Origin of the sequence: Pseudomonas kilonensis (assembly GCF_001269885.1) — a bacterium.
Lineage (GTDB): Bacteria > Pseudomonadota > Gammaproteobacteria > Pseudomonadales > Pseudomonadaceae > Aquipseudomonas > Aquipseudomonas kilonensis.
The window spans coordinates 57672-114558 of sequence record NZ_LHVH01000005.1 but is presented as its reverse complement, the minus strand read 5'-3'; the positions used below and the strand labels follow the sequence as shown (position 1 = coordinate 114558).

Sequence of the window (56887 nt, the reverse complement as noted above, 5' to 3'; positions counted from 1 at the left end):
TTGCTGCCCTGGCATGAGATCGATACGGTTCTGCTGGACATGGACGGCACCCTGCTGGACCTGCATTACGACAACCATTTCTGGCTCGAACACCTGCCCCAGCGCTACGCCGAACTGCATGGCGTGAGCCGGGCGATGGCCGAGATGGAGCTGCAGCCGCTGTTCGAGCGCAACGCCGGCCAGTTGCAATGGTATTGCCTGGATTTCTGGAGCACCGAGCTGAAACTGCCGGTACGCGAACTGAAGTTGGAAACCGCGCACCTGATCGCCTTGCGCCCGGACGCCGATACCTTCCTCGCGGCGATCCAGCGGGCCGGCAAGCGCGTGGTGATGATCACCAACGCCCACCGCGATTCATTGTCCCTGAAGCTGGAACGCATCGAACTGGCCCCTTACTTCGACCGCTTGATCAGTTCCCACGACTACGGCTTCCCCAAGGAAAACCCGCAATTCTGGGACGCGCTGCAAGCCGACTTGAATTTCGACCCGGCCCGCAGCCTGTTCATCGACGACACCCTGCCCGTGCTGCGCAGTGCCCGGGACTTCGGCGTGGCGCACTTGCTGGCCGTGAGCGAGCCGGATAGCCGCAAAGGACCGAAGGACACGGGGGAGTTTGACGCGTTGGGGGATTATCGGGACTTGATTGCCGGGCTTTGAACCGGCGCCGCATTCATCGCGAGCAAGCTCGCTCCCACAGTTGGATCGGGGCACGGTCGGAGAAATAGGCCGGCTGTAAGGCCGCATCGCGAGCAAGCTTTGCTCCCACAGGTCCTGCTCAAACAGAGCTGATGGGTGTACGACCGGGAGAGTCAGGCCAGCCCTAAGGCCGCATCGCGAGGAAGCTTTGCTCCCACAGATCCTGCTCAAACAGAGCTGATGGGTGTACGACCGGGAGAGTCAGGTCGGCCCTAAGGCCGCATCGCGAGCAAGCTTTGCTCCCACAGATCCTGCTCAAACAGAGCTGATGGGTGTACGACCGGGAGAGTCAGGTCGGCCCTAAGGCCGCATCGCGAGCAAGCTTTGCTCCCGCAGGTCCTGCTCAAACAGAGCTGATGGATGTACGACCGGGAGAGCCAGGCCGGCTGTAAGGCCGCATCGCGAGCAAGCTTTGCTCCCACAGGTCCTGCTCAAACAGAGCTGATGGGTGTACGACCGGGAGAGTCAGGTCGGCCCTAAGGCCGCATCGCGAGCAAGCTTTGCTCCCACAGGTCCTGCTCAAACAGAGCTGATGGGTGTACGACCGGGAGAGTCAGGCCGGCCCTAAGGCCGCATCGCGAGCAAGCTTTGCTCCCACAGGTCCTGCTCAAACAGAGCTGATGGGTGTACGACCGGGAGAGCCAGGTCGGCTACTAGGCCGCCTCGCGGTGGACGTTGATTTCGGCGCCCCGTTAACCACGATGGCCGAACGCAGGCATTGTGGAGTGGGCATCCCGGCATGGATGCCGGGATAGCCGCGCTGGGCCATGGATGGCCCTTCGCGGCGGGCCCACGGAGCAATGCCGGAGTGAGGGCACACCGAGCCTAGGCGAGGTGCAGAGTGGTGGGGCAAGAGCGTTTTGGTTACTTTTGCGCTCTTCAAAAGTGACCCGCTGTAAGAGCGGAACCATAAGCCGCCGTTACCGCAGCAATGGATATGCACTCGATCGACAACATCCGGGCTGTCAGGCCTGAAGGTTACTCGGGGATACGCAACACCTGCCCCGGATAGATCTTGTCCGGGTGCGACAGCATCGGTTTATTGGCCTCGAAAATTTTCTGGTACTTATTTGCATCACCATAAACACGCTTGGAAATGGCACTCAAGGTGTCACCTTTTTCGACTGTCACAAACTTGGCCTCTTTAGCCACCGGGCCAGTCACCGTAATCTGGTCCTCGACACTGCCGACACCGGCGATATTGCCCACCGCCAACAGGATCTTTTCCTTTTCTTCCTGGCTCGCTACTTCACCGGTGACAATGACTTTGTCGCCGTCGATGGTCGCCTGGACATTCGGATTACCCAGGCCGACCTTTGCGATGTGCGCTTTCAGTTGTTCGCTGGCATTGGCATTCCCGGGGGTCAGCAGATCGATCAGCTTTTCACCGGCTTCCTTCACAAAGCTAAAAATACTCATGGCACACGCTCCTTGATTTAAGTGTCCAGACGCAAAGACTAGACCAGGCGAAACGAACCCGGTTCCCAACCGACCAATGACCCCGCCACGCGCAAGCGCTAGAATCCGAACCTTCCTGCGCCCTGGAGCGAAGATGGACATCAAGCAGCTGAAATTTCTCATCGCGCTCGACGAAACCCGCCACTTCGGCCAAGCCGCCGCACGCTGCCACATCACCCAGCCGACCCTGTCGATGCGCCTGCGCAGCCTTGAAGAAGAACTCGACCTGCCACTGGTCAATCGCGGCCAGCGCTTTGAAGGTTTTACCGCGCCGGGGGAACGGGTGCTGGCCTGGGCGCGCACGGTGTTGGCGGCCTATGACGGGCTGCAGGCCGAAGCGGCGGCCTGTCGCGGCAACCTGGTGGGTACGCTGCGCCTGGGCGTGGTGCCGTTGTCGGACTTCGACCCGATGGCAATGATGCAGCGCTTGCACGCCGAGCACCCCAGCCTGCGTTTCGAATTGTCGTCCCTGAGCTCCGAACGCATCCTTGAACAGTTGGCGAACAACCGTATCGACCTGGGTATTTCCTATCTGGAACGCCTGGACAACGAACGTTTCGAAGCCCTGCCCTTCAGCCACACCCGCATGGGCTTGCTCTACGACCAGCGCTTTTTCTTTTTCGGCGAACAACCGCTGAGCTGGGAAGCGCTGATCGAACTGCCCCTGGGCATGCTCACCAGTGGCATGCATTTTCGCCAATCCATCGATCACAACTTCCACAGCCGGGGCCTCACGCCTCAACCGCTGTTGCAAACCGACGCGGTGCACCAATTGTTACAAGCTGTGCACGGCGGGCTGTGTTGCGCGGTGATGCCGTTGGACAGCGGCCTGAATGTGCTGACCGAAGACTTGCGCATCCAGCCCATCGAAAGCGCGCAGACGTTAGTCCCCCTGGGCCTGATCATGCGACGCGGCGCCCCACGCTCGGCCTTGGCAGAGGCCTGTTTTGCCCTTTACCAGAAATCATCAACGACTTCTTGATCGACGTCATCTATTGGAAGATCAGTAATAGCGATTAGACGTGGCAGATTGCCGCATTTAGTCTTAACACTATTCCTACTTTCAGTGATGCCTATGAACGACAAGCCTCCGGTCAGTCCAGCGCCAGCGATGGAAACATCCGCGCCGGCCGCCAGCCAGAGCTATCGCTACTGCAACCTGGACCACTCCCAATCGGACAGCACCGCGCTGGCCGAGGAAGTGGCGCTGGCGATTGCCTATAACGGCATCAGCCAGGCGGTCATGCTGGTCACCCCCTCCGACCTTGAAGACTTCATCGTCGGCTTCAGCCTCGGCAGCGGCATCATTGAAGACGCATCGGACATCTATGACCTGCAACTGAGCGGTACGGGTGCTGCGCACCATGCCGAGGTGACCATCGCCAACCGCGCCTTCTGGAACCTCAAGCAGCAACGCCGGCAATTGACGGGCACCAGTGGCTGCGGCTTGTGCGGTGTGGAAGCGGTGGAACAGGCATTGCCAAACCTCAAGGTGCTGCCCGGCGCACCGCTGCCACCGGCCCAGTGGCTTGATGGCCTGCGTGACCGTATCAGCCAGTTCCAGCCCCTGGGCCAGTACTGCGGCGCGGTCCACGCCGCGCTGTTCATGAACGCCCAGGGCGAATTGCTGCTGGGTCGCGAAGACATTGGCCGGCACAACGCCCTCGACAAGCTGATCGGCGCGTTGATCCGGCAGCAGATCCCGGTGGCCGGCGGCGTGGCGATCGTCACCAGCCGTTGCAGCCTCGAACTGATCCAGAAAGTCCTGCGGGCCGGCATCCAGACCCTGGTCAGCCTGTCGTCGCCCACGGGCCTTGCGGTGCAGTGGGCCCGCCAACACAACCTCAACCTCATCCACCTGCCGCAAAAAAGTGCGCCGCGGGTCTACAGCCCTGCGATGGAGAAACAAGCGTGAGCAATCATCAACAAGCCGACCAGAAACCCGTACCGCGCTACAAGCCCTACAAGGGCCCGGCCGGTGGCTGGGGAGCGCTGATCAGCGTCGCTCAGGCCTGGTTGACCAGCGACAACGCGCTGAAGAACATCCGCATGATGCTCAAGACCAACCAGAATGGCGGTTTTGACTGCCCAGGTTGTGCCTGGGGTGACTCGCCGGAAAGCGGCGTGGTCAAGTTCTGCGAGAACGGCGCCAAGGCCGTGAACTGGGAAGCCACCAAGCGCCGCGTCGACGCGGCATTTTTCGCCAAGCACAGCGTGACCTCGCTGCTGGAGCAGAGCGACTACTGGCTCGAGTACCAGGGTCGCCTGACCGAGCCAATGCGCTACGACGCCGAAACCGACCGCTACAAGCCCATCAGTTGGGAAGCGGCGTTCGCCCTGGTCGGCAAGCACCTGCAAGGGTTGTCCAGCCCGAACCAGGCCGAGTTCTACACCTCGGGCCGAGCCAGTAACGAAGCGGCCTACTTGTATCAACTGTTCGTGCGCGCCTATGGCACCAACAACTTCCCCGACTGCTCGAACATGTGTCACGAGGCCAGCGGCGTAGCGCTGTCCCAGAGCGTTGGCGTGGGCAAGGGCACGGTGACCTTCGACGATTTCGAGCACGCCGACGCGATTTTCGTCTGGGGCCAGAACCCCGGTACCAACCATCCGCGGATGCTCGAACCGCTGCGCGAGGCGGTGAAACGCGGCGCCCAAGTGGTCTGCATCAACCCGCTCAAGGAGCGTGGCCTGGAGCGCTTCCAGCATCCGCAGAGCCCGATCGAAATGCTCACCAACGGCAATAAGCCGACCAACACCGCCTATTTCCGCCCGGCCCTGGGTGGCGACATGGCGATCTTGCGCGGCATGGCGAAATTCCTGCTGCAGTGGGAGCGTGACGCGCAGAACACTGGCGCTGCGGCGGTGTTCGACCACGCGTTCCTCAACGAACACAGCACCAACGTGCTGGACTACCTGGCTGCGGTCGACGATACGCCGTGGGAACAGATCGTCGAGCAATCGGGCATGACCCTGGTCGACATCGAGCAAGCGGCGCGCATGTACGCCAAAAGCGAGAACGTGATCATGTGCTGGGCGATGGGTATTACCCAGCACCGTCATTCGGTGGCGACCATCCAGGAAATCGCCAACGTGATGATGCTGCGCGGCAACATCGGCCGGCCAGGCGCAGGCCTGTGCCCGGTACGCGGCCACAGCAACGTCCAGGGCGACCGGACCATGGGCATCAACGAGCGTCCGCCAGTGGCGTTCCTCGACTCGCTGGAGCGGCGCTTCCAATTCAAGGTACCGCGTGAAAACGGCCACAACGTAGTCGAGGCGATCCACGCCATGGCCGACGGCCAGGCGAAGGTGTTCATCGCCCTGGGCGGAAACTTTGCCCAAGCCACACCGGACAGCCATCGCACGTTCCAGGCCTTGGCCAATTGCGACCTGACGGTGCAGATCAGCACCAAGCTCAACCGCAGCCATCTGGCTCACGGCAAGGAGGCACTGATCCTGCCGTGCCTGGGCCGCACCGACATCGACCTGCAAACCGAAGGTGCGCAAGCGGTGACCGTGGAAGACTCCTTCAGCATGGTGCATGCCTCCAGGGGCCAGTTGCAGCCGCTGTCGAACCAGATGCGCTCTGAACCGTGGATCATCGCCGGCATTGCCGCCGCCACGCTGGGTAGCCGCCCGGTGGACTGGAACTGGCTGGTGGCCGACTACAGTCGCATCCGCGATCTGATCGCCGAGACCGTACCCGGCTTCAAGGACTTCAACGAAAAGCTGAAGAACCCCGGCGGATTCTATCTGGGCAACAGCGCCGGCTCGCGGCGCTGGAACACCCCGTCGGGTCGCGCCAACTTCAAGCCCAACCGGTTGCCGACCGACCTTGTGCACGAACGCACTCGGGCCACCGGCCAGTTGCCCGACCTGATCATGCAGTCCATGCGTTCCCACGATCAGTACAACACCACCATTTATGGCCTGGATGACCGCTATCGCGGTGTGAAGGGCCAGCGTGACGTGTTGTTCGTCAACGAAGCGGACATCATTCGCCTGGGCTTCAAGCCGGGACAGAAAGCCGACATCGTCTCGCTCTGGGATGACGGTCGCGAGCGTCGGGTCAAGGGCTTTACCCTGCTGGCGTTCGACATTCCTGCCGGGCAGGCTGCGGCCTACTACCCTGAAGTGAACCCGCTGGTGCCACTGGAAAGCACGGGCGACGGCAGCCATACCCCAACGTCGAAATTCGTCGCGATCCGCCTGGAAGCGGCGAGTGAGAATGGACTGATCCTGGCCAAGTCGGCCTGACACACACGTCTATGGCGAGGATTTAGGTTGTGTGGGAGCAAGGCTTGCCCGCGATGAAAGCGGTGCGGTCTTTCAGAAGTTCAGAGTCGCCTGTGTCGCGAGCAAGCTTTGCTCCCACACAGCTTTGTTCTCACAATCCTATTTTTCGAACGCCCACAAAAAAGGCCGTTTCCCATAGAAAACGGCCTGTCCGAAGTAGCTAAAGACCGGCCGAATTGCCTTAAGTTCCCACCGAAAAACAATAACTTAGAGAATTGTGCACAAGTCGTGTTACTCGTCGGATTTCTATTGTAACCAAGCGAAGCCAGCCTCAGGATCGCGCCGTCATCCCTTTGAGGCTCCTCTATGAAGTTCTCCTCCATTCTCTTGTTGTCCCTTAGCCTGACCAGTGGCATCGCTTCTGCCGGTGGCACTGCCGAAGCAGGTGTGGGCGGCGCATTGGGCGGGGTTTTGGGTTCGGTCGTCGGCCAGTCCCTGGGCGGCAACACCGGTTCCACTATCGGCGCGGCGCTGGGCGGTGCGGGCGGCAGTGCAGTCGGTGCAGACAGACACAGCCGCGGCGAAGCGGCGATCGGCGGTGCGCTGGGCGCGGCCGGTGGTAACGTGGTCGGCCGTAGCGTCGGCGGCAGCACTGGCAGCCTGATCGGTGCGGCGGCGGGCGGCGGCGCGGGTGGCGCGCTGGGTAACTACATGGGCAAGGACGATGACGATGATCGTCGTTATGACGGTCGCCGTGGTGACCGCCGCTACTACCGTGACGGCCACCCAGGTCGCGGCCATGCCTACGGGCATCGCAAAAAACATCATCGCCACTACCGCGACTAACGGCTGACTGATATCCGCCGTTGAAGATCGCAGCCTCCGGCAGCTCCCAGAGCTGACAGGAGGCTGCGATTTTTTGTTTCAGACCACCAACTGTTCCAAAGCCCCACGCAGCCGATCCGGAATCGCCACTGGCCGATTCGACGCCCGGTCCACGAATACGTGAACAAAACGCCCCGCCGCGCAAGCCTCCTCCTCGCCCGCCTTGAACACCGCCAGCTCGTATTGCACCGAACTGCTGCCCAGCTTGCCGACCCGCAGGCCAATTTCAATCCGGTCTGGAAAGGCAATCGAGGCGAAGTAGTCGCAGGCCGAGCTCACCACGAACCCCACCACCTCTCCGTCATGGACATCCAGGCCACCCACTTCGATCAGGTAGGTATTCACGGCGGTGTCGAAAAAACTGTAGTAGGTGACGTTATTGACATGACCGTACACATCGTTGTCGTGCCAGCGTGTGGTGATGGGTTGCAAGTGTGGGTATTCGTTGCGTTGGGGCATCAAGTGCTCTTCATGGTTGTTCAATGGTTCACGGGATGGCGACCTATCGGTTCGCGAACCCCTTGCCCTGTGCTGCCAGCTCGCCGATCAGGCGCGCGGGCTTCCACTGGTCGCCCTGCTTCGTTTCGAGCTCCAACAGGCGTGTGTGGATATTCTCCAGCCCCTGCCCGTCGGCCCAGGCCATCGGCCCGCCCTTGTCCACTGGGAAGCCGTAACCGTTCAGGTAGACCAGGTCGATATCGTGGGCCGACTCGGCAATGCCTTCCTGCAGGATCTTTGCCCCCTCGTTGACCAGCGCCAGCAAGCAGCGCTCGAGGATTTCCTCCGGGCCGATCTCGCGACGCTGGAAACCCAGCGCCTCACTGACCCGCAGCACCAGCGCATCGACCTCGACATCATGCTCGGCCTGTCGACTGCCCGGTTCGTAGTGATAGTACCCATTGCCGCTTTTCTGGCCGAAGCGTCCCAGCTCGCACAAACGGTTGTCCACTTGCACCTCGGGCGCGTCCTGGCCCTTGCCCGCCAGCTCACGGGCGCGCCATTCCAGGTCGATGCCGACGACGTCGTACATGCGAAACGGCCCCATGGCGAAGCCGAAGCCTTGCAACGCCGCATCCACCTGATGGGGGAATGCCCCCTCCAGCAGCATCTTGCGCGCTTCCAGCACATAAGGATGAAGCATTCGGTTGCCAATGAATCCATGGCAATTGCCCGATACAACGCTGACCTTGCCCATGCGCTTGCCCAGCACCAACGCCGCGTCCAGCACCGTTTTGGAGGTTTGTGCTCCGCGAACGATTTCCAGCAGCTTCATGATGTGCGCCGGGCTGAAGAAATGCAGGCCCAGGACCTGGGTTGGCCGGCGGGTGACAGCGGCGATGGCATCGATGTCCAGCGCCGAGGTGTTGCTCGCCAGGATGGCTTCGGGCTTGAGCAGGCCGTCCAGCTCACGAAAGATTTTCTGTTTGAGCTCAAGGTTTTCGTAAACCGCTTCGATCACCAGGTCCACATTGCGGATTGCCGCGTAATCCTCCGCCCGTGTCACCCGGGCGATCCGCGCATCGGCCTCACCCTGGTCGATACGGCCCTGGCGCACGCCATGGGCATAGGTCTCGGCCACGGCGACCAGGGCCTGCTCGAGCATCTGCGGATTGTTGTCGACCCACTGCACCGCTACGCCCGCGTTGGCCAGGCACATCACGATGCCCCTGCCCATGGTGCCTGCTCCGACCACCGCGGCACGCTGAATATCGAAAGGTGTCTGGTTCATGTTGGCTCTCTTGTTGGCGATCCGAAGACAGCCTTCACCTTAGTCAGCCGCCGAATATTTTTGAAATTTATTCGTGTGATGAAGGGCATTCAGCGAATGGATGCAGCTCACAGGTGCGCTTGAGCCCACTGACGAACTTCAGCGTATGGGTATGCCTCCAGTGCGGCATATCCGTGGATCTTCCGCGCCTTCAATCGGGTGAACAGCGGCACGCTGATTGCGCACAGGAAGCGGGTGAGGCGCTCGGCAGAGGGCACGCGGCCGCTATGCTGCTCGTGCTTGTGGATAAAGTCGCCGCACAGCGCCTCGAAGTTTTTATCCACAAGCGCCGGCAACGCAGGCGGCTCCGGCAGGCGAGCGACATGCCCATGGCACACCGAACAATGGCCACACTGGATTGGCGCATGGTCATCGCCGAAATATTGCGCCAGGCGGTAACCCAGGCAACGGTCGGTGGCGAACAACTCGAGCATGGCGTGGATTCGCGCGATTTCACCTTGTTCGTGTCGGGTGAAATAGGCGTGTAGCTCGGCACTCAAGACCTGCGTATCCAGGTCCGCTTGCAGCACGCTGTACACCTCGGTCATCTGTTTGCTTTCCAGCTCGATCCAGCCCTTTTCCTGGAAATAATCCAGCGCCTTGACCACACGATTACGCTCAGCGTGATATTGCTGGTACATCCCATCGAAATTTACCGTGGCCCAGGCCCGGGCGCGACTGGAGGTCTGGATGATGGCCGAGACGAAGTCCCTTCGCTCACCTTCGAAGTGCGCCAGCAGCTCGTGCGGCTCGCTCAGGTACTTGAAGCGATACTCCGCGAAATAGGCATAGCGTGGCGCGATCAGCCGGCGCAGCTCCAACTGGACCAGCAGCGTCTTGAGCGGCAGTTGCCGGATGTTGCTCTGGTCCGCCAAGGGGCCCAGCAAGAACTCCCATTGCCCATCGGGGCCGGCGGCCTTCAGGTCATCGAGCACACAACGAATGCCTGCAAGTTCCGGCGTATCGCCATACACAAAGTTTTCCAGCACGTTGAGACTGTCGCGGTTGGCCAGCACCAGGCAATCGGACGGCTGCCCATCCCGCCCGGCCCGGCCGATTTCCTGGCTGTAGTTCTCGATGGACTTGGGCAGATCGAAATGCACGACATTGCGGATATCGCTCTTGTCGATGCCCATGCCGAAAGCGATGGTCGCGACGATGCAATTGGATTGCCCGCCCATGAACCTCCGCTGGATATCTTCGCGTTGTTCATGGGGCAAACCGGCGTGATAGGCCTCGGCCACGATACCGTGCTGGCCCAGGTGTTCGGCGATCTGCTCGGCGGTTCGCTGCAAGGTGACGTAGACAATGCTCGGTTGCCCGGCCCGCTCGCCCAGCCATTGCACCAGCCGTGCGCGCTTGTCGGCACCCAGTACGGGCTCGACCAGCAGATTGAGGTTCGACCGGTAGAAACCGGTCGTCACCACATCGGCGGCGGCGATGGCGAATTTCGCCTGCATGTCCGCGATGACCTTGGGTGTGGCGGTGGCCGTCAGCAGCAACACCTGGGGAATATTGAACTCACGCTGGTAATCGGGAAGCTTGAGGTAGTCAGGTCGGAAGTTATGCCCCCATTCGGAAATACAGTGGGCCTCGTCCACCACCAGCAACGAGATCGGCACCTGCTGCAGGAAATTGCGAAAGCGCTCGTTCTTCAGGCGCTCCACGGAGATCATCAGGATCTTCAACTCGCCCGACCGGGCCCGCGCCATGGCGTCGTTGGCTTCGTCACGGCCCTGGGCCGAATCGATACTCGCCGCCGCGATGCCGTGGCGCTTGAGGAACGCCAACTGGTCCTGCATCAGCGCCAGCAACGGTGAGACCACCAGGGTCAGGTGCGGCAAGAGCAATGCCGACAATTGATAACACAGGGACTTGCCCGAGCCGGTGGGGAAAATGGCCGCCGCCGACCGACCGGCCAGCACGGCGCCGATGGCCGCCTCCTGCCCGGGACGAAACTGTGGATAACCGAAAACCTGTTCCAGGGTGCTGTGCATGCGCGGTCGCTCCTTTGACTGCTGCGATGCCCAAAGCCTAGCGCGGCAACGCGGCGAGTCGAGAAAAGGTCGGGGTCAAAAACGATACGGGATGATACAGCCTGGTGCCTAAGACTTGGACCGGGAAATAAACCACGGGAAATGCGAAGGAACCTACCGCCTCGCGGCGTTGGCGGTTGGACTCAAGCATGATGATTACCAAACATCCCGATAATCAAAAGACACCTGATAGTCGTATATCGATAAATCCAAGGCATGCTCGAAATGTGGCTGTAGGACTTCAGCCCATTCGGTACTCACGTCGAAGTTCCCATTATTAATATTGTTTTCCAAAGAAAGATCCAGATCGTCGAGAACAATAAAATCGTCATCAAAATCCTTCGAATACTCTTTTCCGACCAGAACCTCCGTTTCTTTATCGAACCATCTCAACCTGACTTTTAATCCCATATCACACCGATCCAATTATTTTCAGGCGAGAAAGCAGGTCAAATAACCGAACCATCAAAATAATGGTAAGACGTCAAGTAAAGATCCAAGTCTTGCGGAAATACCGACGATGTCAACCGCTCAATTTCGAGCATCTGCCCCACGGAAAGCCTGAATTCCAAACCGATATGATCATCATTGTGCATCCATCGCATTACAGGCTTCAAATCCTCCACCGACAAGCTAATGCGCTCCTCAAATATCATTACGTTCTTATTGGCATGGAAGCCTATTATCCAAAACTCGCTATACGCCATCTAAAACTCTACGAACCATTAATGCGATGATCACCCCAGACCTGCGGAACACTGGTCTTTCCTTTCGTCATGCTTCATCCCTGCTCGGTCGCCGTTACCCCCATTGAAAGGGCGTGGCGAACCTTACCGAGCGGCCAGGGAAATACTCAGCAGACGGTTCCGAGACTACTGTGAGACCTTTCTTCTTTTTCCAATGGCCTGCGATTCCCCCTAAACTTTCCCTCCAGACGGACGCACGCCAACATCCCGGAACCCCCGCCATGCACCTCGCCCCAGACTTCCCCGACGATCACACCATGCGCCAGCTCATGGAGCTGCTCCACGAAGAAATCGGCCTGCCTGAACGCAAGACGATTCGCCTGGACACCGCGATCAATCTCGACCTGGGTTGCGATGGCGCGGACGCCCGGCATCTGATGGAGGCACTGGAGGAGCGCTTCGCCATCGAGCTCATCGATTACGACGCCTACCGCTATTTTCAGCCTGAAGGATTTGATGTGTTTCAAAAGCGCAGAGCCAAGGGCCGTGGGAACAAGACGCCACTGACCATCGGCATGCTCTACAAGGCAATCAAGGCGCAACGATGGGATACGCGGGAAGTGGAAGAGGCCTAGCTGATCGGGGCGCCTCAAATAGTCGCCCATAAAAAAACCGCCCATAAAGGGCGGTTTTTTATTCACCAACCAAGCCTTACAGCTGTGGACCGGCAGCCTTGATCGCGTCGCTCACGTCGAACTTCTTGAAGTTCTCGGTGAACAGACCGGCCAATGCCTTGGCCGCTTCGTCGTAGGCAGCTTTGTCGGCCCAGGTGTTGCGTGGGTTCAACAGGACAGTCTCGACGCCTGGGACAGCCAGCGGCACGTCCAGGTTGATGATGTCCAGGTGTTCGGTTTCAGCACCGATCAGCGCGCCGCTCTGGATCGCCGCGATCACCGCACGGGTGGTCGGGATGTTGAAGCGCTTGCCAACGCCGTAGCCGCCGCCGGTCCAGCCGGTGTTGACCAGGTAGACCTTGGAGCCGAAACCACGGATGCGCTTGATCAGCAGCTCAGCGTACTCACCGGCTGGACGCGGGAAGAACGGGGCGCCGAAGCAGGTGGAGAAGGTCGACTTGATGCCGCTGCCCGAACCCATTTCGGTCGAACCCACCAGCGCGGTGTAGCCGGACAGGAAGTGGTAGGCGGCTTGTTCTTCGCTGAGGATCGACACTGGCGGCAGTACACCGGTCAGGTCGCAGGTCAGGAAGATCACGGCGTTTGGCTCGCCACCGAGGTTTTTCGGTGCGCGTTTTTCGATCAGCTCACGCGGGTAGGCGGCGCGGCTGTTCTGGGTCAGGCTGTCGTCGGCGTAGTCGGCTTTCTTGGTGACCGGGTCCAGGACGACGTTTTCCAGTACGGCGCCGTGCTGGATGGCTTTCCAGATAACTGGCTCGTTCTTCTCGGACAGGTCGATGCACTTGGCATAGCAGCCGCCTTCGATGTTGAAGACCACGCCCACGCCCCAGCCGTGCTCGTCGTCACCGATCAGGTAACGACTTTCATCGGCGGACAGGGTGGTCTTGCCAGTGCCCGACAGGCCGAAGAACAGGGTCACATCGCCCTCTTCGCCCATGTTCGCGGCGCAGTGCATCGGCAGCACGTCAACGGCCGGCAGCAGGAAGTTCTGCACGGAGAACAGGGCTTTCTTCATTTCACCGGCGTAACGCATGCCGGCGATCAGCACTTTCTTGGCCGCGAAGTTGATGATCACGGTGCCGTCGGAGTTGGTGCCGTCACGCTCAGGCTCGCAAACGAAGTTCGGCGCGTTGAGGATCTGCCACTCGTCCTTGCCACCGGCGTTGTACTGCTCGGGGTTGATGAACAGGCAACGGCCAAACAGGTTGTGCCACGCGGTCTCGGTGGTCATCTTGACTGGCAGGTAGTGCGCAGGGTCGGAGCCTACATGCACGTGGGATACGAAACGCTCGCGCTCGCCCAGATAGGCTTCGACGCGGCTCCACAGGGCATCGAACTTGTCGGCCGGGAACTTGCGGTTGATCGGGCCCCAGGCGATGGCGTCCTGGGTGGTTGGCTCTTCCACGATGAAACGGTCGACTGGCGAGCGACCGGTACGATGACCGGTACGAACAACCAGCGCGCCAGTATCGGCAAGCTCGCCTTCACCGCGATTCAGGGCTTCTTTGACCAGATCATCGACACTCAGATCGGTGTACACGGCGTTATTGGCTTGCGTCATGAGATTCCCCGTCGGCCCGTGGCCGAGTGCTCCAAACGTTTTGTAGTAGGAAGTCGCGCACTACTACCCGAAAAAAGTGGGCCGGATTATGCCAGAAAACCCCAAAAAGAGTAGGGCCCTCCCGTCAGTACGGCGTAAATCCGGCACTTGCCAGGAGATTTACCTGCGCTGAAACGTTTTAGTGACGAGTATCTGACGGCGTGTCGACACCCGCACCCGCGAACAATTGAGCGATGTCCGCCGCGTCGAACAGGTAGCGCTCGTTGCAAAACTGGCAATCGACCTCGATGGCACCGCCATGCTCGATCACCAGTTGCTGCGCATCTTCCAGACCCAGACTGACCAGCGCATTGGCGGAACGTTCACGAGAGCAACTGCATTGGAAGCGCAACGGCTGTCCGTCGAACAAGCGTACCTGCTCCTCGTGATAGAGGCGATGCAACACGGTTTCGTTGTCCAGGCTCAACAGCTCATCGGCGCTCAGGGTGCCGGCCAGAGCGGTGACGTGCTGCCAACTGGCATCACGTTCTTCCGGGTCGCGCAGGCGATCGGCAGGCAGTTGCTGCAGCAGTAAACCGCGAGCACGCCGCCCGTCGGCGTAGAGCCAGAAGCGGGTATTGGTCTGCTGGGACATGACGAAGTAGTTGGTGAAGCAATCGGCCAGGGTTGCCCCGTCCAGATCGACAATTCCCTGGTAACGCTGGCCTTGGGTCGGATCGACCGTGAGGGCCAGCACGCCATTGGGCATCATATCGGCCAGCGTTGCGTCAGGCCCGATCTGCTCGGCGTCATAACGGGCCAGGCCACGGATTTCGCGCTCACTGGAGCACTCGATCATCAGCAACGGCACCGGACCATCGGAACGCGCCTGGAGAATCAGCAAGCCATCGAACTTCAAGGTGCCCACCAACAACGCCGCAGCCGCCATCAGCTCGCCGAGCATTTGTGCGACCGGCTCCGGGTAGGGGTGCTTGGCGAGGACTTCGGCGTAGCTACGCTCCAACGCCACCAGCTCGCCACGGGCGTCGCTGTCATCGAAGATGAAACGTTGGGTGTAGTCGGTATCCGGTAAATCAGTCATAGGGTCTGGTATCTGAGGTGATGACAAATGATGGCAGGCATTTTATGGGCATTCAGGGTGGGTTCCAAGCAAGGCTTGGGTTTGCCTGACGGGAAGGTACTGACACCTCACCTGAATATGCAGGACTGAGGCATTGTGGCGAGGGAGCTTGCTCCCGCTGGGCTGCGCAGCGGCCCCAAAATCTTACGGTCGCTGCGCAACCGAGCGGGAGCAAGCTCCCTCGCCACGGGTGAAATGACCGGCGCTTTATTCGCTGTTGCTGCCACGAAACTTGAACAGGTCCCGGCGCTGCTTCTTGCTCGGCTTGCCGTCGGTGCTGACCCCCAGGGCGCCGGCCTTGCGTTGCGCGGCGGCGGTTTCACGTTTGGCGATACTGGCTTCGGTTTCGCGATACAGCGCCTGCGCTTCAGGCGCGCCGCGACGCACGATCGACAGGGCCTCGACCACCACGGTCTTTTCATCGAAGCCGGTGCGGATGACAAATTCATCGCCAACGCGTGGCTCTTTGCCCGGCTTGCAACGCTCTCCCCGGTGATGGACCTTGCCGCTTTCGATGGCGGTCTTCGCCAGGGCCCGCGTCTTGTAGAATCGCGCCGCCCACAACCATTTATCGAGACGGACCTTGTCGTCCTCTTCCTTTTTTTGTGCCACTGCGTTTCCTCTTTTCTGCCAATAGCCAGAACTGTACTACCGTTTTTGTCGAGCGCACGAATCCGGCTCGACGGATAGAATGCCCGCCGAACCACCGTCACACACATGGCTTGGGTCGCAATCGGTTACAAGCACAAACAAGTGCGTAGATAACTGTCGCCATTTTGTGATTATTCTGCGTGAATACCGCGATTCGCGGAGTCCACGATCCGATGTACTGATCGCAGGTTTTTTTATTGAAGACTTTTGACCATTTGACCGTTGTCGGTCTGCGCGAGTGGGTGGCGCTCCCGGATCTGGGAGTCGTGGGCCTGCGGGCAAAAATCGACACCGGCGCCAGCACCTCCAGCCTGCATGCCACCGACATCGAGCCATTCGAGCGCGATGGCGAAAAGTGGGTGCGCTTCACGGCGCACCTCGGCACGGTGGTGCAGTTGCGCCATCGCCGTTGCGAAGCGCCACTGGTGGCCCGCAAGACCATAAAGAGTTCCAACGGCCACGCTCAGGTCCGCTACGTGATCAGCACCACGCTGGCGCTGGGTGACCGGGTCTGGCGGGTCGAGTTCACCCTTGCCTGCCGCAAATCCATGCGATATCGCCTGTTACTGGGTTCCAAAGCCTTGATCGACGGCCAACTGGTGGTCAATCCGGGTACCAAATACGTTCAAGACAAGCCGGCATTCCCGGTGTCCACTACCTCTGCCACAGGTGTTGCATGAAGATCGCTGTGCTGTCGCGTAATCCGCGTCTGTATTCCACTCGTCGCCTGGTTGAAGCCGGGACCGAACGAGGCCATGAAATGGTGGTGATCGATACCCTGCGCGCCTACATGAACATCGCCAGCCACAAGCCGCAGATCCATTACCGTGGCAAGCCGCTGGAAGGGTTCGATGCGGTGATCCCGCGCATCGGCGCATCGGTGACGTTCTATGGCTGCGCCGTGTTGCGTCAGTTCGAAATGATGGGGGTGTTTCCCCTCAACGAGTCGGTGGCCATCGCCCGCTCCCGGGATAAGCTGCGCTCGCTGCAGTTGCTGTCACGGCGCGGGATCGGCCTGCCCGTCACCGGTTTTGCCCATTCCCCCGATGACATTCCCGACCTGATTGCGATGGTCAACGGCGCACCGCTGGTGATCAAGGTGCTGGAAGGTACCCAGGGCATCGGCGTGGTCTTGTGTGAAACCGCAACGGCGGCGGAATCGGTGATCGAGGCGTTCATGGGCCTGAAGCAGAACATCATGGTCCAGGAGTACATCAAGGAAGCCGGTGGCGCGGACATTCGCTGCTTCGTCGTGGGCGACAAGGTGATTGCCTCGATGAAACGCCAGGCCAAGCCCGGAGAGTTCCGCTCCAACCTGCATCGCGGCGGCAGTGCCAGCCTGATCAAGATCACACCGGAAGAACGCATGACCGCCCTGCGGGCCGCGAAAGTCATGGGCCTGGCCGTGGCGGGCGTGGACATCCTGCGTTCCAACCACGGACCGCTGGTGATGGAGGTCAACTCCTCGCCAGGCCTGGAAGGGATCGAGACCACCACGAGCAAGAACGTGGCCGGGATCATCATCGAGCATTTGGAAAAGAATGGCGGGCCGAACATGACCCGGACCAAGGGCAAGGGTTAACGCACCAGTACAAAACCTGTGGGAGCGGGCCTTTGTGGGAGCCGAGCTTGCTCGCGATGAAGGCGCCTCGGTCTACTGGAAGACCCTGTTATCGTTCATCGCGAGCAAGCTCGGCTCCCACAGGGCTCGCTCCCACAAGGTTCTCTGTCTTACTTGAGAAAAGCCGCTACACCGCATCCCGAGGCAGCATCAAGCCCAACGGCAAGCGCACTCGAGCTTCCAGCCCACCACCGACGCGGTTACGCAGCTCGACATTGCCGCCGTGCATCGAGGCGATGCGCTTGACGATGGCCAGGCCCAGCCCCGTGCCCTTCCCACCCCGGGCGCGATCACCGCGAGTGAAGGGGTTGAAAATGGCTTCCAGCTCAGAGGGATCGATGCCGGCGCCACGGTCCATGACGCTCAGCACCACATAAGGCGCGCTGGTGTCACCGGAGACATAGGCCGCGACTTCGACACCGGTGCCTGCGTGGTTCAGCGCATTGCCGATCAGGTTGTTCAGCAAGCGCTTCATCGACACGCGGCGCAACGGGAACGGCTGGATCGGCTCCAGGCGCAGGTGCAATTTCTCATCGTTCTGGTTATAGGGCGCGGCCACCTCCCGCACCAATTCACTGAGGTCCACCTCTTCCACCGACTCGTCACGACCGTCGCGAATGAACGCCAGGAACTGGTCGAGAATCGCGTCCATGTCCTCGATGTCGCGGACCATCTCGTCGGTCAGGTCGGTGTGCTCGCCCATCAACTCCAGCGACAACCGTAGCCGGGTCAGCGGCGTGCGCAGGTCATGGGAGACGCCAGCGAGCATCAACTCACGCTCGCGCCCGGCCTGTTCGACATCCTCGGCCATCTGGTTGAAGGCACGGTAGACCTCGGTCATTTCGCTGGGCGTATCGCTGATGGGCAGCCGCACGCTGCGCCCCTGGCCCAGTTGGCGGGCGGCGTAGACCAGGCGTTTCAATGGTTGGTTGAGCTGGCTGACGAAGATCCACGCCGACGCCGTCGACAGCAGGCCGATGGCCAGGAACCAGCCGAGCACGTTCCAGATTTTCTGGCCGCGCAGCGGATGCGGGTACAACGGTACTTTCAGCCAGCCATCCCCCAGGCTCGGGGCCCGCACCCACAGCGCCGGCGGCGAGTGCATGCGCAATCGCACCTCGGTATCGGCGCCCAGTTCGGCCTGCATCTGGCGTTGATAGATCTCGCTGTAGGGCCAGTGTTGCTCGCCCTCCGGCACGCCGGCACCGACAACGCGGATCAGCGTCGCCGCCTCGGCAATTTTCGCTCGGTTGGTTTCGTCCGCCGCCCAATAGGCCCGCAGGGTCAAGGCAACACCGTGGCTGTACTGCCGGTCCACGAGAACGTCTTCGTTCATCAGCAGGTACACCAGCGTCAGCGCCTTGGAGAAGAGCACGACGATCAGCACCAGCCAGAGGGTGCGGGAGAAGAAACTCTGGGGGAACCAAACGGGGGTTTTCATGAATAACCGCTACACACTTGCAGGAGCGAGCGATGCTCGCACAATGACAGACCGCGAGTCGCCTGGAAGAAGACATTTCAACCGGCCAGGCCACCCGCTCCTACAAATCGCCGATCACTTGCTGGCGGCGCCATCCGGTACGAACACATAACCCACGCCCCAGACGGTCTGGATGTACCGCGGCTTGGAAGGATCGGGTTCGATCATCCGGCGCAGACGGGAAATCTGCACGTCGATGGAGCGCTCCAGCGCATCCCATTCACGACCACGGGCCAGGTTCATCAACTTGTCGCGGGTCAGCGGCTGGCGGGCGTTCATCACCAGGGCCTTGAGCACCGCGAACTCGCCGGTGGTGAGCATATGGACCTCATCACCGCGCTTGAGCTCGCGAGTGGCCAGGGACAGCTCATAGTCACCGAAGGTCACGCTCTCATCTTCGCTGCCTGGCGCGCCAGGTACCGGCGCCGACTGGCGACGCAGCACCGCCTTGACGCGGGCCATCAGCTCGTCGGGGTTGAACGGCTTGGCCAGGTAATCGTCGGCGCCCAGTTCCAGGCCCTTGATACGGCTCAGCTCGTCGCCCTTGGCGGTGAGCATGATGATCGGGATCTGGTTGTTGGCACCGCGCAGGCGGCGGCAGGCTGTCAGGCCGTCTTCACCGGGCAGCATCAGGTCGAGCACCACCAGGTTGAAAACTTCACGGGCCAGCAGTCGGTCCATTTGCTCGGTGTTCGGTACGGTGCGGGCGCGGTAGCCCTTGCTGACGAAAAAGCGTTCCAGCAAGCTGCTCAGCCCCGGATCGTCGTCAACAATAAGAATTTTTTCGCCTTCAGCAGTTTGTGCAGTGCTGCTCATAGGAAGCTCCTTTGATCTCGGCGCGCATTATGGCCTAGCTGCCGTTATACGCACGGTGTGCATTGTTAGCAGATTTTTCCTCTATCTCCACAAATCCGGGCATCAAGCCTACAGACCATGTCCCCCCCTCAGGACGGAACGCTGGTTATAATGCGCGGCCTTTTGTGCCAGGGAATGCCGGATCGTGACCCGGCGTGCCATTTTTTCCCCTTGGCCAGGCAGCACTTTTTGAATTTCGCGGGTCAACAGGCAGCCTTTTGACCCAGGCAGCGGCGCATGCCAGGCCGCTCAACCAGTCTCGCCGAGCCCGGCTTCTGCGGTGGCGAGCCTGATTTCACAATTTGTCAGGTGGTTTTATGGACAGCATCAACAGCCGCATCGCCGAGGAACTCGGCGTACGCCCACAACAGGTCGAAGCGGCCGTCGCGCTACTCGATGAAGGTTCCACGGTGCCTTTCATCGCCCGTTACCGGAAAGAAGTGACCGGCAGCCTCGATGACATCCAATTGCGGCACCTGGAAGAGCGCCTGCGCTACCTGCGAGAACTCGACGAACGGCGCATCAGCATCCTGGCCAGCATCCAGGAGCAGGGCAAGCTGACCCCGCAACTTGAGCGCGACATCAAGCTGGCCGACACCAAGACCCGCCTCGAAGACTTGTACCTGCCCTACAAGCAAAAGCGCCGCACCAAGGGCCAGATCGCCCTGGAAGCCGGCCTCGGCGAGCTGGCCGACGGCCTGTTCAACGACCCGACCCTGGCCCCGGAAGCCGAAGCCGCGCGCTTCGTCGATGCCGAAAAAGGCGTGGCGGACGTGAAAGCGGCGCTGGAAGGCGCCAAGTACATCCTCATGGAGCGCTTCGCCGAAGACGCCAACCTGCTGGAAAAACTGCGCAGCTACCTCAAGCAGGAAGCCACCCTCAGCGCCCGGGTGATCGCCGGCAAGGAAGAGGAAGGCGCGAAGTTTCGCGACTACTTCGAACACGACGAACCGCTCAAGAGCATGCCGTCCCACCGCGCCCTGGCGATTTTCCGTGGTCGCAACGAAGGCATTCTCAGCTCCGCACTGAAAGTCGGTGAAGAATTGCCCGGCACCATGCACCCGTGCGAAGGCATGATCGGCCAGCAGTTCGGCATCCAGAACCAGAATCGCGCCGCCGACAAATGGCTGGCCGAGGTGGTGCGCTGGACCTGGAAGGTCAAGCTCTACACCCACCTGGAAACCGACCTGCTGGGCGAGTTGCGCGATAACGCCGAGACCGAGGCGATCAACGTGTTCGCCCACAACCTGCACGACCTGCTGCTGGCCGCACCGGCCGGCCCGCGCGCCACCCTGGGCCTGGACCCGGGCCTGCGCACCGGTTGCAAGGTGGCCGTGGTGGATTCCACCGGCAAACTGCTGGACCACGCCACGGTGTACCCGCACGTGCCGCACAACAAGTGGGACCAGACCCTCGCCGTGCTCGCCGCCCTGTGCGCCAAGCATTCGGTGGACCTGATCGCCATCGGCAACGGCACCGCCAGCCGCGAGACCGACAAGCTGGCCGCCGAGCTGATCAAGAAATACCCAGCCATGAAGATGACCAAGGTCATGGTCTCCGAGGCCGGCGCTTCGGTTTACTCGGCGTCGGAACTGGCCTCCAAGGAATTCCCGGACCTGGACGTGTCGATCCGTGGCGCGGTGTCCATCGCCCGTCGCCTGCAGGATCCACTGGCGGAACTGGTCAAGATCGACCCGAAATCCATCGGTGTCGGCCAGTACCAGCACGACGTTTCCCAACTGAAACTGGCCCGCGGCCTGGACGCGGTGGTGGAGGATTGCGTGAACGCCGTGGGCGTGGACGTGAACACCGCTTCGGTGGCGCTGTTGGCGCGTATCTCCGGCCTGAACGCCACCCTGGCGCAGAACATCGTCACCCACCGTGACGAACACGGCGCGTTCAAGACCCGCGCCGCGTTGAAGAAAGTCCCGCGCCTGGGTGAAAAGACCTTCGAACAGGCCGCCGGCTTCCTGCGGGTGATGAACGGCGATAACCCGCTGGACTCCTCCGCTGTCCACCCTGAAGCCTACCCGCTGGTGCAACGCATCGCCGCCCAGACCGACCGCGACATCCGTTCGCTGATCGGTGACGCCGGGTTCCTCAAGCGCCTGGACCCGAAGAAGTTCACCGACGAAACCTTCGGCCTGCCCACCGTCACCGACATCCTCCAGGAACTGGAGAAACCGGGCCGCGACCCGCGCCCCGAGTTCAAGACCGCCGAGTTCCAGGACGGCGTCGAAGACCTCAAGGACCTGCAACCGGGCATGATCCTCGAAGGCGTGGTGACCAACGTCACCAACTTCGGTGCCTTCGTCGACATCGGCGTGCACCAGGACGGTCTGGTGCACATCTCGGCCTTGTCCGAGAAGTTCATCAAGGACCCGCGCGAAGCGGTGAAGGCCGGTGATGTGGTGAAAGTGAAGGTCATGGAAGTCGACATCCCGCGCAAACGCGTCGGCCTGTCGATGCGCATGAGCGACACGCCGGGCGAGAAAGTCGACGGTGCCCGTGGTGCACGTCCTGGCTCGACGCCTCGTCAGTCGCAGAACACCGCGCCGCGCAAGGAGACCACCACTGCGGCTCCGTCCAACAACGCCATGGCCTCGTTGTTCGCCAATGCCAAGCAGTTGAAGAAACGCTGATGGAGGTGCCAGCCGGGTTGGTGGAGAGCGCGTTCTTCAAGCTGCTCGGCTGCCGTCTGCACAGCCTTGGGGATGGGGTGGCGCAAGTCGCCCTGAGCCTTGAGCCGGCGCTGCGCAATCGCGGCGGCAAGCTGCACGGCGGCGCGCTGTTCAGCCTGGTGGACATCGCCATGGGACTGGCCTGCTCCAGTGTCCATGGCTTTGACCAGCAGAGCGCGACCATCGAATGCAAGATCAACTACATTCGCGCCGTGTCCGACGGCGACGTGTTGTGCACCGCCCGGGTCATCCACCCGGGCCGGCGCACGCTGGTGGTCGAGGCCGAGGTGATGCAAGGCGACAAACTGGTCGCAAAAGCGCAAGGCACGTTCGCTGTCCTATAGCTCCCTGTCATCGATTTGCGGTAATTTCGATGCCATGAATGCCGCGCCGAACCCCCTTGTGGGAGCGAGCCTGCTCGCGATAGCGGTGGACCAGTCAACATAAAAGTTGACTGACAGACCGCTATCGCGAGCAGGCTCGCTCCCACAGGGGGTGTGATGATTGTCTTTGGCAGCATGAAAACCAGGCGAAAACGCCAGTTTTAACTTCACCCTTGTAGACCGTCTTGCCCACCCCCATATTGGGGCGACTGACGCGTGAAGGAATTCAACTTGAGCGACCTTTTAAACCGCCGCCTGGCCCTGCTCGGCGAGCGCGCCAACCTCTCCCTGCTCGAACGGTGCCTGCACGGCATCGAGCGTGAATGCCTGCGCGTCACCGGCGATGGGCACCTGGCGCAGACCCCGCATCCCAAAGCCCTGGGTTCGGCGCTGACCAACGAACAGATCACTACCGACTATTCCGAGTCGCTGTTGGAGTTCATCACGCCAGCCCTGGCCAACCCGGCCGATACCCTGCGCAGCCTCGACAAGATCCACCGGTTTGCCTACAGCAAACTCGGCGACGAGTACCTGTGGAGCCCTTCGATGCCGTGCCCACTGCCGGCGGAAGAGGACATCCCGATCGCGTATTACGGCACCTCGAACATCGGTCGTCTCAAGTACGTCTATCGCAAGGGCCTGGCCCTGCGCTACGGCAAGACCATGCAATGCATTGCCGGGATCCACTACAACTTTTCCCTGCCGGAAAAGCTCTGGCCCCTGCTTCGGCAGTCCGAAGGCGTCGAGACCAGCGACCGTGATTTCCAGTCGTCGGCCTACATCGCGCTGATCCGCAATTTCCGCCGCTACAGCTGGTTGCTGATGTACCTGTTCGGTGCCTCGCCGGCCCTGGACGCCGGTTTCCTGCGCGGTCGCCCGCACCAGTTGGAGCAACTGGACCCGGACACCCTGTATCTGCCCTACGCCACCAGCCTGCGCATGAGCGACCTGGGTTACCAGAGCAACGCCCAGGCCGGCCTCACGCCTTGCTACAACGACCTGGCCAGTTACACCGACAGCCTGCGCAAAGCGGTGGCGACGCCTTATGCGCCGTACGTCGAAGTCGGCACTCACCAGAACGGCGAGTGGGTGCAGCTCAACACCAACATCCTGCAGATCGAAAACGAGTACTACTCCAACATCCGCCCCAAACGCGTGACCTACACCGGCGAGCGGCCGATCCAGGCCTTGATGGCCCGGGGTATCCAGTACGTCGAAGTGCGTTGCCTGGACATCAACCCGTTCCTGCCGATGGGCATCGACCTCACCGAGTCGCGATTCCTCGATGCGTTCCTGCTGTATTGCGGCCTCAATGACAGCCCGCAGCTGGAAAACAACGAATGCGGCAACGCCACGAGCAACTTCCTGACCGTGGTCAAGGAAGGCCGCAAGCCTGGCCTGCAATTGCAGCGCCAGGGTCAATCGGTGGACATGCAGGCCTGGGCCGTCGAATTGCTGGAAAAAATCGCCCCGCTGGCCTCGCTGCTCGACCAGAGCCAAGGTGGCGATGCCCACCGCCAGGCGCTGGACGCGCAATTGGCGAAAGTCCGCGACCCGTCCCTGACCCCCTCCGCCCAGGTACTGGCCGCCATGGCCGAACATCAGGAAAGCTTCGCCCAGTTTTCCCTGCGCCAAAGCAAGGCTCACGCCGAGTTCTTCCGCGCCGAGCCTTTGCCTGCCCAGGAACAGGCTGCATTCGAAGAAACCGCCCGGGAATCACTGGTCCAACAGGCCGATCTGGAGCAGAACGAGGTGGGGGATTTCGACGTGTTCGTGGGTTCGTATCAGGCGAGCATCCTGGCGATCAGTAACTAACCGAGCATTCCCATGATTCCTGCGTGGGGATGCAGCTTTGTGGCGAGGGGATTTATCCCCGCTGGGTTGCGAAGCGACCCCAAAACGGCGGGAAGCGATCTGTCTGACACACTGAAGAGGAGCTTTAGGGCTGCTACGCAGCCCAGCGGGGATAAATCCCCTCGCCACAAAAGCCATGTACAACTCCCATTTCTGCCCCTTGCATAGATTTTTTCGAAAATAAGCTCATTCGAAAAAGTTATTTATTTTCCAATTCTTAGATCATTTAGTCTCCTCCAACGCCGACCATCCGGCGGCCTGTTGAGGAGCTTTCCCATGTCTTTGAGTTTCCCCCTTCGCCTTCTCGCGGCCGCCTCCCTGGCTGCAACGAGTCTTTTTGCCCAGGCGACCGACCTGACCGTCGCTTACCAGACCACCGTCGACCCGGCCAAAGTCGCCCAGGCCGATGGCGTCTATGAAAAAGCCACCCAAACCAAGATCGACTGGCGCAAGTTCGACAACGGCGCCGATGTCATCACCGCCATCGCCTCGGGCGACGTGCAGATCGGTTACCTCGGTTCCAGCCCGTTGACGGCGGCCATCACCCGCAAGGTCCCGGTGGAAACCTTCCTCATCGCCACCCAGATCGGCGCCGCCGAGGCCTTGGTGGTGCGTGACGGTTCCGGCATCAACTCCCCGCAAGACCTGATCGGCAAGAAGATCGCCGTGCCGTTCGTGTCCACCGGCCATTACAGCCTGCTCGCCGCGTTGAAGCACTGGAACATCGACCCGTCGAAAGTCACCGTGCTCAACCTGGCGCCACCGGCCATCATCGCCGCCTGGAAGCGCGGCGACATCGACGCCACCTACGTCTGGGACCCGGCCCTCGGCGTGGCCAAGGAAAACGGCAAGGTCCTGATCACGTCCGCGGAACTGGCGAAGTTCGGCGCACCGACCTTCGACGCCTGGATCGTGCGCAAGGACTTCGCCCAGAAGCACCCTGAAATTGTTACTGCCTTCGCCAAAGTCACCCTGGATGCCTACGCCCACTACCGCAAGGACCCACAAGCCTGGCTGGCCGATGCGTCCAACGTCGACAAACTGGTGAAGCTCTCCGGCGCCAAGGCCAGCGATATCCCGCTGTTGCTGCAAGGCAACGTCTTTCCCCTGGCGGCCGATCAGGTCGTGAGCCTCGGCGCACCGACCACCCAAGCCATCACCAACACCGCAGCGTTCCTCAAGGAGCAAGGCAAGGTCGAAGCCGTGCTGCCGGACTACGCGCCTTACGTCAGCGCCAAATACATCACTCGTTGAGCGAAAAAAGGAGACACGCGATGGCCTTGCTACAGCTGGAGCGCATCAGCGCACAGTACCCCGGCGCGGCAGAACCTGTGCTGGCGGATATTTCACTGACCCTGGGGCCCCAGCAATTGCTGGTTGCCCTCGGCCCGTCCGGCAGTGGCAAAACATCGCTGTTGAACCTGATTGCCGGGTTCGTCGAGCCCAGCACCGGGCAGATCACCCTCGACGGCACGCCGGTCAAGGGCCCGAGCGCCGAGCGCGGCGTGGTGTTCCAGGACGATGCACTGCTGCCTTGGCAGGACGTGCTGGCAAACGTTGGGTTCGGCCTGGAACTGGCCGGGGTCGGCAAGCAACAGCGCGAAGCCCGGGCCCGGGAAATGCTTGCCCTGGTGGACCTGGCCGGTTTCGAGCAACGCCGTGTCTGGCAGCTCTCCGGCGGCCAGAAGCAACGCGTCGGCCTGGCCCGGGCACTGGCGGCCGACCCGCGCGTGCTGTTGATGGACGAACCTTTCGGTGCGCTGGACGCCTTCACCCGCGAGCAGATGCAGGAACTGTTGCTGCAGGTCTGGCAGCGCACCGCCAAGCCGGTGTTCCTGATCACCCATGACATTGAAGAAGCCGTGTTCCTCGCCACTGACTTGATTCTGTTGGCACCGAACCCGGGGCAGATCGTCGAGCGCCTGAGCCTGGATTTCGGCCAGCGCTACGGGGCCGGGGAATCGGCGCGGTCGATCAAGTCCGACCCGCGCTTTATCGAAACCCGCGAACATGTGCTCGCCAAGGTGTTCTCCCAACGCAGCGCCACTCGGCCACAGGAGCGCGCATGAGCAGCTACGAAATTCCAGCCGCCGTCAGTGAAACGACGAGCAAGCGCCCAGCCGGCGGCTTGAGGCCCAGCCTGAGTACGCGCTGGATCAGCGGCTTGACCCTGATCGCACTGCTGGCGGTCTGGTGGGCCGTCACCGCCAGCGGCCTGATCGAACCGCTGTTCCTGCCCTCGCCGTCTGCCGTACTGCAAAAAGGTTGGCTGCTGGCGACCAGCGGCTACATGGACTCGACCCTCTGGCAGCACCTGGCCGCCAGCCTTGAACGCATCGGCCTGGGCCTGTTGTTCGCGGTGCTGACGGCGGTGCCGGTGGGCATCGCCATTGGCGCCAACCGCATCGCTCGCGGCGTGCTCGACCCGTTGATCGAGTTCTACCGGCCGATTCCGCCGTTGGCGTACTTGCCGTTGATCGTGATCTGGTGCGGCATCGGCGAGTTGTCGAAGGTGCTGTTGATCTACCTGGCGATCTTCGCCCCGATTGCCATTGCCACCGCCACCGGTGTGCGCACCGTCGACCGGGCCAAGCTGCGCGCGGCGCAATCGTTGGGCGCCACGCGGGCCCAGTTGATTCGCCACGTGATCGTGCCCAGTGCCCTGCCGGACATTCTCACCGGCATTCGCATTGGCCTGGGCGTGGGTTGGTCGACGCTGGTGGCCGCCGAGCTGATCGCCGCCACCAGCGGCCTGGGGTTCATGGTGCAGTCAGCGGCGCAGTTCCTGGTCACCGATGTGGTGGTGCTGGGGATCCTGGTGATCGCGCTGATCGCCTTCGCCATGGAAATGGGCCTGCGCGCCCTGCAACGCAAACTGGTGCCATGGCACGGCTTGGCCCATTGATAGCCAATGACCACGCCGACCATTCGGCGCCCCAATCCGAGAACACGACGATGAACCGCCCGACCATTACTCCCTTGAGCACAGCCCTCGGCGCGCAGATCAGTGGGATCGATATCAGCCAGCCGCTGAGCCCGGAACATCGCGAGGCCATCGAGCAGGCCTTGCTCAAGCATCAGGTGGTGTTCTTTCGCGACCAGCCGATCGACCCGACGCAACAAGCGCATTTCGCCGGGTATTTTGGCGACCTGCACATTCACCCGATCTACCCCAACGTACCGGAGCAGCCCGAAGTATTGGTGCTCGACACCGCCGTCACCGATGTCCGCGACAACGCCGTGTGGCACACCGACGTGACTTTTTTACCGACGCCGGCCATGGGCGCGGTGCTCAGCGCCAAGCTACTGCCGGCGTTTGGCGGCGACACGTTGTGGGCCAGCGGCATCGCGGCCTACGAAGCGCTGTCAGCCCCTTTGAAACGCTTGCTGGAAGGCCTGACAGCGGCCCACGATTTCACCCGGTCCTTTCCATTGGAACGGTTTGGCAACACCGCCGAAGACCTGGCGCGCTGGGAAGCGGCGCGGCGGAAAAACCCGCCACTGTCCCATCCGGTGATCCGCACTCATCCGGTGAGCGGGCGACGGTCGCTGTTCGTCAATGAAGGCTTCACGACACGGATCAACGAGCTGTCGGAAACCGAAAGCGAGGTGATCCTGAAACTGCTCTTCGCCCACGCCACCCGCCCGGAGTTCACCCTTCGCTGGCGCTGGCAGGTCAACGACGTGGCGTTCTGGGACAACCGCGTCACCCAGCACTTTGCCGTCGATGACTACCGCCCCGCCCGCCGGGTGATGCACCGGGCGACGGTGTTGGGGGATGTGCCGTTTTTCAGGTGAGGCACTGAATCTGGACTGCTCTTGTGGCGAGGGGATTTAGCGAAACGTCGCACCGCCCCGCTGGGCTGCGCAGCAGCCCCAATACATCTAAATGCGATCGGCCTGACACACCGGGGTGACAGGATTTGGGGCTGCTACGCAGCCCAGCGGGGATAAATCCCCTCGCCACAAGATTGTGTATTCAGCTGATCACTGCAGATCAGCCGATTCGTTACTCAGCCGACGAAGGCTTCTCCCAAAGATTGATCCCGCCCTCCAGGGCAAACCGATCGATCTGCGCCAGTTCTTCAGCACTGAAGCTCAGGTTCTTCAGCGCCCCGACGTTCTCGATAATCTGCTCCGGCCGGCTGGCACCAATCAGCGCGCTGGTCACGCGGGGATCGCGCAGGGTCCAGGCCAGGGCCATTTGCGCCAGGCTTTGGCCGCGCCGCTGGGCGATCTCATTGAGGGCACGTACATGGGCGATGTTTTCCTCCGACAGGTGCGAAGCCTGCAAAGAGCCGCCGCCCGGACGATTCACCCGCGCATCGGCCGGAATACCCTTGAGGTACTTGTCGGTCAACAGGCCCTGGGCCAGTGGCGTGAAAGCGATCACACCGGTACCCAGTTCGTCGGTGGCGTCCAGCAGGTCCTTTTCCACCCAGCGGTTGAGCAGGTTGTAGGCCGGCTGGTGAATCAGCAGCGGGACTTTCCACTCTTTGAGCAGCGCCGCCATTTCCCGGGTCTTCACCCCGGAATACGAGGAAATACCGATGTACAACGCCTTGCCCTGCTGTACGGCAGTGGCCAGCGCGCTGGCGGTTTCTTCCAGCGGGGTGTCGGGGTCGAAGCGGTGGGAATAAAAGATATCCACATAGTCCAGCCCCAGGCGTTGCAGGCTCTGGTCGAGGCTGGCGAGCACGTATTTGCGCGAGCCACCGCCCTGGCCGTATGGGCCCGGCCACATGTCCCAACCGGCCTTGCTGGAGATGATCAACTCATCGCGGTACTGCTTGAAATCTTCGCGCAGCAACCGGCCGAAATTGATCTCGGCGCTGCCGTAGGGAGGGCCGTAGTTGTTTGCCAGGTCGAAGTGGTTGATGCCCAGGTCAAACGCCGTGCGCAGCAAGGCGCGCTGGGTATCGATAGGCGTGCTGTCGCCAAAGTTGTGCCACAACCCCAGCGACAGCGCCGGCAGCACCAGCCCGCTGCGACCGACACGGCGATAAGGAATGGACTCGTAGCGGTCTTGCGCAGCGGTGTAGGTCATCGAAAGGCTCTCTGTTCGGACGCTGGTGGCAGAAGCTAACACTTCACAGACGCATCGGTCAGGCTGAAAGTTCGCGCAAGGCCGCCGCAGCCAGAAAACCCGAACGCGAGCTGTAACGCTGGTCACGTCGCACCGTTTGATCGATGCGTTCAAGCAATTGCTCGGGCAGTGTGGCGTTGAACCGCACTGATTTCCCGAAATAGGGCGTGACATCAAACTCAACCACCCCCCATATCCCACCGGCGTATTGCGGATCGTCGAGATGATCGTCAATTTCATGGATCTGCGGCAGCGGTTCGCCGTCGGCTATCAGACCTTCATAGTGCAACGAGAGCGCTTCTTTCACATTTTCGAATGCCTGGCTCACGGTACTGCCTGCGGAGAAACAACCCGGTACATCCGGGACCGTCACTCCGTATTCGGAATCGGCATCCTTGTGCAGAACGACCGGAAATTTCATGTGGACGAATCCTTCCTCCAGATCCGGCAACCGCAGCAACCGGTCTGATAACAATGCATCCCCATCGGGGATTTCGTAATCGGTCATGGGCTTCATTTCAGGCCCGCCTGTTTCAATATGCTATTGATCGTGCCTCTGGGCAGATCGGCGTCAGGGTGTTTGATCGTCACCCTCCCAGCCTTGAAGGCGTGTTTGTACTGGTGATGGCTACCCTTGATTGCCACTAGATACCAACCATCCTCTTCGATCTTCCTGATCATTTCCCGACTTCGCATCACCTTTGCCTTATTCGACAGCTCTGCCGGAAAACTCTAGCTGCGAAAGATGATTTCGATACACACAATACACACCCTGAAAAAATTTTAGCTCAACTCTCCAGCCAATGCACCGCCATCACCACTCGGTCATCGCGCCTGCGCAAACACCTCCGCCACCCAATCCACGAATACACGAACCCGCGGCGACATGAGTCGGTTCTGCGGATAGAGCACCGACACAGGCATGGACGGTGGTGGGGTGGCGGTGAGCACTTCCTGCATCAGGCCCTGGCGGATCGGCTCTTGCATCCGGTAATGCGGGCATTGGATCAGGCCCAGGCCGGCGATGGCCGAGGCGGCATAGATTTCGGCGCCGGACACCGACAGCGAGCCCCCGATCGGGACCTCCTTGAGCTCGCCATCGACCATGAACTCAAACGGATAGAGTTTGGCGGTGGTCCGCGAGACGTAGTTCACCGCTCTGTGATGTTTCAAGTCATCGAGGCTTTTCGGCTCACCGTACTGGCGCAGGTAACCGGGACTGGCACAGGTGATCTGCCGGAGATTGGCGACACGCCGGCCGATCAATGACGAATCCGCCAGCTCACCGGAGCGCAGCACGCAATCGACGCCTTCGGCAATCAGGTCGACGAAACGATCGGCCTCGCTGATGAACAGTTCTATTTCGGGATAACGGGCCATGAATTGCGGCAACGCCGGAATCACGAAATACCGTGCCTGGGTTCCGTGCAAGTCCACCCTCAACTTGCCTTTGGGCGCCACGCCGCGAAACGCCAGTTCGGCTTCTTCAAGTTCCGCCAGCAATTGCACGCAGCGTGGGTAATAGGCTTCGCCATCGAGGGTCGGGCGCACCTTGCGAGTGCTGCGTTCCAACAAGCGAACGCTCAGCCAGGCTTCGAATTGATTGAGGATGTGGGTCAGCGTGGCCCGTGGCATGTTCAAGTCTTCAGCGGCCAGGGTGAAACTGCTTCGCTCGTAGATGCGCACGAACACCTTCATCGCTCTGACTTGATCCATCTGAATCCGGCGCCTTTATTGTTAGTGATTGTTGAACAGTCAAGGCAACTTTCGGGCATTTATCGCCGAGAGTAAACATGTGAACCTGGCCTCACCCACTTCAAGAGGACTCAAGCATGCCGACTCAAACGTCCAAAGTTGCCATCGTTACCGGTGCTTCCCGCGGCATCGGCGCCGAAATCGCCAAGCAACTGGCTAGCGAGGGTTTCGCCGTCGTCATCAACTACGCCAACAGCGCCAGCGAGGCGTCCAAGTTGGTGGTGCAATTGCGCCAGGCCGGCCACCAAGCCATAGCGGTGAAGGCAGACGTGTCCTCTGCCGCCGATGTTCGTCGGATGTTCGATGAAACCGAAGCGCAACTGGGCAAGGTCGACGTGTTGATCAACAACGCCGGCATCCTCCAGGTGATGCCCCTGGCGCAGCACAGCGACGAGCTGTTCGACCAGACGTTCGCCATCAACACCCGTGGCACCTTCAATACCCTGCGCGAGGCCGCGACCCGTTTGAATGACGGTGGCCGGATCGTGAATTTTTCCAGCAGCACCGTGGGCCTGAACCTGCCCGGCTATTCGGTGTACATCGCCAGCAAGGCCGCAGTGGAATCCCTGACCCAGGTGTTCGCCAAGGAACTGCGTGGTCGGCAGATCACGGTCAATGCCGTGGCCCCCGGCCCCGTCGCGACCGAACTGTTCATGCATGGCAAGAGTGAGGAGCAGGTGCAGCACTACGCCAAGATGCCGCCCCTGGAGCGCCTCGGCCAGCCGCAAGACATTGCCAGCATCATCGCGTTTCTGGTGAGCCCGGCCGCTGGCTGGGTGAACGGGCAGATCCTGCGGGCCAATGGCGGGCTGGTCTGAGGCTGTTTCCTGCGTCGCCAGTCAAGCCGCTATCGTCGGATCGCCGCCCGGAGCAAGCTCGCTCCCACAAGGAAATCACTAACCTTCACTTAACCCTGTGGGAGCGAGCTTGCTCGCGATGAGGCCAGTGACAATGGAAGGCCTAGCGCCTCGATCAGCGCACCAAATGCAGGAACTGCAGGTGTCGCTCGTACTGGTCGAGGATGTCGTTGATGATTTGCTCCTTGGTGTAGCCCACCAGATCGTAATCCTGGCTGCCTTCGCTCAAGTGCACCTCGGCACGGTAGTAACGACGGTTGTTGAGTTCCTTCGAGCCCATGCCGCCGCGGGCGAAGGACGGCGTGAAGTAGCCGCGCATCTGCACCTGGTAGATGAACGGATGCTGCTCGCCGTGGCCGATCTCCAGGCTGACGTTGTCGTTGGCCGGGTCGGGCTGGGTCACCACCGTCAGGCCCTTTTCGACGAACACCGCGGTCACTTCTTCAATGGCCGGGCGCACCGTGGTGTCGAGGAAACGGTACACCTCATCACGGGACGGAAAATGCACCGCCTGGCTCAAGCGTTGGCGCCAGCCGCCCGTGCCCCGACGCGAACCCGATACCGGCGCCAGGGAGTGCAATTGCGCGATCTGCTTCTGCGACTCCAGGTAGAACGCCTTGTGCAGGCCCCACATCATCAGCAGCAGAATCAACGAGAACGGCAAGGACGTCAGCACCACCGCCGACTTCAAGGCATCGATGCTGCCGGAGAACAGCAGCGCACTGGTCACCAGGGCCGTCATCGCGCCCCAGAACACCCGCAGCCATTTCGGCCCGTCCTCATCGGGGTTGCCGCCCTTGGCCGACAACGTCGACAGCACCACGGTGCCCGAGTCGGCGGACGTGACGAAGAACACGAAGCTGATAAACACGGTGACGGCGATGACGGTCTTGCTCCAGGGGTAGGTTTCCAGCAGCAGGTAAAGGCTCATCGATGGGTTTTCCAGGGCGGACATGCCCAGGGCACTCATGCCGTGGTTCAGCACCTGGTCGATGGCGCTGTTGCCGAAGATCGACATCCACGCCAGGGTGAAACCCAGCGGAATCAGCAACACGCCAAAGACGAATTCACGGATGGTGCGGCCACGGGAAATCCGTGCGATGAACAGCCCCACGAACGGCGACCACGCGATCCACCAGGCCCAGTAAAACACCGTCCAGCCGCCCAGCCAGTCGCTGGGTTCGTTGTAGGCGTACAGGTCAAAGCTCTTCATCGGCAGGGCGCCGAGGTAATCGCCAATGTTCTGGATCAAGGTGTTGAGCAAATGCTGGGTGGGTCCGGCGAACAGCACGAACAGCAACAACGCGCAGGCCAGCAGCATGTTGATGTCGGACATGACCCGCACGCCCTTGTCGACACCGGCCACCGCCACAATGATCGCCGCGCCCATCATCAGCACGATCAGGCCGACTTGAATCCACTGGGTGTGGGCGATGCCGAACAGGTAATCGAGCCCGGAATTGAGGTGCAACACACCAAAGCCCATGTCCGCGCCGAGGCCGAACACCGTGGCGATAATGCCGAAGCCGTCCACGGCGTAGCCGATGGGGCCATTGATGCGTTTGCCGATCAGCGGGTACAGCGCCGAACGCAGGGCCAGCGGTAAATTGTGCCGGTAGGCGAAGTACGCCAAGGCCATGCCGACGAACGCGAAAACGCCCCAGCCGTGCAGACCCCAGTGCAAGAACAGGATCTGCATGGCCTGCCGTGCCGCTTGCGCGTTGCCAGCCTCGCCCTGGGGCGGCTGGACCATGTGGGTCAGCGGCTCGGACACGCAGAAGAAAAACAGCGTGATGCTGATGCCGGCGGCGAACAGCATGCCGGCCCAGGACAGATAACTGAATTCGGGCTCGTCGTGGTCGGCACCGAGCTTGATCTTGCCGTAGCCGGACAAGGCGGTGACCACCACGAAGACCAGATACAGCGTCATCGCCAGCATGTAATACCAGCCGACCGTATTGGCCGCCCAGTTCTGCGCCGCCAGCAACCAGGCGCCGGCCTGCGCGGGCATGGCAATCACCACCAGGCCGAACAGCAGGATGAAGGTCGCGGCGAAGTAAAAGACCGGCGGGTTCATGCGGACCAGGCCGCTGGGTGGAAGGGACGAGGCACTCATGAAACAAGTACCTCGGGAGAAAAAATCATGGCGGTCGAAAACGGACTCGGCAAAGGCAAGCCTCCTGTTGTGAGCGGGCAGCAAACCGACGGTTTAACTTGAATGAACGTTCAAGTTAAACATGAATAGGTAGCTAAGGACTAATCGCAGGGCTCGACGGCACGCTTCCTACACTAGCCTACGGGAGGGTATGACGTTGCTTCGTACGCATTCGTTCAGTAGCCAACGGGTAGAGCAGCCACCTTGTGGGAGCGGGCTTGCTCGCGAAGGGGCCATCACCTTCAACATGGATGTAGCTTGACAGTCCGCCTTCGCGAGCAAGCCCGCTCCCACAGGATTTTTGGGGGTCCGCAAAGCATGCCTTCCTTCAGATCACCCGCCGGTTTATGTCCTGACAAATGATTGCCGGTTGCCCATGAATATCGGCGTGCCTATAGTCCAGGCATCGCCTACAACCAGTACGGACCCATGATCAAACAACAGCTGTCTCGCTTTAACCGTCTCGACCTGCTCGGCCATCCGACACCGCTGGAAAAACTCGACCGCCTCTCCACCTGGCTCGGCCGGGACATCTATATCAAGCGTGACGACCTGACGCCCCTGGCCATGGGTGGCAACAAACTACGCAAGCTCGAATACCTGGCCGCCGATGCCATCGCCCAAGGCGCCGATACCCTCATCACCGCCGGGGCGATCCAGTCCAACCATGTACGCCAGACCGCCGCCCTCGCCGCAAAGCTGGGCCTGGGCTGCGTGGCCTTGCTGGAAAACCCCATCGGCACCGAAGACAGCAATTACCTGGGCAACGGCAACCGGCTGCTGCTGGAGTTGTTCGACGCCAAGGTCGAGCTGGTGGACAACCTGGACAACGCCGATGAGCAGCTACAAGCGCTGGCCGGTCGCCTGCGCAGCAACGGGAAAAAACCCTACCTGGTGCCGATTGGTGGTTCGAACGCCTTGGGCGCACTGGGTTATGTGCGCGCAGGCCTGGAACTGGCCGAGCAGATCAAGGACACCGGGATTGAGTTCGCCGCCGTGGTACTGGCCTCGGGCAGTGCCGGCACCCACAGCGGCCTGGCGCTGGCGCTGAGCGAAGCCCTGCCGGTGTTGCCTGTCATCGGCGTGACGGTTTCGCGCAGCGAGGAGGACCAGTTTCCAAAGGTCCAGGGCCTGGCCGAGCGCACGGCAGCGTTGCTCGACGTCGCCCTTCCAGAAGCGTTCAAAGTGAACCTGTGGGACGAGTATTTCGCCCCCCGCTACGGTGAACCCAACGCCGGGACACTGGCAGCGGTCAAGCTGCTGGCCAGCCAGGAAGGGCTGCTGCTCGATCCGGTCTACACCGGCAAGGCCATGGCCGGCCTGCTCGACGGCATGGGGCGCGACCGTTTCGACGAAGGCCCGATCATCTTCCTGCACACCGGCGGCGCACCGGCGTTGTTTGCCTACAGCGCGGCGTTCTGAGATATCGGGGGAACCTCTATGTGGGAGCGAGCCTGCTCGCGATAGCGGTGGATCAGCCAAGATCAATTTGGCTGAAAGACCATCGCGAGCAGGCTCGCTCCCACAGGAGAAATCCATTACATATTGGAATATGTAGTTGATTTAATATTATTTTCCAATCTATAAAAGCCACCCTATAGTCTCGCCGCAGGCGCATTTGCCGCGAGACGCCCAAGCTGCTTTAAGGCAGGATGTGGCAATCTTTTCGGATCGCGGCTACGCCTTATCTCAGCCAAAATAACCGCTTCATAAGAAAACACAGGGGCTTGTCATGAATTTTTCCGCATTACGTCGCAACCTGTTGGTAGGTTCGCTGGGCCTGGCATTGAGCGCCGGCTTGTTGGGGCAAACGGTTGCCGGTGAGCAACTGCAGAAGATCAAGGACGCCGGCGAAATCAAGATCGGCCTGGAAGGCACTTATCCACCGTTCAGTTTCGTTGATGAGAGCGGCAAACTGACCGGCTTCGAAGTGGAGTTCTCCGAAGCCCTGGCCAAGGAGCTGGGTGTGAAGGTCAAGCTGCAGACGACCCCATGGGCCGGCATCCTCGCGGCTTTGGAATCCAAGCGTCTGGACGCAGTGGTCAACCAGGTGACCATCTCCGAGGAGCGTAAGAAAAAGTACGATTTCTCCGAGCCGTACACCGTTTCCGGGATTCAAGCGCTGGTCCTGACCAAGAAAGCCGCCGAGCTGAACATCAAGAAGGCCGCCGACCTGGACGGTAAAAAAGTCGGCGTGGGCCTGGGCACCAACTACGAACAGTGGGTCAAGGCAGCAGTACCGGGCGCCCAAGTCAAAACCTACGATGACGACCCAACCAAGTTCCAGGACCTGCGCGTCGGCCGTATCGATACCATCCTGATCGACCGCCTGGCCGCGCTGGAATACGCCAAGAAAGCCAAGGACACCTCCGTCACCAGCGAAGCCTTTTCGCGCCAGGAGTCCGGTATTGCCCTGCGCAAAGGCGAGCCTGAGCTGCTGGCAGCCGTGAACAAGGCCATCGAAAAACTGCGCGCCGACGGTACGCTGAAAAAGCTTTCGGAAAAATACTTCAGCGCTGACGTTACCCAATAATGGAAGCAGCTCTTCAACTCGCACTGGACTCCGCGCCCTTCCTGCTCAAGGGCGCGTATTACACGGTCATCCTCAGCCTGGGCGGCATGTTTTTCGGCTTGCTGCTGGGGTTCGGCCTGGCGCTGATGCGCCTGTCGCGCTTCAAACTGGTGAGCTGGATCGCCCGCATCTACGTGTCGTTCTTTCGCGGCACGCCGTTGCTGGTGCAGTTGTTCGTGATCTATTACGGGTTGCCGCAACTGGGCATCGAGCTGGATCCGCTACCGGCGGCCCTGATCGGTTTCTCGCTGAACATGGCCGCCTACGCGTGTGAAATCCTGCGGGCCGCCATCAGCTCCATCGAGCGCGGCCAGTGGGAAGCGGCGGCAAGCATCGGCATGACCCGCGCCCAGACCCTGCGCCGGGCCATCCTGCCGCAAGCCGCACGCACGGCCCTGCCGCCGTTGGGCAACAGCTTCATTTCCCTGGTCAAGGACACCGCGCTGGCGGCGACCATCCAGGTACCGGAGCTGTTCCGCCAGGCGCAGTTGATCACCGCGCGAACCTTCGAAATCTTCACCATGTACCTTGCCGCCGCGCTGATCTATTGGGTTCTGGCCAGCGTGCTCTCGCACCTGCAGAACGTCCTGGAAGCCCGGGTCAATCGGCATGACCAGGAGTCCTGACCCATGATTGTCGTGGAAAAACTGACAAAGCAGTTCAAGGGTCAGGTGGTGCTCAACGGCATCGACTTGAAGATCGAAGAAGGCGAAGTGGTTGCGATCATCGGTCCCAGCGGCTCGGGCAAGACCACCTTCCTGCGCTGCTTGAACTTCCTCGAAGAGCCTACCAGTGGCCGGATCAAGGTCGGCGACATCGAAATCGATGGCAGTCGCCCGCTGAACCAGCAACAGGGCCTGGTGCGCCGTTTGCGCCAGCAGGTGGGCTTCGTGTTCCAGAACTTCAACCTGTTTCCCCATCGCACCGCCTTGGAAAATGTCACTGAAGGCCCGCAGGTGGTGAAGAAAATCCCCCGCGCCGAAGCCGAAGCCATGGGGCGCAAGCTCTTGGCCAAGGTCGGCTTGGCCGGCAAGGAGGACGCCTATCCACGGCGCCTTTCCGGCGGCCAGCAACAGCGCGTGGCGATTGCCCGGGCGTTGGCGATGGAACCGGCGGTGATCCTGTTCGACGAGCCGACCTCGGCCCTCGATCCGGAACTGGTGGGCGAGGTGCTGGCAACCATTCGCGGCTTGGCCGAAGAAAAACGCACCATGGTCATCGTGACCCACGAAATGGGTTTCGCCCGGGACGTGGCCAACCGCGTGGTGTTTTTCGACAAAGGCGTGATCGTCGAACAAGGCGAAGCCAAGGCCTTGTTTGCAGCGCCCAAGGAAGAACGCACGCGACAGTTCCTCAGCAAGTTCCTCTCGGCCGGACACGGCGCTCAGTAAGTTATGGTGAGCGTCATCACTTCCAGGGATGGAAGTGGGACCGCTGCCACACACTCAACACAACACTGCCATCAACTTGGCTATAACGAAACAACTTGAAACTTGCGCCCCACTCAACATCCGCGACCGTTTTATGTGCGCATGGACATACCTCTCGTAACACTTCCCTGCGGCCCAAGCGCCCCTCCTCTTTAGTCTCAAGACGCTCTTTCGAGCCTTTTAAAAAACCGGCTGGCTTAGGAAAAAGGCCTGTGACGCCGCGCATTCTTAACATGCATGCGTAGGACGTTTCTGAAGCCTTTCACAATGAATTATTAAGCAAGTGCCTCTATTGACACTGAAACTATTGAGCCCTTATCTAGTGCCCAACAGGCGATGCACATTATTTATTTTCTGCACAGTGACTAGGCGCAGCCTAGCCTATATGGCTGCACATAAAATATGTCGCGATCAGTCATCGCCGTTGATCCTCCCGAAACGGACTTAGTTTTCAAGCATCAAGGAGAACACCATGACATGTAAGTCGAAGAGTCCTGAACTGGCCGCCCCCACCCTGGCCAATGCCCACCCCACCGGCATCAATATCGCCAACGCCGCTCATCTGGAGGTTGCCATTGCGCCCTACCCGGGCATGGACGCAGGTGATCTGATCGAACTGTTCTGGGACAACTGCTACGTCGGCTCGCGCTTGCTGTCGCAGGCCGATGTGCAAGACAGCGTCACCCTGCGGGTCCCGGAGAGTTTCATCGTCGATGGAACCGCGCGCATCCACTATCGGGTGATGCAGGTCGGGCGTGGGCCGGCGCTATCCGCCAAGCAACGGGTACACGCGAAGCTCGATTGCCCCGGCGGGCAGCCGTCGGCCTTGAGCGGCGATGAAAACCAGGGCCTGGCGCCAGTGCGCATTCCCGGCACTATCCGACGCCAAGGGGTGAACCCCAACCAGATCAAGCGCGGCGTACCGCTGACCATCGAACCCTACCTGAACATGGCCGCCGGCGATGCCGTGACCCTGCGCTGGGGTGATGTGCGCATGGACTTGCCAGCGGTCACCGCCAGCGAGGTCGGCCAGCCGATCAATATCTGGGTCCCGCCGCAGATCATCCTGGAGGCAGGAGAAGACCTGCGCCTGGAAGTGACCTACTGCATCCTCGACCGTGTGGGCAACAACTCCCACTGGGCACCGCCACGGACGTTGAAGATCGGTTGCGCCAATCCGTACCTGAACACTGCACCGAAACAGCCGCTCATGGCCGCCGAAACGCGCCGCCGAATGTGAACACCCTGAAAAAGCTTTTGTGGCGAGGGAGCTTGCTCCCGCTTGGACTGTGGGAGCAAAGCTTGCTCGCGAAACAGGCGCCTCGATTCTGCAAGACCGCATCGCGTCCATCGCGGGCAAGCCTTGCTCCCACATAGCGGGAGCAAGCTCCCTCGCCACAAAAAGCTACTTAGCCCTGGATGAGCGTACGGCCTTCAATTAAAACCAACCTATCTATATTCCTAAAAGTTAGTTCAAAAATAATTTATACACGCTTAGGGTATATACACCGGACCACCGGACATTCTTGATTTTCGCTCGCCGCATTCATCGCGGCGTTTCTTGAGATGTGAGGTGGGTATGGAACGAAACACAATCACCCCAGTGCAATACGCCCAGGCACTGCCTGCAGCCACGGAGTGGCTGTAATGTCGGATCTGGCGCAAGCAAAAGTCCAGAGCGACCTGGACATCGCACCGCTGTTGTTGCCCGCACAGGTGTTGCGCAACGATGCCGAGGTCATCAAAGCCGCCCACGAACTGGCGCAGGTCGCCCGTCAGCAGGCCGCCCGTCGTGATCAGCAACGCAAGCTGCCCTGGGCAGAAATCGAGCAATTCACCCGCAGCGGGCTGGGCAGCATCGCCATTCCCCGGGCATACGGCGGCCCACAGGTTTCGTTCGTCACCCTGGCCGACGTGTTCGCGATCATTTCCGCCGCTGACCCGGCCCTCGGGCAGATCCCGCAAAACCAGTTCGGCGTGCTCCAACTGATTCTCGGCACCGGCACCGAACGGCAGAAAAAAATCCTCTTGCAGAGCGTGCTCGAAGGCTGGCGCATCGGCAACGCCGGGCCGGAACGCGGTACTCGCAATACCCTTGAGCTCAAGGCGCGGATCACCGCTGACGGTGACGGGTTTGTCATCAATGGTCAGAAGTTCTATTCCACCGGCGCGCTGTTTGCTCATTGGGTCGCGGTCAAGGCGTTGAATGACGAAGGCCGCCAGGTGCTGGCCTTCGTGCGGCGCGGCACCCCGGGCCTGCGGATCGTCGACGACTGGTCGGGGTTCGGCCAGCGCACCACCGCCAGCGGCACCGTGCTGCTGAACAATGTCCGGGTGGATGCCGACTTGGTGCTGGATAACTGGCGCATCAACGAAACGCCCGGTGTGCAAGGCGCGATTTCCCAACTGATCCAGGCCGCCATCGATGCGGGTATCGCCCGTGGCGCCATCGACGATGCCATCGCCTTCGTTCGCGAACGGGCCCGGCCCTGGATCGATGCCAAGGTCGACCGAGCCAGTGACGACCTCTACGTGATCGCCGACATTGGCAAACTGAAAATCGAACTGCACGCCGCCGAAGCGTTGCTGCGCAAGGCCGGACAGGTGCTGGACCAGGTCAGTGCCGCCCCCATCACGGCGCAATCGTCCGCCCGCGCCTCGATTGCCGTGGCCGAGGCCAAGGTGCTCACCACCGAGATCGCCCTGCAAGCCAGCGAAAAACTCTTCGAGCTGGCCGGCAGTCGCGCCACCCTCGCCGAATTCAACCTCGATCGCCATTGGCGCAACGCACGGGTCCACACCCTGCACGACCCGGTGCGCTGGAAGTATCACGCGGTAGGCGCCTACCACCTGAACGGCACCTTGCCGGCCCGCCATTCCTGGATCTGACGACCCGACCTCTGGAGCAGTACATGACGTTTTCTCAACACGTCGCGGTGATCACCAGCGATGAACAAGCCCTGATCGTGGCCAGCGACCTGGCCGATGACTTCAAGCGCGACAGCGCCCTGCGCGACCGCGAGCGCCGCTTGCCGTACCCGGAACTGGAGGCCTTCTCCCGCTCGGGCCTGTGGGGTATCAGCGTGCCCAAGGCCTATGGCGGCGCCGGTGTTTCCAACGTCACCCTGGCCAAAGTCATTGCGCTGATTTCTCAGGCCGACGGCTCGCTGGGACAGATTCCGCAAAATCATTTCTACGCCCTGGAAGTGCTGCGGATAAACGGCACTGAAGCGCAAAAACAACGCCTGTACGCCGAAGTGCTTGCCGGCCAGCGCTTTGGTAACGCCCTGGCCGAACTTGGCACCAAGACTGCCCATGACCGCATCACCCAACTGCGCCGCGACGGCGAGGGCTATCGCATCAACGGTCGCAAGTTCTACGCCACGGGCGCGATCTACGCCCAGCGCATCCCCACCTCGGTGGTGGACGAAAACGGTGTGCAACAACTGGCGTTCGTCCCTCGCAACAGCCAAGGCCTGACGGTGATCGACGATTGGAGCGGTTTCGGCCAGCGCACCACGGGCAGTGGTTCGGTGGTGTTCGAAGACGTGTATGTCGTCGCCGCCGACATCGTGCCCTTCCAGAGCGCCTTCGAACGCCCGACGCCGGTAGGGCCGCTGGCGCAGATTCTTCACGCTGCCATCGACACCGGCATCGCCCGCGCCGCCTATGAAGACGCCCTGCATTTTGTCCGCAATAAAACCCGTCCCTGGATCGACGCCACCAGCGACGTTGCCACCGAAGACCCGCACACCCTCAAGAGTTTCGGCCAACTGAGCATCCGCCTGCACGCCGCCGAAGCCCTGTTGGAACGTGCCGGTGAGTTTCTCGACCGGGCCCAGGCCGACACCCGGGCCGACACAGTCGCCGCCGCCTCGATTGCCGTGGCCGAAGCCCGTGCCATCAGCACCGAAATTTCCCTGGCCGCCAGCAGCACGCTGTTCGAATTGGCCGGCAGCCAGGCGACCCTGGCCGAACATGGCCTAGACCGCCACTGGCGCAACGCCCGGGTACACACCCTGCATGACCCGGTACGCTGGAAATACCACGCGGTGGGCAACTTCTACCTCAACGATGAAAAACCGCCGCTGCGAGGGACTATCTGATGGCGGCCGGCAAGAAAAAGATCCTGCTCAACGCGTTCAACATGAACTGCATCGGGCACATCAATCACGGCCTGTGGACCCACCCCCAGGACACGTCGACCCAGTTCAACACGATCGAATACTGGACCGCCCTGGCGCAACTGCTCGAACGCGGACTGTTCGACGGGCTGTTCATCGCCGACATCGTCGGGGTCTACGACGTGTACCAACAGTCGGTGGACGTCACGCTCAAGGAGTCGATCCAGCTGCCGGTCAACGACCCGTTGCTGCTGGTGTCCGCGATGGCCGCCGTGACGAAAAACCTCGGCTTCGGCCTCACCGCCAACCTGACCTACGAACCGCCCTACCTGTTCGCCCGACGCATGAGCACCCTCGACCACCTGAGTCGTGGTCGGGTCGGCTGGAACATCGTCACCGGCTACCTGGACAGCGCCGCCAAGGCCATGGGCCTGACGGCGCAGGTCGAGCATGACCGCCGCTACGACCAGGCCGACGAATACCTGCAAGTGCTCTACAAACTGTGGGAAGGCAGTTGGGAAAACGACGCGGTGCTCAACGACCGCGAGCAGCGGATCTATGCCCGGCCAGAGAAAGTGCACAAGGTCCGGCACCAGGGCGAGTTCTACCAGGTCGAGGGTTATCACCTGTGCGAACCCTCACCCCAGCGCACGCCAGTGCTGTTCCAGGCCGGCAGTTCCGAGCGCGGCCTGCTGTTCGCCGGGCGGCATGCCGAGTGCGTGTTCATCAGCGGCCAGAACAAACCGGCGACCAAGGCCCAGGTGGACAAGGTCCGCGCCAGCGCCGTAGAGGCCGGGCGCAACCCCGAGGACATCAAGGTGTTCATGGGCCTGAACGTGATCGTCGGCGAGACCGAAGCGGCCGCCTGGGCCAAGCATGCCGAGTACCTGGGCTACGCCAGCGCCGAGGCCGGGGTGGCGCATTTTTCCGCGTCGACGGGGATCGATTTTTCCCAGTACGAACTGGACGAACCGATCCAGTACGTCAAGAGCAACGCCATCCAGTCCGCCACCAAGACCTTGCAGAACAACGACTGGACCCGGCGCAAATTGCTTGAGCAACACGCCCTCGGTGGTCGCTACATCACAGTCGTGGGCTCACCCGAGCAAGTGGCCGACGAGCTGGAGTCCTGGATCGCCGAAACCGGCCTCGATGGCTTCAACCTGACCCGCATCGTCACGCCGCAAAGCTATGTGGACTTCATCGACCTGGTGATCCCCGAGTTGCAGCGACGCGGCTCGTACAAGACCGAATACGACAACGGCACCCTGCGCGAAAAACTGTTTCACGCAGAGGCCCATTTGCCTGGACAACACACCGGTTCAACCCACCGGCACTGACCCTGGGGCTACCGACACTGACCCTGTGGGAACAAGGCACTGTGGGAGCAAAGCTTGCTTGCGATGCAGACACCTCGTTTTCTGGAGACCGCATCAATTTCATCGCGGGCAAGCCTTGCTCCCACATAGCTCTGTTCGCCAAAAAATATGCACCTCCCCCTAAATGACTGGAATAACTGACATGACCAAACACTTCCTCACCCTGCCAGTCAAAGCATTGGCCCTGGCCCTCGGCCTGTTCAGCTCGGCGCTGTTTGCCGCCGATGCGCCGTTGAAAATCGGCACCACCGCCGCGTTCGCCATTCCTCTGGAGGCCGCTGTGGAAGAGGCCAGCAAGCAAGGCCTGAAGGTCGAGCTGGTGGAGTTCAGCGACTGGATCGCGCCCAACGTCAGCCTGGCCTCCGGTGACATCGACGTGAATTACTTCCAGCACATCCCGTTCCTGGAAAATGCCAAGGCCGCCGCCGGGTTCGATCTGGTGCCCTTTGCGCCGGGGATCATCAACAACGTCGGCCTCTATTCGAAAAAATACAAAAGCTTCGACGAACTGCCAGAAGGCGCCAGCGTCGCCATTGCCAACGACCCGATCAACAGCGGTCGCGGCCTGCAACTGTTGGCCAAGGCCGGGCTGATCAGTCTCAAGCCGGGCGTCGGCTACAAGGCCACCGAAGACGACATCGTCGCCAACCCGAAGCAGCTCAAGATCCTGCAGGTCGAAGCCGTGCAGTTGGTGCGTGCTTATGAAGACGCCGACCTGGTGCAGGGTTATCCCGCCTACATCCGCCTGGCCAAGACCTTCGATGCCAGCTCTGCCTTGCTGTTCGACGGCCTCGATCACAAGGAATACGTGATTCAGTTCGTGATCCAGCCCAAGAGCAAGAACGATCCACGGCTGATCAAGTTCGTCGACATCTACCAACATTCACCCGCCGTGCGCGCCGCCCTGGACAAGGCCCACGGCAAGCTCTACCAAGCCGGCTGGGAAAGCTGACATGAACGCCGTCAACGCTCGACTTCGACAAGAAGCCCCCACGCCCCGAAGCGCCGAACACACCGAACTGCATCCGGAGCTCAACCGTGCCCATGTGCGCTTCATCGGCCTGGGCAAGACCTACAACGGCGCCCAGGGTCCGGTGGCCGCGCTGCAAGGCATCGACCTGGCGATCCAGCGCAGCGAGGTGTTCGGCATCATCGGCCGCAGCGGCGCCGGCAAGTCGTCGCTGATCCGCACCATCAACCGCCTCGAACAACCCACCAGTGGCCGGGTGTTGATCGATCAGATAGACATCGGCGAGTTCGATGATGACCGTCTGGTGGAACTGCGTCGGCGCATCGGCATGATCTTCCAGCACTTCAACCTGATGTCGGCCAAGACCGTGTGGCAGAACGTTGAGCTGCCACTGAAAGTCGCCGGCGTGCCCAAGGAACAGCGCCAGCGCAAAGTCCGCGAGCTGCTGGAACTGGTGGGCCTGCAAGGCAAGCACCAGGCCTACCCGGCGCAACTCTCAGGCGGGCAGAAGCAGCGGGTCGGGATTGCCCGGGCACTGGTGCATGACCCACAGATCCTGCTGTGCGACGAGGCCACCTCGGCCCTGGACCCGGAGACCACTCAATCGATCCTCGGCCTGCTGCGCGAGATCAACCAGCGGCTGGGCCTGACCATCGTGTTGATCACCCATGAAATGGCGGTGATTCGCGAAGTCTGCGACCGGGTGGTGGTGCTCGAACAGGGGCGGATCGTCGAACAGGGGCCGGTCTGGGAAGTGTTTGGCAACCCGCAACACGAGGTCAGTCGAACGCTGTTGGCACCGTTGCAACATGCGATACCGGAAGAACTGCAAAACCGCTTGCAGGTGCAGCCGGCATCGGCGGATGCCGCCACTGTGCTACGCCTGCAATTCACCGGCATCGATCGTGAGGAACCGGATCTCGCCGCCTTGTTCAGCGCCCTCGGTGGACGGGTGCGGCTGCTGCACGGCGGCATCGAGCGAATTCAGGGCCACGGGCTGGGGCAATTGCTGCTGGCCGTGAGCGGTTCGTCGTGGGGCGCCGAGGAACTGCGACAACGGGCGGGCAATTGGGCGCAAAGTGTGGAGGTGCTGGGTTATGTGGTTTGATCGGTTGTTGCAGGGCTTCATCGACACGTTCCTGATGGTCGGCGTGTCGTCGCTGATCGCGCTGTTGGCGGGCATCCCGCTGGCGGTGATCCTGGTGACCAGCGGCAAGGGCGGGATCTATGAAGCGCCGGTCTTGAACCGGGCCCTGGGCGCCTTCGTGAACCTGTTCCGCTCGATACCGTTCCTGATTCTGATGGTGGCGTTGATCCCGTTCACCCGGCTGATCGTCGGCACCACCTATGGCGTGTGGGCCGCAGTAGTACCGCTGACCATCGCCGCCACGCCGTTCTTTGCCCGCATCGCCGAAGTCAGCCTGCGGGAGGTCGACCATGGCCTGATCGAAGCGGCCCAGGCCATGGGTTGCCGGCGCTGGCACATTGTCTGGCATGTGCTGCTGCCCGAAGCCCTGCCAGGCATCGTCGGCGGTTTTACCATCACCTTGGTGACCATGATCAACTCTTCGGCCATGGCCGGCGCGATCGGCGCCGGCGGTCTGGGCGACATCGCCTACCGGTACGGCTACCAGCGATTCGACAGCCAGATCATGCTCACGGTGATCGTGTTGCTGGTGGCGTTGGTGGCAGTGATCCAGTTGGGCGGCGACCGCTTGTCACGCGGCTTGAATAAGCGCTGACCTGTGGGAGAAGTTGATCTGTGGGAGAAGTTGATCTGTGGGAGAAGTTGATCTGTGGGAGAAGTTGATCTGTGGGAGAAGTTGATCTGTGGGAGCAAAGCTTGCTCGCGATAGCAGTATTCCATCCAACATGGATGCCAGCTGGACGACCGCAATCGCGAGCAAGCTTTGCTCCCACAGGTAGACCAATGATCTTGCGGTATAGTCCCCTGACGCTCCCCACTCAAGCCCCCAATCATGAAACACACCACCGAAGACCTGCACGCCATCACCGCCACGACCCTGGGCCATTACAACACCGTGGCAGAAAGCTTTCGCGAAGGCACCCGCGATCACGATGTCAGCCAGAACATCGACGCCTTGCTGCGCCATATCCAGGGCCAGGCGCCGCTGCACATCCTGGATTTGGGCTGCGGCCCGGGGCGCGACTTGCGCACATTCACGGCCATGGGCCATGTGGCGGTCGGCCTCGACGGTTCAGAAGCGTTTGCCCGGATGGCGCGCCAGGACAGCGGCTGCGAGGTGTGGCAACAGGACTTCCTGGAACTCGACCTGCCGGCCGAGCGTTTTGACGGGATTTTCGCCAACGCGGTGCTGTTTCATGTGCCCGTCCAGGAACTGCCTCGGGTGCTCAAGCAACTGCACGCCACCCTCAAGCCCGGCGGCGTGCTGTTCAGCTCAAACCCACGGGGCGAAAACCAGGAGGGCTGGAACGGCCAGCGCTTCGGCGCTTACCACGACCTCGCGGCGTGGCGCACGCTGCTTGGCCACGCAGGCTTCGTGGAACTGGAACATTACTACCGACCGGCTGGGCTGCCGCGGGAACAACAGCCTTGGTTGGCGAGTGTCTGGCGTAAGGTTTGAAGACCAATCCCTCGTAGGAGCTGGCGAAGCCTGCGATCTTTTGATCTTTCGCTTGAGATTCAAGCGTTCTTGGAAAGATCGCAGCCTCGTTACACTCGTCAGCTCCTACCGACCCAACCACTTCTGCGACAACTGCTCCAACCGTCCGTCATCCTTGATGCGCGTCAGGGCATTGTCCAGGCTGGCCTTGAACGCCGGGTTGCCCTTCTGGAACGGAATCACCAGGCTCGGCGCCGGCTCGCTCTTTTTTTCTGGCTGGAACGACTGCGCCATGACCAACGGACGTGGCGTCTCATCCTTGCTCGCCAGCAGTTGTGCATCCGGTTGGCTGTAAGCCGCACTGAGGTCGAAACGTTCCGCCAGTTCCGGGGTCATTGCTATGTGGTTGATGGCAACGTCGTACTTGCCGCTCTCCACGCCGGTCAGCAGATCCCCGGCATCCGTGACCACGAAGTCGGGGCGTACATCGAGCTCACCGGCAAGCATTTCGCCCAGCTCCACTTCGAAACCAGTGAGTTTGCCGTCTTCCTTGAAGTTGAAGGGCGCGGTGTTGGCCTCGAGGGCAATGCGCAGTTCACCACGGTCATTGATGTCATCGATCAGTTCGGCATGAGCCAGGGGACTCAAAAGGGGTAGCAGGCAAATCAGGCCAGGCAGAAAGCGCATGGTCACTCCTTTGTATTTATACAAGCGACGCTCGTTTCAGGCTCGCTTTGCTATGGTTGTTGCAGGCTTCGACAACGATTGGTCATGAAGTTGTCATGGCCAGGCGGATTTCATGGAAAAACTGGAGAAAAAAATGAAAAGCTTTATGTCTCGTGCCACGTTGGCCGGCCTGTTATTGGGCGCCTCGATGCTGGCAACCGCCGCGACCCCGGCGCCCAAAGGTGCAGAAGTGTTCATCGTTTCCCCGGCAGACGGCGCCACCGTCGCCCAGGAATTCACAGTCAAGTTCGGCGTCAAGGATATCGCCCTGGCCCCGGCCGGCGACGTGACCAAAAATACTGGCCATCACCATTTGCTGATCGATGTCGACAAACTGCCCGCCGCCGGCGCGCCGATTCCAAACGACGCCAACCACATGCACTTCGGCAAGGCACAAACCCAGGCCGACATCAAACTGGCCCCGGGCAAGCACACCTTGCAATTGATCCTGGGTGACAGCGGCCACATGCCGTTCGATCCGTCGATCGTGTCCGAAAAAATCACGGTGGATGTGAAGTAATACCGACTGACACAACACAACCACCTGTGGGAGCAAAGCTTGCTCCCACAAGGTTTCAGGTTGTGTCAGTCAATAAAAAACGGGAGCCCCTTGCGAGGCTCCCGTTTTTTATTGCAAGCCAGGCCTGCTTAGAACAACACGCGGCAACGAATGGTGCCGTTGATGTGCTGCAGCTTCTCTTGCGCCAGGTCCGAGTATTCGGCGTCGACGTCGATCACGACGTAGCCGACTTTCTCGTTGGTCTGCAGGAACTGACCGGAAATGTTGATGCCGTTTTCGGCGAAGACCTTGTTGATCTCGCTCATCACACCCGGGATGTTTTCGTGGATGTGCAGCAAGCGGTGCTTGCCAGGGTGTGCCGGCAGGGCCACTTCCGGGAAGTTCACGGACGATACCGACGTACCGTTGTCGCTGTACTTGACCAGTTTTTCCGCCACTTCCAGACCGATGTTGGCCTGGGCTTCAGCGGTGGAACCGCCGATGTGCGGGGTCAGGATCACATTGTCCAGGCCACGTAGCGGGCTTTCGAAGATGTCGTCGTTGGAGCGTGGCTCCACCGGGAACACGTCGATGGCGGCGCCGATCAGGTGCTTGTCCTTGATCGCGTCGGCCAGGGCGTCGAGCTTGACCACGGTGCCGCGCGCGGCGTTGATCAGGATCCCGCCCTTCTTGATGGCGCGGATTTCCTTCTCGCCAATCATCCACTGGGTGGCAGCGGTTTCCGGCACGTGCAGGGTCACGATGTCGGACATGCCCAGCAACTCGTGCAGGTTGTTGACCTGGGTGGCGTTGCCCAGAGGCAGCTTGGTCACGGTGTCGTAGAAGAACACCTGCATGCCAAGGCCTTCAGCCAGTACCGACAATTGGGTGCCGATCGAGCCGTAGCCGACGATACCCAGCTTCTTGCCACGGATTTCGAAGGAGTTGGCCGCACTCTTGATCCAGCCGCCACGGTGGCAGGAAGCGTTCTTCTCAGGGATGCCGCGCAGCAGCAGGATCGCTTCGGCCAGCACCAGTTCGGCAACGGAACGAGTGTTGGAGTACGGCGCGTTGAACACCGCGATACCGCGCTCGCGCGCCGCGTTGAGATCAACCTGGTTGGTGCCGATGCAGAAGCAGCCGACCGCCACCAGTTTCTTGGCGTGGTCGAAGATCTCTTCGGTCAATTGAGTACGGGAGCGAATGCCGATGAAGTGAGCATCGGCGATCTTTTCCTTGAGCTGGGCTTCCGGCAGAGAACTGGTGATGTACTCGATGCTGGTGTAGCCCGCCGACTTGAGGACGTCGACAGCCGATTGGTGGACGCCTTCGAGAAGAAGGAACTTGATCTTGCTCTTATCGAGAGAAGTCTTGCTCATCTGCGTAAACCTGTGTCCCGGAGAAAAATGGCAGGGAATCGGACAGCGCATGCTGGCCCGACCGGCGTAACAGCCGTCGCCGCAGAACAGCCGTTGGGCACTACGCTGCGGGGTCGGTATGCTAGCATATGCACCCCGCTAAACACTCATTCCTGCGACGTGAAGCGTTCTCAGGATGACCATGAATTGTTCGAGAGTTCTGTCGATGACCAATCCTGCCGTGATAGATGAGCTGAAGACCCTGGTTGAGCCTGGCAAGGTCTTGACCGATGCCGACTCCCTGAACGCTTACGGCAAGGATTGGACCAAGCATTTTGCCCCTGCGCCTTCGGCCATCGTCTTTCCCAAGACCACCGAACAGGTCCAGGCCATCGTGCGCTGGGCCAACGAACACAAGGTCGCGCTGGTGCCATCGGGCGGACGTACCGGGCTTTCCGCCGCAGCCGTGGCCGCCAACGGCGAAGTGGTCGTGTCGTTCGACTACATGAACCAGGTGCTCGACGTGAACCTCACCGACCGCACCGCGGTCTGCCAGCCTGGCGTGGTCACCAAACAACTGCAGAACAAGGCCGAAGAACATGGCCTGTACTATCCGGTAGACTTCGCTTCGGCCGGTTCCAGCCAGATTGGCGGCAATATCGGCACCAATGCCGGCGGGATCAAGGTCATTCGCTACGGCATGACCCGCAACTGGGTGGCGGGCATGAAGGTTGTCACCGGCAAGGGTGACCTGCTGGAGCTGAACAAAGACCTGATCAAGAACGCCACCGGCTACGACTTGCGGCAACTGTTCATCGGCGCCGAGGGCACCCTGGGCTTCGTGGTCGAGGCCACCATGCGCCTGGACCGTGCACCGAAAAACCTCACCGCCATGGTGCTCGGCACACCGGACTTCGATTCGATCATGCCGGTGCTGCACGCCTTCCAGGGCAAGCTGGACCTGACCGCCTTCGAATTTTTCTCCGACAAGGCCCTGGCCAAGATCCTCGCTCGCGGCGATGTGCCAGCACCGTTCGAAACCGAATGCCCGTTCTATGCCCTGCTGGAATTCGAAGCCACCACCGAAGAAGTCGCCAACCACGCCCTGGAGACCTTCGAGCATTGCGTGGAACAAGGCTGGGTGCTGGACGGCGTGATGAGCCAGAGCGAAACCCAACTGCAGAACCTGTGGAAGCTGCGCGAGTACATCTCCGAGACCATCTCCCACTGGACACCGTACAAGAACGACATCTCGGTGACCGTCTCCAAGGTTCCGGGTTTCTTGCGGGAAATCGACGCGATCGTCGGCGAACACTACCCGGACTTCGAAATCGTCTGGTTCGGCCACATCGGCGACGGCAACCTGCACCTGAACATCCTCAAGCCGGAAAACCTGAGCAAGGATGAGTTCTTCGCCAAATGCGCGACCGTGAACAAATGGGTCTTTGAAACCGTCGAGAAGTACAACGGCTCGATTTCCGCCGAACATGGCGTGGGCATGACCAAGCGCGACTACCTGACCTATAGTCGTTCACCTGTGGAAATCGAGTACATGAAAGCCGTGAAGGCGGTATTCGACCCGAACGGCATCATGAACCCGGGCAAAATTTTCGCGGTTTGACGCCTAAAAACACCTGATGAATCCCAGAAGCAGGAGTCGGTAAATGAGCTATCAGCACCAGTATGTCGACGGTACACGTATTCATTTCCCGGTCGGAAAAGTGGTGTGCATTGGCCGCAACTACGCCGAACATGCAAAGGAACTGGATAACCCGGTGCCCACCGAACCCTTGCTGTTCATCAAGCCGGGCAGTTGCGTGGTGCCGCTGGAAGGCGGTTTCAGCATTCCGGCCGACCGTGGCTCGGTGCACTACGAGGCGGAAATCGCCGTGCTGATCGGCAAGCCGCTGTCCACCAAGCCCAGCGTTGAAGAAGTACTGGACGCGATCTCCGGCTTCGCCCCGGCCCTGGACCTGACCCTGCGGGACAAGCAGGCCGAGCTCAAGGCCAAGGGCCTGCCGTGGGAAGTGGCCAAGTCCTTCGACGGCGCGGCGGTGCTCGCACCGTTCGTGTCGAGCGGCACCTTTGCCGACCTGACCGACATCCCCGTTCGCCTGACCATCAACGGTGAAGTGCGCCAGGACGGCAACAGCAGCCTGATGCTCAACCCCATCGTGCCGATGATCCAGTACATGGCCGGCTGCTTCTCGCTGCAGGCCGGCGACGTGATCCTCACCGGCACCCCGGCAGGCGTCGGGCCGCTGAATGCAGGCGATGAACTGGTACTGGAGCTGCCGGGGGCAAGCCGCTTCGAAAGCAGCGTTCGTTAACTCGGTTTTGTGACCACAACAGATCAAATGTGGGAGCGGGCTTGCTCGCGAATGCGGTGTATCAGAAAGATATATGTCGACTGACACTCCGCATTCGCGAGCAAGCCCGCTCCCACAGGGTATACAGGGCGCATATCCGATCATTTACCGTTTTTTTCACATGCCATCCGGATAATTCCAGGGAATGTGGCGTCTGAGCTAGCCATTCCCCTCGCCGAATTTTCTGGAACGCATTCCCCGATGGCCACAACCCAAGCACTGCCAGCCGCCAAACCTGCCCGTCGCCCTAGGCTCAGGTATGCCTGGTCGCTGCTGGCAGTGGCCGCTGCCTACGGCCTGGCGTTCGCGATGCACTGGGACGACCGCGGCCTGCTTTGGCTATCGGAACACCTCCAGAGCCCGACTCAACGCCAGGTGAGTGTCTGGCTGCCGGACTACCACGCCGTGATCGACGCCAAGCCGCTACCAGGCATGGAGGAGGACGAGGCGTCCGATGTGGCCTACAACCCCCAGACCAAGACCCTGTTCGCCGTCATGGGCAAGCACCCGTCCCTGGTGGAACTGAGCCTTCAAGGCGATGTGCTGCGCAAGATACCTTTGGTGGGTTGGAGCAATCCCGAGGGCGTGGCCTATATGCCCAATGGCCTGTTAGCGATTACCGACGAACGCCGTCACACCCTCTCGATCGTCCAGGTGGACGCCAACACACGCGAGCTCAACAGCACTGACTTCCCTCACTACGACCTGGGTGCATCAGAAAACCAGAACAAAGGGTTCGAAGGAGTCACCTGGGATCCACGCAACCAGCAACTGGCGCTCGGAGAGGAACGCCCGCCGGCGCTGTTTACCTGGAAAAGCGATGGCAGCCAGCTGCTCAAGGGCGACAAGCAGATCCATGTTAGCAATGAACTGGACCTGCGCAACCTCTCGGCATTGGCGATCGACCCGCGAACCGGTCACATGCTGGTGCTTTCGGCCGACTCCCATCTGCTGCTGGAACTGGACGAAAAAGGCGAGCAGGTCAGCTTCATGACCTTGCTGGGCGGTTTCAACGGCTTGAAAAATACGATCCCGCGTGCCGAAGGCGTCACCGTCGATGAGGCCGGCAACCTGTACATGGTCAGCGAACCGAACCTGTTCTATCGTTTCGAAAAACAGCGCTGACAGCACTAACTCTGCAGGATAAGTCTTCCTTCGTTGTAGGGTGTGGCACACAGCCATTAAGTTTCAGTTCAGGCAGCCGTGGTATTTCCACTCACCTGTTCTCATCCGAGCCCCCTACATGCGTCGACTCGCCCGCCCCAAACCGTTGATACTGCTGACGCTGGTGCTGATTTTCCTGATCGCAGCCGGCCAGCACCTGCGCCTGTTCGAACGCGCCTGGTTCAACCTCAACACCTATTGGCAACCCATCAGCGAAAAAACCATCGCCTTGGACCAATACCGGGTCACGCTCGAAGCGCAGGTGATCGAGGGCCTGGACGATGATGTTTCAGCGCTGACGTTCGATCCGATCCGCAAGAGCCTGTTCACCGTCACCAATAAAAATGCCGAAATGATCGAGTTATCGCTGGACGGCAAGATCTTGCGGCGTATCGCCCTGATCGGCTTTGGCGATCCGGAGGCGGTGGAATTCATCAGCGAAGACACTTATGTCATCACTGACGAGCGCCAGCATCGCCTGATCAAGATTCACCTGGAGGCCGACACCCGATTCCTCGACGCAGCCGACGCCGAGCAAATGACCCTCGGCGTGCACATGAGCGGCAACAAGGGATTCGAAGGGCTGGCCTACGACTCGGTGGGCAAACGCCTGTTCGTGGCGAAGGAACGCGACCCGATGCTGATTTATGAAGTGCATGGGTTTCCCCACCACAATCCAGAAAAGTCCTACGCGGTCCATGTGATCAACAACCCCAAGCGCGATGCCGGGCTGTTCGTGCGCGACCTTTCAAGCCTGCAATACGACGAGCGCAGCGGCCATTTGCTGGCGCTGTCCGATGAGTCGCGGTTGATTATCGAATTGGATATCGACGGCCGGCCGTTGAGCACGCTGTCGTTGAGCAAAGGCCGGCAGGGCCTGCAAAAAAACGTGCCCCAGGCCGAAGGCCTCGCCATGGACGACGATGGCAACCTGTATCTGGTGAGCGAGCCGAACCTGTTCTACGTGTTCAAGAAGCCGCAGCCTTGATGCAATTATTTCGATCCACAACAGAACCCAATGTGGGAGCGAGCCTGCTCGCGATAGCGGCTTATCCGCCACATCAATGTTGGCTGACACACCGCTATCGCGAGCAGGCTCGCTCCCACAGGGGAATACTTCAGGTTATTTCGCCGACTTATTCAGCCCGCAGGGTCTTCACCCCTTCAGGGGTCCCCAGCAGCAGCACATCCGCAGGACGCGCAGCGAACAAACCGTTGGTGACCACGCCAACGATGGCGTTGATCTGGCTTTCCAGCTCCACCGGGTTGGTGATCTGCAGGTTGTGCACGTCCAGGATGATGTTGCCGTTATCGGTCAACACGCCTTCGCGATACACCGGGTCGCCGCCCAGCTTCACCAATTGGCGGGCCACATGGCTGCGGGCCATGGGAATGACTTCAACCGGCAGCGGGAACGCGCCAAGCACCGGCACCAGCTTGCTGGCATCGGCGATGCAGATGAAGGTCTTGGCCACGGCCGCAACGATCTTCTCGCGAGTCAGGGCCGCGCCGCCGCCCTTGATCAGGTTCAGGTGCGCGTCGCTTTCGTCGGCACCGTCAATGTAGAACTCCAGGTCGCTCACGGTGTTGAGCTCGTACACCGGGATCCCGTGGCCCTTGAGGCGCGCGGCGGTTGCTTCGGAGCTGGCGACCGCGCCGTCGAACGCGCCCTTGTGTTGCGCCAGCGCGTCGATGAAGCAATTGGCCGTGGAGCCGGTGCCAACCCCGACGACGCTCTTGTCATCCAGCTTCGGGAGGATGAGGTCGACGGCGGCCTGGGCCACGGCCTGTTTGAGTTGATCCTGGGTCATGCGAGCTCCGAAAGCGGGCAGGAAGTAAAGAGGGGCGCGAGTATAACCCAACAAAACCTTGGGATTCGTGTGGTCGCCCAGCTAAAAGCCGGGTTAGACTCCTTGGCCCTGCCCAACCCGCTCAGTGATGCTTTCCGATGCTTGAACAGTACGTCAAAAAGATCCTCACCTCGCGCGTTTACGACGTTGCCGTAGAAACCCCGCTGCAGACCGCTCGCCAGCTCTCCGAGCGGCTGGGCAACAGCATCTTGCTCAAGCGCGAAGACTTGCAGCCGGTGTTCTCGTTCAAGATTCGCGGGGCCTACAACAAGCTGACCCAGCTCAGCGACGAAGAGCGCGCACGCGGCGTGGTCACGGCTTCGGCGGGCAACCACGCCCAGGGCCTGGCCCTGGCGGCCAAGGTGCTGGGCGTCAAGGCCACCATCGTGATGCCCAAGACCACCCCGGAAATCAAGGTCGAAGGCGTGCGTTCGCGCGGTGGCAAAGTGGTGCTGCACGGTGACTCATTCCCCGAAGCCCTGGCCTATTCGCTGAAACTGGTCGACGAAAAAGGCTACGTCTACATCCACCCGTATGACGATCCCCACACCATTGCCGGGCAGGGCACCGTGGCGATGGAAATCCTGCGCCAGCACCCGGGGCGCCTGGATGCGATCTTCGTCCCGGTGGGCGGTGGCGGGCTGATTGCCGGGATCGCGGCCTACGTGAAATACCTGCGCCCGGACATCAAGATCATCGGCGTCGAGCCGGACGATTCCAATTGCCTGCAAGCGGCCATGGCCGCTGGCGAACGCGTGGTGTTGCCGACCGTGGGGCTGTTCGCCGACGGCGTCGCCGTGGCGCAGATCGGCCAGCACACCTTTGATATCTGCAAGCATTACGTGGACGAAGTGATCACCGTCAGCACCGACGAGATCTGCGCCGCGATCAAGGACATCTACGACGATACCCGCTCGATCACCGAACCTGCTGGCGCCCTGGGCGTGGCCGGAATCAAGAAGTACGTCGAGTCACGGAGCATCAGCGGCCAGACCCTGGTGGCCATCGACTCCGGTGCCAACGTCAACTTCGACCGCTTGCGCCACGTTGCCGAACGCGCCGAACTGGGCGAGGGCCGCGAAGCGATCATCGCCGTGACCATCCCCGAGAAGCCGGGCAGCTTCAAGGCGTTCTGCGAAGCCGTCGGCAAGCGCCAGATCACCGAATTCAACTATCGCTACAACACCGGCAGCGAAGCGCACATCTTCGTCGGCGTGCAGACCCACCCGGAAAACGACCCGCGCAGCGCACTGATCGCCAGCCTGACCGAACAAGGCTTCCCGGTGCTGGACCTGACCGACAACGAACTGGCCAAGTTGCACATTCGCCACATGGTCGG

Annotated in this window: 53 protein-coding genes (2 of these 53 only partly in view); 34 read left to right on the top strand and 19 right to left on the bottom strand. The window is 60.9% G+C overall.

Annotation, left to right across the window (positions count from 1 at the left end):
* A protein-coding gene (gene yrfG / locus AD662_RS01525) for a GMP/IMP nucleotidase (RefSeq protein WP_014336052.1) crosses the window boundary here: on the top strand, positions 1–657 show its 3' portion. 6 nt of this gene lie to the left of the window's left edge; the window shows 657 of its 663 coding nt (coding positions 7–663); the start codon falls outside the window, past its left edge; its stop codon occupies positions 655–657.
* Between the two features lie 1017 nt (positions 658–1674).
* Here yrfG and lysM read toward each other — a convergent pair.
* Complete coding sequence (gene lysM / locus AD662_RS01520) at positions 1675–2115, bottom strand: peptidoglycan-binding protein LysM (RefSeq protein WP_053177641.1); 441 nt, start codon at positions 2113–2115, stop codon at positions 1675–1677.
* A 133-nt stretch (positions 2116–2248) separates the two neighbouring features.
* Between lysM and AD662_RS01515 the strand changes: the two genes are divergently transcribed.
* From AD662_RS01515 to AD662_RS01500, 4 genes are all read left to right on the top strand, one after another.
* Positions 2249–3136: a LysR family transcriptional regulator gene (locus AD662_RS01515; RefSeq protein ID WP_053185090.1), complete on the top strand. Its 888-nt coding sequence runs from the start codon at positions 2249–2251 to the stop codon at positions 3134–3136.
* 93 nt (positions 3137–3229) lie between these two features.
* Positions 3230–4069 carry a formate dehydrogenase accessory sulfurtransferase FdhD gene (gene fdhD / locus AD662_RS01510; RefSeq protein ID WP_053185087.1) on the top strand — a complete coding sequence of 280 codons (840 nt, stop codon included), beginning with the start codon at positions 3230–3232 and terminating at the stop codon, positions 4067–4069.
* Positions 4066–6414 carry an FdhF/YdeP family oxidoreductase gene (locus AD662_RS01505; protein WP_053177636.1) on the top strand — a complete coding sequence of 783 codons (2349 nt, stop codon included), beginning with the start codon at positions 4066–4068 and terminating at the stop codon, positions 6412–6414. Before fdhD ends, AD662_RS01505 begins: the two co-directional genes overlap by 4 nt.
* 345 nt (positions 6415–6759) lie before the next feature.
* Positions 6760–7239, top strand: a complete 480-nt coding sequence (locus tag AD662_RS01500) for a glycine zipper domain-containing protein (RefSeq protein ID WP_024619131.1) — start codon at positions 6760–6762, stop codon at positions 7237–7239.
* A gap of 78 nt (positions 7240–7317) precedes the next feature.
* Here the strand turns inward: AD662_RS01500 and AD662_RS01495 are convergent, their stop codons facing one another.
* The 5 genes from AD662_RS01495 to AD662_RS01475 all read right to left on the bottom strand — a co-directional run bounded on the left by AD662_RS01495 (position 7318) and on the right by AD662_RS01475 (position 11789).
* Positions 7318–7737: an acyl-CoA thioesterase gene (locus tag AD662_RS01495; protein WP_018608773.1), complete on the bottom strand. Its 420-nt coding sequence runs from the start codon at positions 7735–7737 to the stop codon at positions 7318–7320.
* 43 nt (positions 7738–7780) lie between these two features.
* Positions 7781–9007, bottom strand: coding sequence for a 3-hydroxyacyl-CoA dehydrogenase (locus AD662_RS01490; protein ID WP_053185084.1), 1227 nt, complete (start codon positions 9005–9007; stop codon positions 7781–7783).
* 107 nt (positions 9008–9114) lie between these two features.
* Positions 9115–11043, bottom strand: a complete 1929-nt coding sequence (locus AD662_RS01485) for a RecQ family ATP-dependent DNA helicase (RefSeq protein WP_053185081.1) — start codon at positions 11041–11043, stop codon at positions 9115–9117.
* Positions 11044–11238: 195 nt separating this feature from the next.
* Positions 11239–11493 carry a colicin E3-like toxin immunity protein gene (locus AD662_RS01480; protein ID WP_053185078.1) on the bottom strand — a complete coding sequence of 85 codons (255 nt, stop codon included), beginning with the start codon at positions 11491–11493 and terminating at the stop codon, positions 11239–11241.
* A 38-nt stretch (positions 11494–11531) separates the two neighbouring features.
* A complete protein-coding gene (locus tag AD662_RS01475) occupies positions 11532–11789 on the bottom strand; it encodes a hypothetical protein (RefSeq protein ID WP_053185075.1) in 258 nt (85 codons plus the stop codon).
* Between the two features lie 260 nt (positions 11790–12049).
* On the opposite strand from AD662_RS01475, the gene AD662_RS01470 reads away from it, so the two are divergent.
* Entirely contained in the window at positions 12050–12403 is a 354-nt protein-coding gene (locus AD662_RS01470) for a DUF1493 family protein (RefSeq protein ID WP_053185072.1), read from the top strand.
* A 76-nt stretch (positions 12404–12479) separates the two neighbouring features.
* Here AD662_RS01470 and AD662_RS01465 read toward each other — a convergent pair whose 3' ends face one another.
* From AD662_RS01465 to AD662_RS01455, 3 genes are all read right to left on the bottom strand, one after another.
* Positions 12480–14024: a phosphoenolpyruvate carboxykinase gene (locus tag AD662_RS01465; RefSeq protein WP_014336039.1), complete on the bottom strand. Its 1545-nt coding sequence runs from the start codon at positions 14022–14024 to the stop codon at positions 12480–12482.
* A 178-nt stretch (positions 14025–14202) separates the two neighbouring features.
* Positions 14203–15105: an Hsp33 family molecular chaperone HslO gene (hslO, locus tag AD662_RS01460; protein ID WP_053185069.1), complete on the bottom strand. Its 903-nt coding sequence runs from the start codon at positions 15103–15105 to the stop codon at positions 14203–14205.
* A 246-nt stretch (positions 15106–15351) separates the two neighbouring features.
* The gene (locus AD662_RS01455) at positions 15352–15756 is read right to left on the bottom strand and encodes an RNA-binding S4 domain-containing protein (RefSeq protein WP_018608790.1); all 405 of its coding nucleotides are present in this window, start codon (positions 15754–15756) and stop codon (positions 15352–15354) included.
* A 236-nt stretch (positions 15757–15992) separates the two neighbouring features.
* Here AD662_RS01455 and rimB point away from each other — a divergent pair, with 236 nt between their 5' ends.
* Both rimB and rimK read left to right on the top strand, forming a co-directional pair.
* A complete protein-coding gene (rimB, locus tag AD662_RS01450; RefSeq protein WP_018608792.1) occupies positions 15993–16475 on the top strand; it encodes a retropepsin-like aspartic endopeptidase RimB in 483 nt (160 codons plus the stop codon).
* Positions 16472–17377, top strand: coding sequence for a 30S ribosomal protein S6--L-glutamate ligase (gene rimK / locus AD662_RS01445; RefSeq protein ID WP_003196697.1), 906 nt, complete (start codon positions 16472–16474; stop codon positions 17375–17377). Before rimB ends, rimK begins: the two co-directional genes overlap by 4 nt.
* 166 nt (positions 17378–17543) lie before the next feature.
* Here rimK and AD662_RS01440 read toward each other — a convergent pair whose 3' ends face one another.
* A complete protein-coding gene (locus AD662_RS01440; RefSeq protein WP_018608795.1) occupies positions 17544–18857 on the bottom strand; it encodes an ATP-binding protein in 1314 nt (437 codons plus the stop codon).
* Between the two features lie 114 nt (positions 18858–18971).
* Complete coding sequence (gene ompR, locus AD662_RS01435) at positions 18972–19712, bottom strand: osmolarity response regulator transcription factor OmpR (protein ID WP_003196691.1); 741 nt, start codon at positions 19710–19712, stop codon at positions 18972–18974.
* Positions 19713–20068: 356 nt separating this feature from the next.
* Here ompR and AD662_RS01430 point away from each other — a divergent pair, with 356 nt between their 5' ends.
* From AD662_RS01430 to tauD, 7 genes are all read left to right on the top strand, one after another.
* Complete coding sequence (locus AD662_RS01430) at positions 20069–22393, top strand: Tex family protein (protein ID WP_053185066.1); 2325 nt, start codon at positions 20069–20071, stop codon at positions 22391–22393.
* A complete protein-coding gene (locus tag AD662_RS01425) occupies positions 22393–22776 on the top strand; it encodes a PaaI family thioesterase (protein WP_053185063.1) in 384 nt (127 codons plus the stop codon). Before AD662_RS01430 ends, AD662_RS01425 begins: the two co-directional genes overlap by 1 nt.
* 270 nt (positions 22777–23046) lie before the next feature.
* Positions 23047–24630, top strand: a complete 1584-nt coding sequence (gshA, locus tag AD662_RS01420; protein WP_018608803.1) for a glutamate--cysteine ligase — start codon at positions 23047–23049, stop codon at positions 24628–24630.
* A gap of 315 nt (positions 24631–24945) precedes the next feature.
* On the top strand, positions 24946–25923 hold the full coding sequence (tauA, locus tag AD662_RS01415) for a taurine ABC transporter substrate-binding protein (protein WP_053185060.1): 978 nt from the start codon (positions 24946–24948) through the stop codon (positions 25921–25923).
* Positions 25924–25943: 20 nt separating this feature from the next.
* Positions 25944–26738 carry a taurine ABC transporter ATP-binding subunit gene (tauB, locus tag AD662_RS01410; RefSeq protein WP_053185057.1) on the top strand — a complete coding sequence of 265 codons (795 nt, stop codon included), beginning with the start codon at positions 25944–25946 and terminating at the stop codon, positions 26736–26738.
* Positions 26735–27574: a taurine ABC transporter permease TauC gene (tauC, locus tag AD662_RS01405; protein WP_053185055.1), complete on the top strand. Its 840-nt coding sequence runs from the start codon at positions 26735–26737 to the stop codon at positions 27572–27574. Before tauB ends, tauC begins: the two co-directional genes overlap by 4 nt.
* Before the next feature lie 50 nt (positions 27575–27624).
* Positions 27625–28467, top strand: coding sequence for a taurine dioxygenase (gene tauD / locus AD662_RS01400; RefSeq protein ID WP_018608810.1), 843 nt, complete (start codon positions 27625–27627; stop codon positions 28465–28467).
* A gap of 211 nt (positions 28468–28678) precedes the next feature.
* Here tauD and mgrA read toward each other — a convergent pair whose 3' ends face one another.
* The 4 genes from mgrA to AD662_RS01380 all read right to left on the bottom strand — a co-directional run bounded on the left by mgrA (position 28679) and on the right by AD662_RS01380 (position 31471).
* Positions 28679–29716, bottom strand: a complete 1038-nt coding sequence (gene mgrA / locus AD662_RS01395) for an L-glyceraldehyde 3-phosphate reductase (RefSeq protein ID WP_018608812.1) — start codon at positions 29714–29716, stop codon at positions 28679–28681.
* A 58-nt stretch (positions 29717–29774) separates the two neighbouring features.
* Positions 29775–30176, bottom strand: coding sequence for a type II toxin-antitoxin system HicB family antitoxin (locus AD662_RS01390; RefSeq protein ID WP_024619603.1), 402 nt, complete (start codon positions 30174–30176; stop codon positions 29775–29777).
* A gap of 92 nt (positions 30177–30268) precedes the next feature.
* Complete coding sequence (locus AD662_RS01385) at positions 30269–30451, bottom strand: type II toxin-antitoxin system HicA family toxin (protein ID WP_018608816.1); 183 nt, start codon at positions 30449–30451, stop codon at positions 30269–30271.
* Between the two features lie 129 nt (positions 30452–30580).
* On the bottom strand, positions 30581–31471 hold the full coding sequence (locus AD662_RS01380; protein WP_033062710.1) for a LysR family transcriptional regulator: 891 nt from the start codon (positions 31469–31471) through the stop codon (positions 30581–30583).
* Positions 31472–31587: 116 nt separating this feature from the next.
* On the opposite strand from AD662_RS01380, the gene AD662_RS01375 reads away from it, so the two are divergent.
* Positions 31588–32328 (top strand): SDR family oxidoreductase, encoded by a 741-nt coding sequence (locus tag AD662_RS01375; RefSeq protein ID WP_018608821.1) that lies wholly within the window; start codon positions 31588–31590, stop codon positions 32326–32328.
* Positions 32329–32482: 154 nt separating this feature from the next.
* Here the strand turns inward: AD662_RS01375 and betT are convergent, their stop codons facing one another.
* The gene (gene betT, locus AD662_RS01370; RefSeq protein ID WP_162843731.1) at positions 32483–34444 is read right to left on the bottom strand and encodes a choline transporter BetT; all 1962 of its coding nucleotides are present in this window, start codon (positions 34442–34444) and stop codon (positions 32483–32485) included.
* A 507-nt stretch (positions 34445–34951) separates the two neighbouring features.
* Here betT and AD662_RS01365 point away from each other — a divergent pair.
* The 12 genes from AD662_RS01365 (at position 34952) to AD662_RS01310 (ending at position 47603) form a co-directional block, all read left to right on the top strand.
* Entirely contained in the window at positions 34952–35944 is a 993-nt protein-coding gene (locus tag AD662_RS01365; protein ID WP_018608825.1) for a D-cysteine desulfhydrase, read from the top strand.
* Between the two features lie 310 nt (positions 35945–36254).
* Positions 36255–37055, top strand: a complete 801-nt coding sequence (tcyJ, locus tag AD662_RS01360; RefSeq protein WP_053185053.1) for a cystine ABC transporter substrate-binding protein — start codon at positions 36255–36257, stop codon at positions 37053–37055.
* Positions 37055–37720, top strand: coding sequence for a cystine ABC transporter permease (gene tcyL / locus AD662_RS01355; RefSeq protein ID WP_018608828.1), 666 nt, complete (start codon positions 37055–37057; stop codon positions 37718–37720). Before tcyJ ends, tcyL begins: the two co-directional genes overlap by 1 nt.
* Positions 37721–37723: 3 nt before the next feature.
* Entirely contained in the window at positions 37724–38485 is a 762-nt protein-coding gene (tcyN, locus tag AD662_RS01350) for an L-cystine ABC transporter ATP-binding protein TcyN (RefSeq protein ID WP_018608830.1), read from the top strand.
* Positions 38486–38996: 511 nt separating this feature from the next.
* Positions 38997–39764 carry a hypothetical protein gene (locus tag AD662_RS01345; protein ID WP_053185051.1) on the top strand — a complete coding sequence of 256 codons (768 nt, stop codon included), beginning with the start codon at positions 38997–38999 and terminating at the stop codon, positions 39762–39764.
* A gap of 407 nt (positions 39765–40171) precedes the next feature.
* Complete coding sequence (locus AD662_RS01340) at positions 40172–41413, top strand: SfnB family sulfur acquisition oxidoreductase (protein ID WP_053185048.1); 1242 nt, start codon at positions 40172–40174, stop codon at positions 41411–41413.
* 23 nt (positions 41414–41436) lie between these two features.
* The gene (locus AD662_RS01335; RefSeq protein ID WP_053185045.1) at positions 41437–42630 is read left to right on the top strand and encodes an SfnB family sulfur acquisition oxidoreductase; all 1194 of its coding nucleotides are present in this window, start codon (positions 41437–41439) and stop codon (positions 42628–42630) included.
* Positions 42630–43988: an LLM class flavin-dependent oxidoreductase gene (locus AD662_RS01330; RefSeq protein WP_053185042.1), complete on the top strand. Its 1359-nt coding sequence runs from the start codon at positions 42630–42632 to the stop codon at positions 43986–43988. The genes AD662_RS01335 and AD662_RS01330 overlap by 1 nt, the downstream gene beginning before the upstream one ends.
* A 181-nt stretch (positions 43989–44169) precedes the next feature.
* Positions 44170–44979, top strand: coding sequence for a MetQ/NlpA family ABC transporter substrate-binding protein (locus AD662_RS01325; protein WP_053185039.1), 810 nt, complete (start codon positions 44170–44172; stop codon positions 44977–44979).
* A 1-nt stretch (position 44980) separates the two neighbouring features.
* Positions 44981–46105, top strand: coding sequence for a methionine ABC transporter ATP-binding protein (locus tag AD662_RS01320; protein WP_053185037.1), 1125 nt, complete (start codon positions 44981–44983; stop codon positions 46103–46105).
* Positions 46095–46739, top strand: a complete 645-nt coding sequence (locus tag AD662_RS01315; protein WP_018608843.1) for a methionine ABC transporter permease — start codon at positions 46095–46097, stop codon at positions 46737–46739. The genes AD662_RS01320 and AD662_RS01315 overlap by 11 nt, the downstream gene beginning before the upstream one ends.
* A 237-nt stretch (positions 46740–46976) precedes the next feature.
* Entirely contained in the window at positions 46977–47603 is a 627-nt protein-coding gene (locus AD662_RS01310) for a class I SAM-dependent methyltransferase (RefSeq protein ID WP_018608845.1), read from the top strand.
* Between the two features lie 105 nt (positions 47604–47708).
* On the opposite strand, the gene AD662_RS01305 is transcribed toward AD662_RS01310, so the two are convergent.
* Positions 47709–48269, bottom strand: coding sequence for a transporter substrate-binding domain-containing protein (locus AD662_RS01305; RefSeq protein ID WP_018608848.1), 561 nt, complete (start codon positions 48267–48269; stop codon positions 47709–47711).
* 133 nt (positions 48270–48402) lie between these two features.
* Here AD662_RS01305 and AD662_RS01300 point away from each other — a divergent pair, with 133 nt between their 5' ends.
* A complete protein-coding gene (locus tag AD662_RS01300; protein WP_024618984.1) occupies positions 48403–48828 on the top strand; it encodes a DUF4399 domain-containing protein in 426 nt (141 codons plus the stop codon).
* A 128-nt stretch (positions 48829–48956) separates the two neighbouring features.
* Here AD662_RS01300 and serA read toward each other — a convergent pair whose 3' ends face one another.
* Positions 48957–50186: a phosphoglycerate dehydrogenase gene (gene serA, locus AD662_RS01295; protein WP_003186856.1), complete on the bottom strand. Its 1230-nt coding sequence runs from the start codon at positions 50184–50186 to the stop codon at positions 48957–48959.
* A gap of 205 nt (positions 50187–50391) precedes the next feature.
* On the opposite strand from serA, the gene AD662_RS01290 reads away from it, so the two are divergent.
* The 4 genes from AD662_RS01290 (at position 50392) to AD662_RS01275 (ending at position 54686) form a co-directional block, all read left to right on the top strand.
* Complete coding sequence (locus AD662_RS01290) at positions 50392–51786, top strand: FAD-binding oxidoreductase (RefSeq protein WP_018608853.1); 1395 nt, start codon at positions 50392–50394, stop codon at positions 51784–51786.
* A 43-nt stretch (positions 51787–51829) separates the two neighbouring features.
* Positions 51830–52495 carry a fumarylacetoacetate hydrolase family protein gene (locus AD662_RS01285; protein WP_003196639.1) on the top strand — a complete coding sequence of 222 codons (666 nt, stop codon included), beginning with the start codon at positions 51830–51832 and terminating at the stop codon, positions 52493–52495.
* A 240-nt stretch (positions 52496–52735) separates the two neighbouring features.
* On the top strand, positions 52736–53659 hold the full coding sequence (locus AD662_RS01280) for an SdiA-regulated domain-containing protein (protein ID WP_053185036.1): 924 nt from the start codon (positions 52736–52738) through the stop codon (positions 53657–53659).
* A gap of 118 nt (positions 53660–53777) precedes the next feature.
* Positions 53778–54686, top strand: coding sequence for an SdiA-regulated domain-containing protein (locus tag AD662_RS01275; RefSeq protein WP_053185034.1), 909 nt, complete (start codon positions 53778–53780; stop codon positions 54684–54686).
* A 148-nt stretch (positions 54687–54834) separates the two neighbouring features.
* Here AD662_RS01275 and rpiA read toward each other — a convergent pair whose 3' ends face one another.
* Positions 54835–55509 carry a ribose-5-phosphate isomerase RpiA gene (gene rpiA, locus AD662_RS01270; protein ID WP_014336005.1) on the bottom strand — a complete coding sequence of 225 codons (675 nt, stop codon included), beginning with the start codon at positions 55507–55509 and terminating at the stop codon, positions 54835–54837.
* A 137-nt stretch (positions 55510–55646) separates the two neighbouring features.
* Between rpiA and ilvA the strand changes: the two genes are divergently transcribed.
* Positions 55647–56887, top strand: the 5' portion of a protein-coding gene (ilvA, locus tag AD662_RS01265; protein ID WP_018608861.1) for a threonine ammonia-lyase, biosynthetic. It continues 274 nt past the right edge of the window; only the first 1241 of its 1515 coding nucleotides appear in the window; it begins with the start codon at positions 55647–55649; the stop codon falls past the right edge of the window.

Excerpts from the sequence above, each read along its gene's own strand:
- lysM (WP_053177641.1), bottom strand. The coding sequence starts at position 2,115 with ATGAGTATTTTTAGCTTTGTGAAGGAAGCCGGTGAAAAGCTGATCGAT.
- AD662_RS01515 (WP_053185090.1), top strand. The coding sequence starts at position 2,249 with ATGGACATCAAGCAGCTGAAATTTCTCATCGCGCTCGACGAAACCCGC.
- fdhD (WP_053185087.1), top strand. The coding sequence starts at position 3,230 with ATGAACGACAAGCCTCCGGTCAGTCCAGCGCCAGCGATGGAAACATCC.
- AD662_RS01500 (WP_024619131.1), top strand. The coding sequence starts at position 6,760 with ATGAAGTTCTCCTCCATTCTCTTGTTGTCCCTTAGCCTGACCAGTGGC.
- AD662_RS01495 (WP_018608773.1), bottom strand. The coding sequence starts at position 7,737 with ATGCCCCAACGCAACGAATACCCACACTTGCAACCCATCACCACACGC.
- AD662_RS01490 (WP_053185084.1), bottom strand. The coding sequence starts at position 9,007 with ATGAACCAGACACCTTTCGATATTCAGCGTGCCGCGGTGGTCGGAGCA.
- AD662_RS01485 (WP_053185081.1), bottom strand. The coding sequence starts at position 11,043 with ATGCACAGCACCCTGGAACAGGTTTTCGGTTATCCACAGTTTCGTCCC.
- AD662_RS01480 (WP_053185078.1), bottom strand. The coding sequence starts at position 11,493 with ATGGGATTAAAAGTCAGGTTGAGATGGTTCGATAAAGAAACGGAGGTT.
- AD662_RS01475 (WP_053185075.1), bottom strand. The coding sequence starts at position 11,789 with ATGGCGTATAGCGAGTTTTGGATAATAGGCTTCCATGCCAATAAGAAC.
- AD662_RS01470 (WP_053185072.1), top strand. The coding sequence starts at position 12,050 with ATGCACCTCGCCCCAGACTTCCCCGACGATCACACCATGCGCCAGCTC.
- AD662_RS01465 (WP_014336039.1), bottom strand. The coding sequence starts at position 14,024 with ATGACGCAAGCCAATAACGCCGTGTACACCGATCTGAGTGTCGATGAT.
- hslO (WP_053185069.1), bottom strand. The coding sequence starts at position 15,105 with ATGACTGATTTACCGGATACCGACTACACCCAACGTTTCATCTTCGAT.
- rimK (WP_003196697.1), top strand. The coding sequence starts at position 16,472 with ATGAAGATCGCTGTGCTGTCGCGTAATCCGCGTCTGTATTCCACTCGT.
- AD662_RS01440 (WP_018608795.1), bottom strand. The coding sequence starts at position 18,857 with ATGAAAACCCCCGTTTGGTTCCCCCAGAGTTTCTTCTCCCGCACCCTC.
- ompR (WP_003196691.1), bottom strand. The coding sequence starts at position 19,712 with ATGAGCAGCACTGCACAAACTGCTGAAGGCGAAAAAATTCTTATTGTT.
- AD662_RS01430 (WP_053185066.1), top strand. The coding sequence starts at position 20,069 with ATGGACAGCATCAACAGCCGCATCGCCGAGGAACTCGGCGTACGCCCA.
- AD662_RS01425 (WP_053185063.1), top strand. The coding sequence starts at position 22,393 with ATGGAGGTGCCAGCCGGGTTGGTGGAGAGCGCGTTCTTCAAGCTGCTC.
- tauA (WP_053185060.1), top strand. The coding sequence starts at position 24,946 with ATGTCTTTGAGTTTCCCCCTTCGCCTTCTCGCGGCCGCCTCCCTGGCT.
- tauB (WP_053185057.1), top strand. The coding sequence starts at position 25,944 with ATGGCCTTGCTACAGCTGGAGCGCATCAGCGCACAGTACCCCGGCGCG.
- tauC (WP_053185055.1), top strand. The coding sequence starts at position 26,735 with ATGAGCAGCTACGAAATTCCAGCCGCCGTCAGTGAAACGACGAGCAAG.
- tauD (WP_018608810.1), top strand. The coding sequence starts at position 27,625 with ATGAACCGCCCGACCATTACTCCCTTGAGCACAGCCCTCGGCGCGCAG.
- mgrA (WP_018608812.1), bottom strand. The coding sequence starts at position 29,716 with ATGACCTACACCGCTGCGCAAGACCGCTACGAGTCCATTCCTTATCGC.
- AD662_RS01390 (WP_024619603.1), bottom strand. The coding sequence starts at position 30,176 with ATGAAATTTCCGGTCGTTCTGCACAAGGATGCCGATTCCGAATACGGA.
- AD662_RS01385 (WP_018608816.1), bottom strand. The coding sequence starts at position 30,451 with ATGCGAAGTCGGGAAATGATCAGGAAGATCGAAGAGGATGGTTGGTAT.
- AD662_RS01380 (WP_033062710.1), bottom strand. The coding sequence starts at position 31,471 with ATGGATCAAGTCAGAGCGATGAAGGTGTTCGTGCGCATCTACGAGCGA.
- AD662_RS01375 (WP_018608821.1), top strand. The coding sequence starts at position 31,588 with ATGCCGACTCAAACGTCCAAAGTTGCCATCGTTACCGGTGCTTCCCGC.
- betT (WP_162843731.1), bottom strand. The coding sequence starts at position 34,444 with ATGAACCCGCCGGTCTTTTACTTCGCCGCGACCTTCATCCTGCTGTTC.
- AD662_RS01365 (WP_018608825.1), top strand. The coding sequence starts at position 34,952 with ATGATCAAACAACAGCTGTCTCGCTTTAACCGTCTCGACCTGCTCGGC.
- tcyJ (WP_053185053.1), top strand. The coding sequence starts at position 36,255 with ATGAATTTTTCCGCATTACGTCGCAACCTGTTGGTAGGTTCGCTGGGC.
- tcyL (WP_018608828.1), top strand. The coding sequence starts at position 37,055 with ATGGAAGCAGCTCTTCAACTCGCACTGGACTCCGCGCCCTTCCTGCTC.
- tcyN (WP_018608830.1), top strand. The coding sequence starts at position 37,724 with ATGATTGTCGTGGAAAAACTGACAAAGCAGTTCAAGGGTCAGGTGGTG.
- AD662_RS01345 (WP_053185051.1), top strand. The coding sequence starts at position 38,997 with ATGACATGTAAGTCGAAGAGTCCTGAACTGGCCGCCCCCACCCTGGCC.
- AD662_RS01340 (WP_053185048.1), top strand. The coding sequence starts at position 40,172 with ATGTCGGATCTGGCGCAAGCAAAAGTCCAGAGCGACCTGGACATCGCA.
- AD662_RS01335 (WP_053185045.1), top strand. The coding sequence starts at position 41,437 with ATGACGTTTTCTCAACACGTCGCGGTGATCACCAGCGATGAACAAGCC.
- AD662_RS01330 (WP_053185042.1), top strand. The coding sequence starts at position 42,630 with ATGGCGGCCGGCAAGAAAAAGATCCTGCTCAACGCGTTCAACATGAAC.
- AD662_RS01325 (WP_053185039.1), top strand. The coding sequence starts at position 44,170 with ATGACCAAACACTTCCTCACCCTGCCAGTCAAAGCATTGGCCCTGGCC.
- AD662_RS01320 (WP_053185037.1), top strand. The coding sequence starts at position 44,981 with ATGAACGCCGTCAACGCTCGACTTCGACAAGAAGCCCCCACGCCCCGA.
- AD662_RS01315 (WP_018608843.1), top strand. The coding sequence starts at position 46,095 with ATGTGGTTTGATCGGTTGTTGCAGGGCTTCATCGACACGTTCCTGATG.
- AD662_RS01310 (WP_018608845.1), top strand. The coding sequence starts at position 46,977 with ATGAAACACACCACCGAAGACCTGCACGCCATCACCGCCACGACCCTG.
- AD662_RS01305 (WP_018608848.1), bottom strand. The coding sequence starts at position 48,269 with ATGCGCTTTCTGCCTGGCCTGATTTGCCTGCTACCCCTTTTGAGTCCC.
- AD662_RS01300 (WP_024618984.1), top strand. The coding sequence starts at position 48,403 with ATGAAAAGCTTTATGTCTCGTGCCACGTTGGCCGGCCTGTTATTGGGC.
- serA (WP_003186856.1), bottom strand. The coding sequence starts at position 50,186 with ATGAGCAAGACTTCTCTCGATAAGAGCAAGATCAAGTTCCTTCTTCTC.
- AD662_RS01290 (WP_018608853.1), top strand. The coding sequence starts at position 50,392 with ATGACCAATCCTGCCGTGATAGATGAGCTGAAGACCCTGGTTGAGCCT.
- AD662_RS01285 (WP_003196639.1), top strand. The coding sequence starts at position 51,830 with ATGAGCTATCAGCACCAGTATGTCGACGGTACACGTATTCATTTCCCG.
- AD662_RS01280 (WP_053185036.1), top strand. The coding sequence starts at position 52,736 with ATGGCCACAACCCAAGCACTGCCAGCCGCCAAACCTGCCCGTCGCCCT.
- AD662_RS01275 (WP_053185034.1), top strand. The coding sequence starts at position 53,778 with ATGCGTCGACTCGCCCGCCCCAAACCGTTGATACTGCTGACGCTGGTG.
- rpiA (WP_014336005.1), bottom strand. The coding sequence starts at position 55,509 with ATGACCCAGGATCAACTCAAACAGGCCGTGGCCCAGGCCGCCGTCGAC.